This window comes from Methylobacterium sp. 1030, from assembly GCF_040544715.1.
Taxonomy (GTDB): Bacteria; Pseudomonadota; Alphaproteobacteria; order Rhizobiales; family Beijerinckiaceae; genus Methylobacterium.
In genome coordinates this window covers 387365-443136 of the sequence record NZ_JBEPKM010000001.1, presented here as the reverse complement: position 1 = coordinate 443136, position 55772 = coordinate 387365, and the positions used below count along the sequence as shown (strand labels likewise).

The following is a 55772-nucleotide window of genomic DNA, read 5'->3' as shown; positions in this document are numbered from 1 at the left end:
CGTGAAGGCGGTGGAGACCGTCGACACCTGCCTCGGCCGCGTCGTCGAGGCGGTGACGGCCCAGGGCGGGGCGCTGCTGGTGACCGCCGACCACGGCAATTGCGAGATGATGCGCGATCCCGAGACCGGCGAGCCGCACACCGCCCACACCCTCAACCCGGTGCCCGCCGCGCTCGTCGGCGTCGACGGCGTGACCCTGGCCGACGGACGGCTGGCCGACGTGGCGCCGACGCTCCTCGACCTGATGGGACTGGACCAGCCGGCCGAGATGACCGGCACGTCGCTGATCCGCCCGCGGGGCGAGGGCTGAGGGCCGGGGCCGGCGGCACGCCGCCTGCAGAGCCCGGGCTGTCATGCGCGCCGTCCCTGCGTTACCTCCCGCCACGGGCCGGTCTGTCCCAGCGTGGTGCGAGGTCGTGGTGCGTCTGACCGGTTCTAGGACATGATCGCCCGGCACAGCCTGATCTATGTCGGCTCGCGGGGCTTCGCGGCCGCCCTGAACATGGCCTCCGTGGCGGTGTTCACGCGGCTCGCGCCGGTGGAGAGCTACGGCACCTACCTGTACGTCCTGTCCTGGGCGCTGGTGCTCTACGGGGCGACCTGCCAGTGGCCGAAATTCGCGTTCTTCGCCCTCTACGACGAGGCGCGCGAGCCCGCGCAGGTCGGCACCGTGGTGCGGATCCTGGGCGGCACCTTGCTCCTCGCCGGGCTCGGCAGCGCGCTCGCCGCCGCCCTCGGCCTGATGCCGGCGCGGATGGCGGCCGCGATCCTGGCGCTGGCCTTCGGGACCACCCTATTCGAGGGCTCCACCGAGATCGCCCGCACCCGCCTGCGGGCCGGGGCGGTGGCGGCCTCGGTGATGAGCCGCGCCGTCCTGATCCTGGCCCTCGGCAGCCTGGCGCTGCACCTCTCGCAGGATCCCCTGCACCTCGCCTTCGCGGTGGCGGCCGCCAACGCCCTGGCCTCCCTGCCGGCCGCGGCCACGATCGCCCCGATGATGCCCGGCCGCGGCAGCCGCGCGGAGGCGCTGCGGCTGTTCGCCTACGGCTGGCCGCTCGTCCTCTCCTTCGGGACTGCGGCGCTCGCCCAGAGCCTCGACCGGCTGATCATCGCCAAGACGGTGGGGCCGGCGGGGCTCGGCGCCTACGGCGCCCTGGCCGACTTCCTGAAGCAGAGCTTCATCGTGTTCGGCGAGGCGATCGCCCTGTCGCTGATCTCGATCGCCAAGCGCGAGGCGCGGGTGGGCGGGATGGCGGCGGCCTCCGGGGTGCTGCGCGACGCCGCACGGGCCATGACGCTGATCGCGGCCTTCGGGGCCGTGTTCTTCCTGTGCTTCGACGATCTGGTCGTGGCGGTGCTGCTCGGGCCCGACTACCGGGCCGAGGCGCGGGAGCTCGCCCCGGTGCTGATCCTGGCGAGCATCCTGATGATGTTCCGCGCCTACTATTTCGGGCAGGTGATCTACTTCGCCCGATCCAGCGGCCTGGAGGCGGCCGCCGCGTTCGCGACCCTCGCCACCGTCGCCGCGCTGTCGCTCCTGCTGATCCCGCGCTTCGGCGCCGCCGGGGCGGCCCTCGCCTTCGCGGGCGGCCAGAGCGCGGCCTGCCTCGTGCTGGTGCTCGGCGCCCGCCGGACCGGCACGACGATGCCGCTGCCGCTCGCCGACATGGCCGGCATCGCCGGGATCGCGCTGGCCTGCGGCGCGGTGAATGCCGGCATCGCCCTGGTCCCCGGCGGCCTGTTGCCGCCGGGACAGGCCCTGCGCCTCGTCCTGCTCACCGCCGCCGCCGGGGTGACGGCGTGGCGCTACGACGTGCTCGGCTTCGCCGGCGCGATCCGTCACCGTCTCGCGGCCTGACGGTCCCGCGATGGCAGGCCCCGCGTCGGACACCCCATCGGACACGGCCGCGCTTCCCGGCGGGCTCGTGGCGGCGGTCCGGCCCCTCGACGGGGCGGCGCCCTGGGTCCCGGCCTGGCGGGCCCTGGGTCGGGCGAGCCTGGTGCGCAACCCGTTCTACGAGGCGGGCTACGCCCTGGCGGCCCGCGACGCCTTCGGGGCGGGCGTCCGGCTCCTCCTCGTCGCCGACCGGCCCCCCGAGGCGCCCGGGGCCCGGCTCCTCGCCGCCTGGCCGTTCCGGCCGTCGCGCCGCCGCTGGGGCGTGCCGCTGCCGCTGCTCGTGGGCTGGACCCACGGCTACGCCCCGTTCGGGGCGCCGCTCCTCGACGGCGCCGCCCCGGAGGCCGCCCTGGCGGGGCTGCTCGCCGCGCCGGGCGCCCTCGGCCTGCCGCCGCGCCTCCTCCTGCCGAACGCTCCAACCGACGGCCCCCTGCCTGAACTCCTGACGGCGTGTGGCGGGCGCCGCGCCGCGTACTGGCCGCACGACCGCGGCCTGCTCGACCTGACCGGCCGCGGGCCGGAGGCGCGGGCCTCCTATCTCGGGCACCTCTCCGGGCAGCGCCGCCGCAAGCTCCGCCGCGCCCGCGCGCGCCTCGAGGCGGCGGGGCCCGTGACCTTCGAGATCCTCGCCGCGCCCGAATCCCTCGGCCCCGCCCTCGACGCCCACGTCGCCCTGGAGGCCGCCGGCTGGAAGGGTCAGGCCGGCACGAGCCTGGCGCAGCGGCCGGCGGAGATCGCCTTCCTGCGCGCCGCCCTGGCCGATCTCAGTGCCGATCTCAGTGCCGATCTCGGGGCCGATCTCGGGGCCCATCTCGGGGCCGCGGACGGCGTGCGGATCGCGCGCCTGCGTCGGGGCGACCGGCTCCTGGCCTCCCTGATCCTGCCGGTCACCGGCCGCGAGGCCTGGGTGCTGAAGATCGCCAACGACGAGACGCGGCCGGAGACCGCGCCGGGGGTCCAGCTCGTCCACCGGCTGACCGAGGCGGTGGCCGGGGGCGACTGGCCGATCGACCGGATCGATTCCTGCGCGCCGCCGGACTTCGCCCTCGGCACCACCTTCTGGACCGCGCGCCGGCCGATCGCCCATCTGCTGGTGGAGGCGGGCCGCGATCCGCTGTTCCCGGTGGCCCGGACCCTGGAGCGGGCCCGGGAGCGCGTTGCCCGGGCGCGTCTCACCATCCGAAGCGGGCGATCTGCTCCAGCCGCGCCCGCGTCGCCGCCGCGTCGCGGCCCGTGACGGCGATCCGCCCGGACAGGTCGTAGCAGGTCGCGCAGAACGGCAGCTGCAGCAGCGTGTACCCGTCGTCCCGCGCCCGGGCGACGGAGGCGATGAGGCAGGGCAGGACCGGCTCGTCGGGCGGCCCGGCGAGGCAGTCGGCCCGGGGGCTGCCGAAGGCCGGGCGGTTCGGCCAGGTCAGCAGAAGCGTGGTCCCGCCCCGGCGGTCCGGGGCTGGCGGCAGGGTGTAGCTGCGCAGGAACAGCGCGCCGGCCGCGAGGACGAGGACCGGCAGGATCAGGGCTGTGCGCATCGGCAGTGTCCTCGCGCCTCAATCCCCCGCGTCGAAGCGCGTCCGATAGAACACCTCGCGGCCGGCGCCGTCGATCACCCGGACCGCCTCGGCCGGCTCGCCCGAGCGCTGCGGCACCCGGGCGCGGGCGAACAGCCGCAGGGCCCGCTCCTGCGCGCTCTCCAGGCTGCCGACCCGCACGGAGATCCGCGTCTGGATCTCGTCCGGCTCCGGTCCGAGGACTTCGATGTGGAAGGTCTCGCGCACGGGTATCCGCCTGATCGAGGGATCTTCAGCGCCGGATATCGGGATCCGGCCGCCGGCCGCCATAGCATGTTCCGGCCGGGTCTCGGGTCCGGCGCCGCGCGGCGAGCCCGGGACGACGCGCCGCGGGCTCGATCTCGGCACGAAGTCCAATTGCCCCGCGGCCCGCCTCGGCACTAAGAGGGCCGCTCCGCCCGAGGAGACATCACCGGAGGAACCCCGTGGACCCGCTCAAGGCCGCCGCCGCGACGCTTCTCTGCCTCGCCCTGTTCTGGCTGGCCTTCCGGCTGACCCGGCGCCTGGTCGATCTCGCCATCGCGGGGGGCTACGCCGAGGAGCGCCGACGGCTCGCCGAGGAGGAGGCCGCTCAGGCCGAGGCGGGCGCTGTCCCGCAGGCCTCGGCCATCCGGGCCACTCCCGCGAGCTTGGCCTCGAACAGGGACCAGTCATCCGCCGCGGCAATCGGGGCCCACAACGCCTCCACCTCGTCGATCAGGAGCGTGCAGGGCGCCTCCGCGAAGTAGGGATGGTCGAGCCGCGCGCCCGGGGCGGGCGCGAGCGGCTCCAGCGCGGCCCGCACCGGCGCGAAGGCCTCGTGCGCGTAGTGGCCGGCGGACGGCCCGGCCTGCGCGCGGGTCGCGCTCGCGAGGCCGCCGTACCAGTCGAAGAAGAACCGCTCGAAGGGCGCCCGCGTCTCCGCGAGGAACCGCCAGACCGCCGAGACCAGCCGGTCGGTCTCCGGCCGCGTCGCCGGGGCGAGGCCGAGCCGGCGGAACAGGGCCTCGGCGAACGCCTCCTGCAGGGCCGGCCCGAATCCGGAGAGCGCCGCTTCCAAGCGCGCCTGGGGGGCCAGCACCAGCAGGCAGTCGGCGAGCCGGGCGAGGTTCCAGAACAGGGCCTCCGGCTGGCGGCCGAAGCTGTAGAGCCCGGTCTCGTCGAAGTAGGCGGCCGTGAAGTCCGGATCGTAATGCGGCAGGAAGCGCCAGGGCCCGTAATCGAAGCTCTCGCCGGTGACGTTGATGTTGTCGCTGTTGAGGACCCCGTGGACGAAGCCGGCCGCCGCCCACTGCGCGCCCATCCGGGCGACCCGGGCGACCACGTCCTCCAGGAAGGCGACGGCGCGATCCTCCACGCCGTCGCGCCAGAGCTCCGGCCGGTGGGTCGCGATCGTGTGGTCGAGGAGCCGGGCGATGTTGTCCGGCTCGCCGAGCGCCAGGAAGCGCTGGAAGCTGCCGATGCGGATGTGGCCGTGGGACAGGCGCACCAGCACCGAGGCGCGTGCCGGCGAGGGCTCGTCGCCGCGCACGAGGTCCTCGCCGGTCTCGATCAGACTGAAGCTCTTCGAGGTGTAGACGCCCTGCGCCTCCAGGAGGGCGGTGGCCAGCACCTCGCGCACGCCGCCCTTGAGGGTGAGCCGCCCGTCGGCGCCGCGCGACCAGGGCGTCGTGCCGCTCCCCTTGGTGCCGAGGTCGAGGAGGCGCCCGTCCAGGCGGTCGTGCAGCTGCGCGAAGAGGAAGCCGCGCCCGTCGCCCAGGTCCGGATTGTAGGCGCGGAACTGATGGCCGTGGTAGCGCAGGGCCAGCGGCGTCTCGAAGCTGCCCGGCAGGGGCTCGAACCGGCCGAAATGGGCGATCCACGCCGCCTCGGACAGGCCGCCCAGTCCGACCCGCTTCGCCCAAGTCTGGTTGCGGTAGCGCAGGATCGTCCGCGGGAACCGGGCCGGCGTCACCGGATCGAAGAAGGCGGGGCCCAGATCGGCGTGGCGCCGGGAGGGCGTGAAGGCGGTGTCGTCCATGCGGCGGCGCGTCTCGCGGGGTGAGGATGAGTCCCGTTGTACCAAGCGAGCCGGACGCGATCCGTTGCCGATCCCGTCCTCGCGAGCGCGGCGAAGCAACCCAGTGCAGCGGGACATCGGCCGAGCGTGGCGCCGCCTGGATCGCTTCGCTCCGCTCGCGAAGACGGCGGCCGACCCGAGAGGCGTCACGATCCTAGAGATCTGGTCGGGCCGTCCCGGACACCTGCCGCAGGGCCTCGCCGGCGATCATCGCGGCCGCGACCGCGACGTTGAGCGAGCGCAGGCCCGCCCGGATCGGCACCACGATCCGGGCGTCGGCGGCCGCGTGCACCGCCTCGGGCACGCCGGCGGATTCGCGCCCGACCATCAGGCAATCGTCCGGGCGGAAGGCGAAGTCCGTGTAGGGCACGGCGCCCGCCGTGGTGGCGAGGACGAGCCGGATCCCGGCCTCGGCCCGCCACGCCGCGAAGGCCGCGAAGGAGCGGTGCCGGGTGATCGCCACGTGGTCGAGGTAGTCCAGGCCCGAGCGGCGCAGGTGGCGGTCCGAGACGTCGAAGCCCGCGGGCTCCACGATCTCCACCGCCAGCCCGAGGCAGGCGGCCATGCGCAGCATCGTGCCGGTGTTCTGCGGGATATCGGGCTGGTAGAGGGCGAGGCGGAGCATGGCGCCGGCCTTGTGCGGGGCGGAAGGCCCCGCCGTCAAAGGCCCCCGGCGCCGACGCGCAGCCGGCAAACCGCCGGGCCGGCCCCCGCCGGGGCCGAGACCGCGCGGAACTTAAGCCCCGCCAGAACCTTGAGGCCGCGCGACCCCCCTGTGCGGCCCCCGTCTGAAAGACCTGCTCCGATGCGCACCCCGCTCCTCGCCTCGGCCCTCCTGCTGGCCGGCCTCGCCACCGCCTCGGCGCAGACCGACGGCGCCAGATCGGACGGCGCCAAGCCGGACGGCGGCGCCGCCGCGACCCCGGTCCCCGGCCAGCCCGCCACCATGGCCGACAGCCTGCGCCCGACCTTCGTGGCCCAGGCCCCCGACGACATGGTCGCCAGCAAGCTGATCGGCTCCAGCGTCGTCAACGGCGCCAACGAGACGATCGGGCAGATCGCCGACTTCGTCCTCGACCAGAAGGGGGCCGTGAAGGCCTGGATCATCGGGGTCGGCGGCTTCCTGGGGATCGGCTCGAAATACGTCGCGGTCGACCCGTCCGTGCTCAAGCTCGACCGCACCGACGGCAAGACCCTCCAGGCGCGGATCGACACGACCAAGGACCAGCTCCGGGCGGCGCCGGAATACGTCTATCTCGGCAAGGAGCCGCCGAAGGGCGCCGCCCCGGCGAGCCCCGCGGGGGAGCCGGCCTCGAAGCCGTAGCGGTCGCGCCGGCGCGGCGCCGATCGGTCGGCCGGCGGCACCGCGCCGGCTTGCCTCCGCGCGCCGTTGTGTGCTGTGCCGGCCTCCCCGGAGGTCGGAACCCGTCCCATGCGCCGCGCCCTCGTCCCGCTCCTCGCCTTCTGCCTCGGCCTCATCGGCCTGACCGGGGCGGCGGTGTTCGCGTTCCTGCCCGACAAGGCACCGGTGGGCGTGCCGAGCGTCGGCGGCCCGTTCACGCTGGTGAACCAGGACGGGCGCACCGTCACCGAGCGCGACTTCGCCGGCGCGACGCACCTCGTGTTCTTCGGCTTCACCCACTGCCCGGACGTCTGCCCGACCACCCTGCAGCAGATCTCCGACGTGCTCGCTGCCCTGGGGTCGAAGGGCAAGACGATGCGGGTCGCCTTCGTCACGGTGGATCCCGAGCGGGACGATCCGGCGAGCCTCAAGACCTACCTGTCGAGCTTCGACCCGCGCATCACCGGCCTCACCGGCACGCCCGAGCAGGTCACCGCCACCGAGAAGGCGTACCGGGCCTATGCCCGCAAGGTGCCCGCCAAGGACGGCGACTACACGATGGAGCACACCGCCCTGGTGTACATCATGGACGCGCAGAACCGCTTCCTCGGCGCCCTCGACCTGACCCGGCCGGCCGACGAGGTCGCCGCGCAGCTCGCCAAGAAGATCTGACCGCCGGCCGGTCCGGCCGCACGCGCGTCAGAGCGTCATCCCGGCGTGGAAGCGGTCGGGGGAGAGCGGCAGCAGGAACTGCACGCCGAAGCCGCCCTCGAAGTAGCGCACCAGCCGGCCCGGCGTGCTGCCCACCGTGACGGCGGCGCCGAGGGGCAGCGGCACCGGGCAGGAGATCGCCACGCCCGACATCGAGATGTCGATGAGGCGCGCCCGGATCTCGCGGCCGCCCTCGACGCGCAGGACCACCGCCGTGTTGGTCGGCACGAGGCGCTCGTGCGAGCGTCCCTCCGGCAGCCCCAGCATCTCCCGGTTCGCCAGCCAGGTGAGCTGGGAGGCGAGCTTGTCCCGCTTGCGCGACGTGGCGTTGAGCTGGACCGCGAACCCGTCCGGGCAGGTGCGCGCGACGACGCCCTCGATGCGGCCGATATGCTCCAGGTAGAGCACCACGCGCTCGCCGACCGCGCCCTTGACCGCGCAGGTCAGCCGCACGCCGCCCGGCGACATGTCCACGGTCTGGCAGGGATATTCCCGGCGGTCGGCCAGCATGTAGCGGCCGAGCACGGCGACCCGCACGCGCTGGTGGCGGCGCTGGTCGGCGGCACCGCGCGCCGGCTCGGCGGCGAGGCCGCGCAGATCAGTTCCAGCGGTGGCCTCGACCGCGATCATTCCGAGATTGGTCCTGCGCCGGAGAATGGCCGGTGCAGACTAGGCACGGACAGTTACGAAACCCTTTTTTCCTGCTCCGGGATCGATCGGCCTTGTAGAAACATCCATTGTCGAGCCCTGCCGCGTCGTGCGCGATCGACTTGTGCGCCGAAGCTTTCCTCGGGTGCACGCGCCGATTCGATCGAACTGGCCGTCCCGGACCGGGCGTAACCTTGGACGAATACGGTTCTCAGGCGCGCCCGCCGGCGTGGACGAGGAGGTGGCCGTGGCGCACCGGCCCGGGGTAGCCCGCGCTCGTGCGCACGGCGGTGCGGGCGGGCGGGACCGGCTCGGTCCTGCGGCTGGGCAGGATGCGCAGGGAGGTGGTCTCCGCCTCCACCAGCGGGCGCAGGCCGAGCCAGTGCGGCGCGCCGTCGAGGCTGAGGGTGCCGAGGGCGCGGACCTGCGTCCGGCCGCGGTGGCGCAGGGGCAGGAGCAGGAGTTCGAGATCCGCCGCCTCGCCGGCCGCGTTGGTGCCGCGCAGGCCCGCGACGACGCCCAGCGTGTCGCTGGCCACGATCTCGACGATCCGCCAGGGATCCGTCGCCCGGGAGCCCCACAGCTTGGCGAAGGGCTCGCCCTTCAGCTCGCGGCCGTACAGGGCGCAGACCCGGGTCCCCGCGAGCCGGATGCTCGCGGAGCGGCTCGGCATGTCGAGTTCCAGGATCAGGCTGTCGGCGAGGAGGTGCCGGATCTCGCCCGGCTCGATCTCGGCGCGTTCCGGCGCGGCCCGTTCTCCGCGCAGGCGCTCCCAGTAGGCGTGGAGCATGCGGCTGGTGGGATGCTTCATCGGTGTCCCGATTCTCAACGCCTGTGGTTCATCCCCGGATCATTCTGGCACATCCGCGGGGGTGTGACCGGCCGATCCGGGCGTTCACCGCGTCCGGGCGCACGGGCCGTGCCGGCTCCCGCACCCGCGCGCCGCCGGTCCCGCCGGCGCCGCGCGGGGCGGGGGGTAGCGCGTCGTGGCCGGCGACACAATCGTCGCACCCCGCCGGGCGCGCCGCGGCCGTCCGGGACGGATCCGGACTGAAGACGGGGCGGTGCGCGATACGGACCGCGATCCGACCGGTATTTGCGAGCTTCAATACGTCGCCGGGGCTTGCCCGATCGCGCCGCGCCCCGACATGGTGCGCCGATGGACGCCTCCCCCGATTTCCCGCGGCAGAGCCGCGTGCCCGTGTTCAACATGCCGGGCATCGTCACCGCGTCGATCGGGCTGCTCCTGGCGATCCAGGCGGTGCGCGAGTTCCTGCTGCCGGACACCTGGGACATCCGCCTCGTCCTCGACCTCGCGCTGGTCCCGGCGCGCTGGACCCTCTGGTTCGATCCCGGCCGGGCCTCCGAGGTGATCCGCGCCGCCGCCGATCCGGGCGATCCCGGCCTGGAGGCGGCCCGCGAGGCCTTCGCCCGCTACATCGTGGGCGAGCACGCCCTCCAGCCCTGGACGCTCGTCACCTACGGGCTGCTGCACGGCTCGTGGATGCACGTGATCTTCAACAGCGTCTGGCTCGCGGCCTTCGGCGCCCCGGTGGCGCGCCGCTGCGGCGCCGTGCGCTGGTGCGTGCTCGCGCTGGCCGGCACGGCGGCCGGCGGACTTCTCCACATCCTGATCGATCCGCTGAGCGCGGGGCCGCTGGTCGGCGCCTCGGCGGGGATCTCGGCCCTGATGGCCGCCGCCGCGCGCTTCGTGTTCCAGCCGCCGGTCTCGGGCTACGGCGCGCCGGCCTGGCAGGTGCCGCCGCCCCGTCCCGCCGAGACGATCCCGGAGCTGCTGCGCAACCGGACCGCGGTGTCGTTCCTGGTGATCTGGCTGCTGACCAACCTGCTCTTCGGCCTCGTCAGCGTGCCGCTCGTCGGCGAGAACGCCGCCATCGCCTGGGACGCCCATCTCGGCGGCTTCATCGCGGGCTTCTTCCTGTTCCCCCTGGTGGATCCCCGAGAGCCGCGCCGGCACTGAGTCCCTGCCATCGACGCCCGGCACCTTGCCATCCGGCCGGATCGATCACACACTCGCCACAATGTGAACGAGCCGGGCCAACCCGGCCGAGAACGCCATCAGGGCGCCGCGGGCTGACGGCGCACCGGCCGCGTCACACAGGGAGAGAGCCATGACCGTCGCACGCATCCTCGCCGAGAAGGGCAGCTCCGTCGTCACCGTGGGCCCCGACAAGACCCTCGATGAGGTGATCCAGATCCTCGCCGACAAGCGGATCGGCGCCCTCGTGGTCGCCCAGGCCGACGGGACGGTGGCGGGCATCATCTCCGAGCGGGACATCATGCGGGCGCTCGCCCGGCACGGGGGCTCGGCCTTCGACGCGCCGGTCTCGGCCCACATGACCACCGCGGTCACCACCTGCGGCCGGACCACCACGATCGAGGAGGTCATGACCCTCATGACCGACGGGCGCTTCCGCCACGTACCGGTCTGCGAGGACGGGCGGCTGATCGGCCTGGTCTCGATCGGCGACGTGGTGGCGCGCAAGATCGCCACCGTCGAGGCCGAGCACCAGGCCCTGCGCGACTACATCACGATGGCGTAGGGGCGCCGGCACCGCGCGTTTCTCTCGCCCTCCGCCCCCGGGCCTCGCCGGTTCAGGACAGGCCGCCGGGGCGCGACGCGCTCCCTCTCCCGTGCGGGAGAGGGGACCCGCGCCCCTTCGTCGACGGGCGAGCAGGCCGACATCGCGAGCCCGTACCGCCCGCGGTCCGCCTCACGCCTTCACGGGATCAAGCGTGACGTGCCAGAGGTCGGTGTCGGCCGCGTCCTTGAGGGTCACCGTCATCTGCTCGGTGGCGCCGTCCACCGCCACGTGGCCGAAGAACTGGTAGCCGGCGGCCGGCGACAGGTTCACCTGGCCCTTGTCGGGCGCCTTCACGTAGCGCAGCTGCGGCCCGAAGGTGTTGTCCAGCGCGTTCGGCCCGAAGGTGCCGGCGTGCAGCGGCCCGGAGACGAACTCCCAGAACGGCTCGAAATCCTGGAACTGCGCCTTGTCGGGGTCGTAGTAGTGGGCGGCCGTGTAGTGCACGTCGGCCGTGAGCCAGACCGTGTTGCGGATCCCTGCGCTCTTGATGAAGCGCAGCAGGTCGGCGATCTCCAGCTCGCGCCCCAGCGGCGGTCCGTCGCCCTGCGCCACCGCCTCCGAGCCGAAATTGCGGTCGGTGTCGTAGGTCACCACGAGGCCGAGCGGCATGTCGGCGGCGATCACCTTCCAGGTCGCGCGGGACTCGAGCAGCGCCCGCTTCAGCCACGCGATCTGCTGCGGCCCGAGGAAGTAGGACTCGGGCCCGTATTCCGTCTGCCGGTTCTCGCCGTTCGGGCCCCGGTAGGAGCGCATGTCGAGCATGAACACGTCGACCAGCGGGCCGTAGCCGATCTTGCGGTAGACCCGGCCGGGCTCCGACGGCTCGAAGCGCATCGGCATGTACTCGTGGAAGGCCTTGGCCGCCCGCAGCTGCAGCGCCAGCACGTTCGGGTCGGCGTACTTCTTCTTCAGGTGCTCGGCCCGGGTCAGCGGCTCCCCCGGCCACCAGTTGTTGGTGACCTCGTGGTCGTCCCACTGGGCCAGGATCGGCACGGCGGCGTTCATCGCCAGGACGTTCCGGTCGGTGAGGTTGTACTTGTGCCGGCCCCGGAACTCCGCGAGCGTCTCGGCCGGCTTGGCCACCTCCTCGGTCACCCGATTGCGCCACAGGCTGCCGTCGGGGAGCTTCACCTCGGACTGGATCGGCCCGTCGGCGTAGATCGTGTCGCCGGAATGGATGAAGAAGTCCGGTCGGTTCTTCAGGATGGCGGAGTAGATCGTCATGCCGCCGCGGGCCTCGTCGATGCCCCAGCCCTGGCCCGCCGTGTCGCCCGACCAGCAGAACGAGACCGAGCGCCGGTCCGCCGGCGCGGTCCGGAACCGCCCGACCTGGGCCGGCCCGACGATGGTCGGCGCGGCGACGTCCTCCAGGCGGACACGGTAGAACACGTCCTGGCCGGCCGGCAGCCCGGTCAGTGTCACCTTCACGGTGCCGTCGGTCTCCGGCAGGGCGTCGGCGAAGACGCCGCCGCGGATGTCGGCGAAGCTCTCGGTGGTCGCCCACTCGACGATCGCCCGGGCCGGCCGGTCGGACCGGGCCCAGACCACCGCCGAGTCGGTGCCGACGTCGCCCGACTGGAGGCCGTGGGTCAGGAGCGGCCGGTCGGCGGCGCGGCTCAGGCCGGGCCGTCCGAGGCCCGTGGCCAGCCCGACGAGGCCGGCGCCTCCGGACAGCAGGATCTGACGGCGACTCGTATACATTGGAGGTCCTCCAGCATGCACGGGCGCCCATCGCAGGCGGCCACGACAGCCGGATGACGGCCCCCTCCGGACGGAGCGCGCCCGGATCCCTCAGGCGCGCGCGGCCGCGCCCTCCAGCACGGCCCGGATCCGGGGCAGGGCGGCGCGGGCGGCGCGGTGCCCGAGGGCGATGCCCTCCGCGGCCCGGTGGAAGTCGAACAGCCCGAAGGCCGCCAGATCCGGGCCGATGGCCACGTCCGGCGGGTCGCGCTCCAGCCGCGCCCGCGAGATCCGGTCCTGGGTGGTGTTGAACGCGTCGAGCACCACTCGCGCGATGCCCGGCACGGCGATCTCGGGCTCGGGTCGGTCGAAGCCCGGCAGGCGCCCGCGCACGACCTGCAGGAAGCCCCGGCGCGGCGGGGCCGGGTGCGGCGCCTCGCGCACCACCGGTCCGCCGGTGTCGCCGTTGAGGTTCACGCAGATGACGAGGTCGGCCCCGAGCGCCCGGGCGAGGCCCACCGGCACCGGGTTGACCAGGGTCCCGTCCATCAGCACGCGGCCGTCATGGGCCACCGGCGGGAACAGACCGGGGATCGCGTAGGAGGCGCGCACCGCGTCCACCGCCGGACCCTCGGTCAGGCTGACCTCGTGGCCGGTCCCGTACTCGGTGGCGACGCAGCCGAAGCGGATCGGCAGCGTCTCGATGCGGCGCTCGCCGAGATCCGCGGCGAGGCGCTGGCGCAGGCGGTTGCCGGCGATCAGGCCTGAGCCCGGCAGGCGGGGGTCGATGAGCCCCACCACCCGACGCCGGGTCAGCGCCCGGGCGAAGGCCTCGAGCCGGTCGAGGCGCCCGGCCGCGTAGCAGGCGCCGACCACGGCGCCGATGGAGCAGCCGGCCACCACGGTCGGCGTGATGCCGCCTTCCTCCAGGGCGCGGATCACCCCGATATGCGCCCAGCCCCGTGCCGAGCCGCCCCCGAGGGCGAGCCCGACCTGCGGGCCGGGGCTCGGCGGCGCGCGGACCGGCTCGACGGTTCCGGGCGGGAAATGCGGGTCGGCGGACTCGTCTTGCCACCGCGTGGCAAGAGGGCGGCTCATCGCCCGGCGGCTTTCAGGACGACCCGGCCGTCCGCCTCCCGGACGACGCTGCGGTAGAAGCAGTCGCGCCGGCCGGTGTGGCAGCAGCCGCCGTCGCCGCCGACCTCGACGCGGATCAGCAGGGCGTCCTGGTCGCAGTCGACCCGCATCTCGACGACGCGCTGGATCTGGCCGCTGGTCGCGCCCTTGTGCCAGAGCTCCCGGCGCGAGCGCGACCAGTACCACGCCTCGCCGGTCTCGAGGGTGCGCGCCAGCGACTCGGCGTTCATGTGGGCGAGCATCAGCACCTGCCCGTCCCGCGCGTCCACCGCGATGCAGGCGACGAGGCCGTCGCGGTCGAACCGGGGCGTGAGGGCCGTGCCCTCCTCGATCTCGGCCCGGGTGCCGGGGGGAGCGAAGGCGGTGTCGCGCGCGGTCATGGTCGAGGCGTCGCCCGGGGCTACTTGGCGCCGCCGCGCACCAGGGTCAGGAAGCGGACCTGCTCGTTAGCGTTGTCCTTGAAGACACCGCGGAACTGGCTGGTGATGGTCGAGACGCCGGCCTTCTGGACGCCGCGCATCGCCATGCAGAGATGCTCGGCCTCGACCATCACGGCGACGCCGCGGGGCTTGAGGATGCTCTCGATCACGTCGGCGATCTGGGCGGTCATGGTCTCCTGCGTCTGCAGGCGGCGGGCGAAGGTGTCGACCACGCGGGCGAGCTTCGACAGGCCGACCACGCCCCGGGTCGGGTAATAGGCGATGTGGGCAAGGCCCATGAACGGCACCATGTGGTGCTCGCAGTGGGAGTGGAACGGGATGTCGCGCACCAGCACGATGTCCGAGTAGCCCTCCACCTCCTCGAACACGCGCTCCAGCAGCTTCTCGGCGTCGACCGCGTAGCCGCCGAACAACTGCTCGTAGGCCTTGGTGACCCGGGCCGGGGTGTCGAGCAGGCCCTCGCGGGTCGGGTCGTCGCCGGCCCAGCGCAGGAGGGTGCGCACGGCGGCCTCGGCCTCGGCGCGGCTCGGGCGGCCGGTCTCGATCCCGTCCGGGACGCGGGTCGCGGAGGCCGGCTCGGGCGCCACCTCGACGGGACGGCCCTCATCCACCGGCCGATTGTCATTGCGCATGCCGTTCAGCCCTTGCCCGTCGCCCCCGTTCCGGTCGAAACCCTGGCCGTCACCCTGGTAGGACAAGGATTTGAGCGCGGCATCCATGGCATCTCCGGCCCGCGCGATGCGGGATTTCATCGGGGTGCTGTCGGGCTTGGCGTACATCGTCGGATCGCGTCGGGCGTTCGAGGGAAGATCCCGGGCTCGAAAAGGTTTCAAGCCGGCGCCCCGGGATGGACGAAAGGCCGTGGGAACCACCGTGGCCGTTGGCGCGACCCTGGTCGACGGCCCGCCTCCTCGCGAAGCGGCCGTATGGCGCCTATATCATCGTTCGCGGGGTAACGCGCAATGCGCGATGCACGCGGCAGAGTCCCGATGGGAAGTGTGCCTCCGGCCGAGGACCCGATGCTCGACGACATCTACAACCGCCGTATCCTGGAACTCGCCGCCGACATCCCCCGGCTCGGCCGGCTCGAGAACCCGGACGCGAGTGCCACGGCCCATTCGCGCCTGTGCGGCTCGACCGTGACGGTCGACCTCGTCCTGGGCGAGGACGGCCGGGTCGCGGATTTCGCCCAGGAGGTTCGGGCCTGCGCCCTGGGACAGGCCTCCTCGTCGCTGATGGGCCGGCACGTGGTCGGCGCCAGCGCGGACGAACTGCGCGGCGTCCGCGCGGCCATGCGGTCGATGCTCAAGGAGAACGGCCCGGCGCCCGGCGGCGCGTGGTCGGACCTCGCGGTGCTCGAGCCGGTGCGGGACTTCAAGGCGCGCCACGCCTCGACGCTCCTGACCTTCGACGCGGTGGTGGACGCCCTCGACCAGATCGCCGCCAAGCGGCAGGCCGCCTGACGGGATGGTCCGGCGCGCCGCCCACTGGGCGATCCGCGGCTACCAGCTGACGCTGTCGGGCCTGATCGGGCGCCAGTGCCGCCACTGGCCGAGCTGCTCCGAGTACACCGACACGGCCATCGCCCGGCACGGGCTCTGGCCCGGCGGCTGGATGGGCTTCGCCCGGATCTGCCGCTGCGGGCCGTTCGGCACCTACGGCATCGACCTCGTCCCGGAGCGCGTGCCCGCGCGGGCGGTGTGGTACCGCCCCTGGGCCTACGGCCGCTGGCGCGGCGTCGAGGCGCCGCCGTCTCCGTTCGCCTGCGAGGCCGTGGGGCAGGAGGCCGACGCGCGGTAGATTTCGTTCCTGCTTTGTTTCACGTGAAACACGGGTGCCGGGCGGTCGGGCTGGCGGATCGGAGATCGCTTTTCGGAGATCCCGTGCGCCTGCCCCGCGCTCAACCGGCCTGACGGTTCGCCGCCAGCTTCTCGGCGAACTCGATCGCCTCGATGAGGCTGCGCTCGTTGGCGACGCCGGTGCCGGCGATGTCGAAGGCGGTGCCGTGATCGACCGAGGTGCGGATGATCGGTAGCCCCAGGGTGATGTTCACCCCCGACAGGTCCATCCACTTGCCCGTGGCCGGGTCGATCTCGAAGCCCAGGAGCTTGACCGGGATGTGTCCCTGGTCGTGGTACATCGCCACCACCGCGTCGTACTGGCCCGCCCGCAGCTTCACGAACACCGTGTCGCCCGGCACCGGGCCGTGCACGTCGAGCCCGTCGGCGTTGGCCGTCTCGATCACCGGCGCGCTGACGTCGATGTCCTGGCGCCCGAACAGGCCGCCCTCGCCGGCATGGGGGTTGAGCGCGGCGACCGCGATCTTCGGCCGGGCGAGACCCAGTCCCTTCAGCGCCCTGTCGGTGAGGTCGATGACGAGGCGCAGGCGCTCCGGGGTCAGGCGCTTGGGCACGTCCTCCAGGGCGACGTGGGTCGTGACGTGGGAGACCCGCATGTTGCCGTGGGCCAGCATCATCACTGAGCCGCGCACGCCGGTCAGCTCCGCCAGCATCTCGGTGTGGCCGGCATAGTGGTAGCCGGCCTTGTTGAGCGCCTCCTTGTTGAGGGGCGCGGTGACGATGCCGCCGATCCGGCCGGCCAGGGCGAGGCGAACGCCGGCCTCGATCGCCTTGTAGGCGAAGCGGCCGCCGTCGGCCGAGAGCCGGCCCGGCTCGATCGGCGCGCCCTCCGCGTCGGCCTGGAGGCAGCACAGCGCCGGCCAGTCGCCGTCCTCGGCGACCTCGGGAACGGGATCGGGCAGGAGGCCGAGCGCCCGCTCCGCGCGGCGCAGGGAGGGGGCGCTGCCGATGACGACGAGCTTGAGGTCGCCCGCGTCGATCCGGTGCTTCAGCCGGGCGGCGGCCTTGACGATGATCTCCGGGCCGATGCCGGCCGGATCGCCCATGGTGATGGCGAGATGTGAGGTCACGCGTCGCTCCTGCTGCGCGGAAAGCCGTTGCCGTGAAGTAGATCGCGCCAGACGTCCTCTGTTCCGAAGGCGCCGGATTTGGACACGACCGCGAGCCCGTCCCAGCGTCCGCCTCGCAGGGTCGAGCGGGGCAGGCCCGGGGTGATCTGCCCGGTGACGTCGAGGCGCGCGACGGAGAGCGCGAGGCACAGCGCCTTCAGGGTCTCGCCGCCGGCCACCAGCAGCGTGCCGGGCCGCGGGATGCGGTCGATCACCCCCGCGAAGGTCTGGGCGATCCGCGCCGCGGCGTGCTCCCGGGCGGTGCCCTCGGGCAGCGCGAGGCTCGCCAGGACGACGCCGTCCCGGTCGAGGCGCGCGGCCACCGCGCCGGCATGGTCCGGATGGCGCGCCGACAGGACGAGGTGGTGGGCGCCGCAGGCCGCGAGCTGCGCCGCGGTCTCGGGCCGGTCCGAGCCGAACAGCCCGAGGACGGGGCCGGCGAGCCGGTCGTCGCCCGGCGCCGCCACGCCGCGCGCCAGGGCCGCCGCGAGGCCGCCGCTGCCGCACCAGAGCACCGGCCTGCCGCCGCCGAGATCCGCGACCCGGGCGAGGTCGGCGTCGCTCGCCGCGTCGTAGACGGCGACGCCCGCCACCGGCCCGTCGGACACGTCGGCCCGGCGCGCCGGCAGCCCGACCGCCCGCAGGGCCTCGGCGATGTCGCCCGAGACCGGCTCGAAGCCCGCGCCGCGCCGGGCGAGCTGCCGCCCGCCCTCCGTGCGGCGTCCCTGATACGGGAAGGCCGGCGCCACCACGCAGCGCCCCCAGGTCCCTGTGCGAAGCACGGCCGCGAGTTCGGCCGCCCAGGGGCCGCGCAGCAGGCTGTCGACCTTCTTGAAGGCGATGTCGGCGCCGTCCAGCCGGGGCGCGAGGGCGCCGACGATCCGGTCGGCCTCCGCGGCCGAGCCTTCCCGGGTGCCGGAATCGATCGCCAGGCAGCCGGGTCCATCCCCCGCCAGGAGCTCCGGCCACGCCACCGGGATCGCCCCGCACAGGCCGGTGAAGCCCGCGGCCGTGTCGAGGGTGCCGGTGAGATCGTCGGCGATGAGGCGCAGGCGGGTCATGTCGGGCGGATCATGGCGGGAGCCGCGCCGGCCGCGCCCCCGGCCGAGCGCGGCTCGCGTGCTCGTTGTCAGGTTGTCGCGCGGCATACCGACCGGCCGGCGCGGCGGTCAAGCGGGCAGCCTCGCGCCGCGGATCGGCCGCCGCCCGGGCAAGGCCGCCGGGTCCAGGGAGCCGGACAGGGACGGGGACGTCGCTGACGACATCCGGGCCGCCGCAGATCGTGCCGGGCCGCGCCCAGGCAGGGATGGGCCCGCGCAATTGTCACCATGTGCACCGGTCCGGCCGCGCGTTGCGCAGCCTCGTCGAAAGGTTGTAGCAGGCCGCCCGGGGGGAAGGCGGGTGCCAGGATCCGGAACGGGCCGGCACCGGAAGGGCGACCCATGCAGATTCCCATCAAGCGCTCCCTGGAGCGCGTGCCCGGCGGCCTGATGGTGGTGCCGCTGTTCCTCGGCGCGATCCTCCACACGCTCTTCCCGGACACCGCGACCTTCTTCGGCTCGTTCACCGGCGCGCTGTTCAACGGCGCGCTGCCGATCCTGGCGGTGTTCTTCGTCTGCATGGGCGCGGGCATCGACTTCCGCGCCGCCCCGGCGATCGCCCGCAAGGGCGGCGTCCTGTTGGCCGCCAAGGTCGGCGTCGCGGCGATCATGGGCGTGGTGTTCGGGCAGATCCTCGGCGAGGCGCCGGTGGCCGGGGGCGCCTTCGCGGGGCTGTCGACGCTGGCGATCGTCGCCGCCATGAACGACACCAACGGCGGGCTCTACCTCGCCCTGATGGGCCAATTCGGCCGCCCGAAGGATGCGGGCGCCTACGCGATCATGAGCCTCGAATCCGGGCCGTTCCTCACCATGGTGACGCTCGGGCTGGCGGGCCTTTCGGCCTTCCCGTGGCCGACCCTGGTGGGCAGCATCCTGCCGCTGCTGATCGGGATGATCCTCGGCAACCTCGACCGCGACATGCGCGCCTTCCTGTCGGGGGCGGCGCCGGTGATGATCCCGTTCTTCGCCTTCGCCCTCGGCTTCGGGCTCGACCTCGCCAAGATCTGGCAGGCGGGCCTCCTCGGCATCGGCCTCGGCGCGGCGGTGGTGGCGATCACCGGGGCCGCCCTGTTCGTCGCCGACCGCCTCACCGGCGGCAACGGCGTGGCGGGCGTCGCCGCCGCCTCGACGGCCGGCAACGCGGCCGCCGTGCCGGCGATCATCGCCGCCGCCAACCCGGCCTACAAGGAGGCCGCCGGCCCCGCCACCGTGCTGGTGGCGGCGAGCGTGGTGGTCACGGCGCTGCTCGTGCCGCTGCTGACCGCCTTCGTGGCGGGGCGGGTCCGCCCGGACGCGGCCGAGGAGGATCCGGCGCCGGTCCCCAGCCCCGCTCCGACCGCACCCTGACGTCTCGCGCGGTCTAGCTGCGCGTCCCGCGCGACCGGCGGCAACCGAAGTCTCCGAGTCCGGTTGTCCCTCCAGGAAGCGCGGCACGGCCGCGTCTCACGGCGAACCGGAGCGGGCACTGCATGTCGACCGAATCCAGAGGCAAGACGCATATCGACATCTACGACCGCGCCACCCGCGAGGAGTGGGCGCAGCGTTTCGGCGTCAGCGAGGAGAGGCTGCGCAAGGCGGTGACCATGGTCGGGAGCCGGATCACCAGCGTCGCCGCCTATCTCGACAAGCCGGCCGCCTGAGACCGGCGCCATGGAAGTGCCCCCCGATTTCCGTCCGCCTCCGGATCATCCGATGGCGGGGACACCGGCGCACGGATCCGCACTCGGGTCCGAGTCTGGGTCCGAGCCCGCGCCGGGACCCGCGTCCGGGACCGACGCGGCGGCACCGCAGCCTTCGGCGCGGTCGTCCGACACGATCACGTTCGAGCAGATCCGCGAGCGGGCCTACGAGCTCTGGGAGCGCAACCACAGGCCCGAGGGCTTCGAGATCGAGTTCTGGCTGCTGGCCGAGCGGGAACTGCGCAAGGAGCGCGATCGCCGAAAGGCCGACGCGGCGCCGGCAGCGCCGCGCTCCGATCCGCCGCCGGCCTGACGGTCTCCGACCTTCATCCGAGACGGTCCCGGGTCACGGCGGACCCGGGATCGGATGACCTTCAGGCCTCGATCGCCGCCCGGGTTTCCTTCACCGCCGCCTCGAAGGCGACGAACGCCGTGGTCGCCGAGTCCCAGGTCTGGCTGCGCACGTGGCGGACCAGGGCGGCTGCCTGCTCGCGGGCCTGCGCCAGGGGCTTCTCGATGGCGGCCGGCCGCGTCGCGTCGGCGGGGATGCCCTCCGGCGGCGTGTCTGTCGAGCGCATGCCGACCAGGGTCGCCGCGATGGCGCGCCGCCACGCGGCGCAGTCCGCCGACAGGCGGATCACCCGCTGATCCGCGGCGGTGCCGGTCTGCCGGTCGAGCAGGGTGCGGCCGAGATCCTCGATCCGTCCGAGCTGCGCGAGGGCGTCGCCGATCTCGCGGCGGGCCTTGTCAGTCCCTTCCGCGATGCGGCCGACGTTCTGGGCGATGTCACCGGTGGCCTGCATCTGCTGGCCGAGGATCTCGGAGGCCTCACGCATCTGCGCCGCGACGTTCGCGACGGCGCCGCTCTCGGCCTCGACGCGGGCATTGGCCCGAACCATCGCGGACGCGCCGGCCTCGACGGCGTTGCGGCTGCGCGTCACGGCGGCCTGCATCGCCGCCATCTCCTCGCGCAGGCCGCTGACCCGCGCCCGGATCTCGTCCGTCGCCTTCGCGGTCTGCGCCGAGAGCGTCTTCACTTCGGCGGCGACCACCGCGAAGCCGCGGCCGGCCTCGCCGGCCCGCGCCGCCTCGATCGTGGCGTTGAGCGCCAGCAGGTTGGTCTGGGCCGAGATCGCCGCGATCGTGCCGGCCATCTCCTCGATCCGCAGCGCCGCGGTGGAGAAGCTGTCGAGTCGGCTGCCGATCTCCTCGGTGCCTTCCTCGATCCCGCGCATGCCGTCGGTGGCGCGATGCAGGTCGCCCACGCAGGTGGCGATGCCGGCCCGGGCCGTCTCGGCCATCTCGGCCGCCGACGAGGAGCGGGCGGCGATCTCACCCGTGGTCGCGGCGAGCTCCTCGCTGGCGGCCGCGATGAGCCGGGCCTGCTCAGCGGTGCCGGAGGCGTCGTGGGTCATCCAGCCGATCGAGGTGCCGGCGTCGGACGCGGAGGCGGACAGGCGCGCCAGGAGAGTCAGCCATTCCCGATCGACGGCCGGCTCCGCGACGGGCGTCGGGGCCGTCTCGACTGGCAAGACCGCCGCCGTCTCGACCGGGGCGGTCGCCGTCACCGGGGTTGCTAGCGCGTCAGGGATCTGACGCTGCCGGCGCAAACTGAACATGCGGGCCTCTCCGACACTCTAATCGGGGCGCATGGTCACACAGAACCTTCAACCAATGGTGAAGGATAGACCAGTCTCTCGACAAGCGTTGCGGGGCATCGGTGCAGCGCAACACGTCTACTTCGAGAAGTTGCGCCCCCTGATAGCGCTCTATCAGGGGGCGCAATGCTTCATTCGCCGGTCAGGGCCGCCTTGGTGCGCGACCACCAGCCGGCGCGCTTCGGCCGGTCCGGATCGGACGGCGGCGTCAGCACGATCGCCACGGGCTCGGGCGCCGGCTCGGCGGGAGCGGCCTCGGGCGAGCCGGCCTCTGCCTGCGCGCCGACGGTCGCCCGATCGGCCGCCGGCGCCGCGGACTCGACCGGGGCCACCGGCAGGTCCACCGCGGTCTCGGTCCGGTCCTCGGCGGCCGCGGCCGGCGCCGCCTCGATCGCCTCGGCCACAGCCTGGGCGCTCACCGGCTCCTCCGCCGACAGGGCGACGACATCGCCCGCGGCTTCCGGCGCGTCGTCCGTCTCGGACGCCTCGCGGGTGCGGCCCTCGCTGCGACCGCGGCCGCCCCGGCGCCCGCGGCGGCGGCGACGGCCGCCCTCGTCCTCGGACCGCGCCACCTCGTCCGAACCCGCGACGGCCTCGTCGGCCTCGCCGGCCTCCGCGGCGACGGCCGCGGCGGGAGCCTCGGTCCCGGCCGGCTGCGCGCCGTCCCAGTCCCCATCGCTCCGTTCCGCGTCCGAACGGGCGTCGTCGCGGCCGTCGTCCTGCTGGTCGTCCTGATCGTCGTCGCCGCGATCGTCCTCGGCGCGCCCGTCCTCGCCGCGGCCCTCCTGGCGACCGCCGCGCCGGCGGCGGCGACGACGGCGGCGGCGGCCCTCGCCCTCCTCGCGCGACCCGTCCTCGCGGGCCTCGGCGCGGCCCTCGTCGGCCTCGCCCTCGGCGTCGGTCTCGGTCTCAATCTCGGTCTCGGCCTCGTCGGCCTCCTCGTCCTCGTCGTCGAACTCCATCGCGGGCGAGATCGCCTGGGCGCGCACGCCCGTGACCGGGCCCTCCGCCCGCTGGGCCGGCTCACCGCGGTCGAGCTGGAACGGTGTGGTCGCCGCCAGCCGCTCGTCGGCCGCGATCGTGATCGTCACGCCGAAGCGCACCTCGAGCTCGCGCAGGTGTCCGCGCTTCTGGTTGAGGATGTAGAGCGCGATCTCGGTGCGGGTGCGCAGGACGAGGTTGTGGGAGGCCGACTTGAGCAGCACCTCCTCGATCGAGCGCAGGATGTGCAGCGCCACCGACGCGGTGGCGCGCACGAAGCCCGAGCCGCCGCAATGGGCGCAGGGGATCGAGGAGGATTCGAGCACGCCGGTGCGGATCCGCTGGCGGCTCATCTCCAGGAGGCCGAAGGGCGAGATCCGGCCGACCTGGATGCGGGCGCGGTCGTTCTTCAGGCACTCGTTGAGCTTCTTCTCGACGGCGCGGTTGTTCCGCTTCTCCTCCATGTCGATGAAGTCGATGACGATCAGGCCCGCGAGGTCGCGCAGCCGGAGCTGGCGGGCGACCTCCTCGGCGGCCTCCAGGTTCGTCTTGAGGGCGGTGTCCTCGATGTCGTGCTCGCGGGTGGCGCGGCCGGAGTTCACGTCGATCGAGACCAGGGCCTCGGTCGGGTTGATCACGAGGTAGCCGCCGGACTTCAGCGAGACGTGCGTGGAGAACATCGCGTCGAGCTGCTGCTCGACGCCGAAGCGGGCAAAGATCGGCGTCGAGTCGCGGTAGGGCTTCACGACCTTGGACTGGCCGGGCATCAGCATCCGCATGAAGTCCTTGGCCTCGCGGTAGGCGTCCTCGCCGGCGACCAGAACCTCGTCCAGATCCTTGTTGTAGAGGTCGCGGATGGCGCGCTTGATCAGCGAGCCCTCCTCGTAGACGAGGGCCGGCGCCATCGACGTCAGGGTCAGCTCGCGGACCGACTCCCACAGGCGCATCAGGTACTCGAAGTCGCGGGCGATCTCGGGCTTGGACCGCGAGGCGCCGGCGGTGCGCAGGATGACGCCCATCCCCTCGGGCACCTCCAAGTCCTGCACGACCTCCTTCAGGCGCTTGCGGTCGGCCGCCGAGGTGATCTTGCGGGAGATGCCGCCGCCCCGGCCGGTGTTGGGCATCAGCACCGAGTAGCGGCCGGCGAGCGACAGATAGGTCGTGAGCGCCGCGCCCTTCGTGCCGCGCTCCTCCTTGACCACCTGCACCAGGATGATCTGGCGGCGCTTGATCACCTCCTGGATCTTGTACTGGCGGCGGTAGTGGCGCGGACGCTCGGGGATCTCGGCCAGCGCGTCGCCGTTGCCGCCGACCTGGGCGATCTTGGGCTCGGCGTCGGGATCGTCGGACTCCTCATCGGACTCCTCGTCCGAGTCGTCATCCTCGTCGGACTCGTCCTCGTCGTCCTCCGACTCGTCCTCATCCTCGTCGTCGTCGGATTCCTCGTCGTCCTCCTCGGAGGCCTCGTCCAACGCTTCGGCCGACGGGTCGGCGGCGGTCGGCGCGGTCTCCTCGGCCTCGCTCGCCCCAGCCTCGCTCTCCTCCGTCACGATCGCGTGCGCGGCGGTCTCGTCCGGCGCGTCGGACACGGTCAGCGCCTCCGCCACGGCGATGCGGGCCTCCGGCTCGGAGGGGGCGTCCTCGGACGGGGCGGAGGCGGCGGCGACCGGCTCCGACGCGGCGGGGGCCGCCTGCGCCTCGACCGGCGCGGTCTGGGGCTCGGCGGCCTGCGCCGGCTCACCCTCCGGGAGGTCGCCGGCGGCGGCCTCGGAGGCGAGGGCCTCCTGCACGGCCTCGGGGTTCTCGGACAGCGTGTCGGGCTGGACGGCCGGGTCGATCCCCGACTCGTTCCGGATCTCGGCCTGATCCTCGCTCTCGGACGCCGCGTGCGTGTCCTCGGCGCTCACGGTCTCGTCGGCGCCGCGGGCGCGGGCCTCGGCACGGCGGCCGCGGGACCGGCGCGACGACGACCGGCGGCGCCGCTCCTCGCGCTCGCGGTGCTCCTCGGCGTCGCGGGCCTCCTCTTCGAGGAGTGCCTGCCGGTCGGCCAGCGGGATCTGGTAGTAGTCGGGATGGATCTCGTTGAAGGCCAGGAAGCCGTGGCGGTTGCCGCCGTACTCGACGAACGCCGCCTGGAGCGACGGCTCCACCCGGGTGACCTTGGCGAGGTAGATGTTGCCGCGCAGCTGGCGCCGGTTGGCGGCTTCGAAGTCGAACTCCTCGACCCTAGACCCGTGGACCGTGACGACCCGGGTCTCCTCCGGGTGCATCGCGTCGATCAGCATTTTGTTGGCCATGTCGGACTCTCGGCATGGCGGCCGACGTCGTTCTCCGTGCCCGTGGTCCCGGCGGCGCCTCGCCCGACGTCAATGCTGTCGGGCGGGATGCCGGCCTCGTCGCCGAGGCGGATGGGTTCGAGGGGAAATTGCCGTCAACCGCCGTTCGGCGCCCTGGGCGCCTGGGGTTGAAACAGGCCGGGCGGACGGACGGACCGGCGTGACGCACCGTTTGCGCCTCCGGGGCACGCGCAGCCTTATGCTGGGCCGTGCGTCCGTCCATCGTGGTCCCGACCTCGCGAAACAATCTCGGCCGGCGGGGGACCGGCCGTGAATTCCTGGGTGCGGCGGAGGATCTCCGCCGCGTCGTGCGACACCTGCCCGATCGCGGGCGGCACATGCCGCCGCCAAGCGGACCGACAGGGCCCGCCGCGACACCGCGACCGCTTTCGCGAGGAATTCGGTCACGTCCGCGGGCCGTTGCGGCGACCGGCGGGACCGGAGAGGGGTCGACATCATTACAGACCGCTGCGCGGATTTGGCAAGGGTCAACGTGAATAGATGTCACGGGCCTGTCACGGTGCGCGCGGCGCCACGCGACAGGTGTGTGTCTACTCCGCCGCTTCGAGCCGCGGCGTCACCCCGGCGAGCGCCGCGGGCTTCGGGCCGCCGGTCGCCCAGTCGAGCAGCTCGACCGTGTGGACGATTGGGATGCCGGTGCCCTTCCCGATCTGCGTGGCGCAGCCGATGTTGCCGGTGGCGATCACGTCGGGGCGCACGCGCTCGATGTTGGCGACCTTCCGGGCGCGCAGCTTCGCGGCGAGCTCCGGCTGCAGGATGTTGTAGGTCCCCGCCGAGCCGCAGCAGATATGGCCCTCGGGCACGTCCTTCACGGTGAAGCCCGCGCGCTTCAGCAGCGTCTTGGGCTCGAGGCGGATGCCCTGGCCGTGCTGCATCGAGCAGGCCGAGTGATAGGCCACGACGAGGTCGGTCTCGGCCACGGGGGCCAGGTCGAGCAGGGCGAGGTACTCGGTCACGTCCTTGGCCAGGCTCGAGACCCGCAGCGCCTTCTCGGCGTAGGCCGGGTCGTCGCGGAACATGAAGCCGTAATCCTTGATGGTCGTGCCGCAGCCCGAGGCCGTGACCAGGATCGCGTCGAGGCCCTGGGCGATCTCGGCGTCCCAGGCGTCGATCGCCTGCCTGGCATGGGCGTGGGCCGATTCCTCCTTGCCCATGTGGTGGGTCAGCGCCCCGCAGCAGCCCTCGTTCGCGTGCACCACCTCGATCCCGTGCCGGTTGAGCAGCCGGATCGCGGCGGCGTTGAAGTCCGGCCGCAGGACGCTCTGGGCGCAGCCGCGGAGGAGGGCGACGCGCCGGGCGGGCGTCCCGGCCGCCTGACCGCCCGCCGGCGGGAACCGGCCGGGCCGGTTCGTCGGCTCGCGGGGCGGCGCCCCGGCCGGCGCGAGGTCGAGCATGGCCGCGAGGCGGTTGCCGACCCGCGGCAGCCGGGCCACCAGCCCCCGGAACGGCGCGCCGAGCTTGGCGGCGGTGAGCGCGAGGCGGAAGCGGCCCGGATAGGGCAGGACCTGGGCGAGGAGCGCCCGCAGGAACCGGTCGCCGGCGGGGCGCGCGTAGGTCTCCTCGATATGGGCCCGGGCGTGGTCGACGAGGTGCATATAGTGCACCCCCGACGGGCAGGTGGTCATGCAGGACAGGCACGAGAGGCAGCGGTCGACGTGCTTGACCACCTCCTGCGAGGCCGGCTTGCCGCCCTCCAGCATGTCCTTGATCAGGTAGATCCGCCCGCGCGGGGAATCGAGCTCGTCCCCGAGCAGCAGGTAGGTCGGGCAGGTCGCCGTGCAGAATCCGCAATGCACGCAGGTCCGCAGGATCTTCTCCGACGCCGCCATGGCGGGATCGGCGAGCTGGGCGGGGGCGAAGTTGGTCTGCACGGGTCGCGTCCTCGGCGCCACGGCTCCCCACGCTCGGGGAGGGGCGGGATCTGAAGCTTCAGAGTCCGGCGTACATCCGGCCGGGGTTGAGCACCCCGGCGGGGTCGTGCGCCGCCTTGATGCCGGCGGTGAGCCGCATCAGCGGCTCGGCCAGCGGCTCGAACACCGGCACGGCGGCGCGCACGGCGTCGGGGGCCCGCACCAGCGTGGCGTGGCCGCCCTGAGCCCGCACCGCCCGGCGCACCGTCGCGGCGCCGGCATCGCCCGCCGCGCCGGTGGCGAGCCAGATCAGGCCGCCGCCCCAGTCGAAGAACCAGCGCGCGTCGCGCTCGGCCGCGACCGCCGCCGCCAGGGCCGGCCCGCGGGTCGGCGCGGTGGAGATCCGCCACAGGGCGGCCTCCCGCGGCTCGGCGAGCGGCGCCGCGTCGCGCACCGTCCGCCACAGGGCGGCGCCGGCCTCGCCGTCGATGATCTCGGGCTGGCCGTAGCGCTTCAGCAGGCGCCGCAGCTCGCCCGTGCGGTAGTTGATGGAGTCGGAGAAACCCTCGAGGCGCATCAGGGTCCGCGCCTCCGGGGCGCCGATCCCCGCCGGCAGGTGCGCGGCGCCCGTGAGCTCGAAGGGCGAGCCAAGCGCCTCCGACAGGGCGGTCACCGCCCGCGTGTCGTCCAGGCCGGAGAAGACCAGGGTCGCCACCCGCTCGCAGGCGGGCAGCACCTTGAAGGTGACCTCGGTGAGGAGGCCCAGCGTGCCGTGGGCGCCGGCCATCAGCTTCACGAGATCGAGGCCGGTGACGTTCTTCATCACCCGGCCGCCCGACTTGATCGCCTCGCCGCGCCCGTTGACGAAGCGCACGCCGATCAGGCTGTCCCGGGCGGCGCCGGCATTGATCCGCCGGGGGCCGGCATTGTTGATCGCCGCCACGGCCCCGAGGGTCGGCTCGCCGGCGGTGCCGTACAGGCCGCGCAGGTCCATCGGCTCGAAGGGCAGCATCTGGCCGCGGGAGGCGAGCAGCGCCTCGACCTCGGCGAGCGGCGTCCCGGCCCGGGCCGCCACCACCATCTCGGCGGGCTCGTAGAGCGTGACGCCGGTGAGCGCCTGCGCGGAGAGCGTCGCGCTGTCCTGCGCGGGCCGGCCGAGCCCCGCGGCGGTGCCGCCGCCGGCGAGGCGCAGGCCCTCGCCGCGCCCGGCGGCGGCCCGCACGATCTCCCCGGCCTCCGCCTCGGTGCCGGGCTCGTAGACGCCCATCGTTCCCGTCCCGGTCCTGTTTGTATCCATTCCAGGACGGGTGTCGCCGGATCCGGCGGCGGATTCAAGCGCAGGCGGAGTCGCGGGGTTTCAGCGGCGGGATTTCCACTGCGCCGCCTTCGCGTGAGTCTACTCCGCCGGCACGGTCCGCGCCGGGCGCAGGCGCGCCAGGACCTGACGGCGCAGGCCGGCGATGTCGAAGATCCAGACCAGGGCGCCGTAGAGAACCATCCCGGACGGGACCAGCACGGCCAGGGCGGTGGCGGGCGGCAGCTGCCGGAAGGGGGCGAGGGCGAGCCCCATCGCCGCGCAGGCGAGCGCGGCGACGCCGATCTCGCCCCAGGGCAGCGCGATGCGCCCCGGGCCGGTGAGGGCGCGCCAGCCGAGCCACGTTCCGGCGGCGGCGAGGCCCGCGGTCTGCGCCACCGCGACGCCGAGCCCGCCCATCCGGTCCGGGAGGACCAGCAGGCCGGCGCCGTTCACCGCGAGGCCGACCAGGGCGGCGGCGACCACCGGCAGGGTCTTGCGGCGGATCTGGAAGACCGGGTTGAGGGCGTAGAACATCATCGCGAGGCAGAACAGGCCCGGCATCAGCACGGTGCTGTAGGTCTCGAACGGTCCGCGATAGGCGTCCGGCACCACCAGGCCCTGGAGGGCCGGCAGCACCGCCCAGAAGCCGACCGCGCAGGGTGCCAGCAGGGCGAACACGGTGCCGGCATTGGCGGCGACCTGCGCCTCTGCGGCGGCGCGGCCGCTCTGCTCCTCGGCCTGCACGGCGAACTGGAACAGCAGCAGGTCGAGGGCGGTGCCCAGCGTCATCAGCGAGCGCGAGGTGACGTCGGCCGCCAGGGCGAAGTAGCCGGCCTCGGCGAAGCCGGCATGGCCCGCGATGGCGCCGCGATTGACGAAGGCGAGGCACTGGTAGGCGGTGTTGGCGGCGATCAGCGGCAGGCCGTAGCGCGCGAAGACCCGCCAGGTCGTCGACAGGCGCGGCCGCTCGAGGGGCGTGCGCGGGTCGCGCAGGGGGTGGCGCAGCACCGCCACCGCGAGGAGCTGGCTGAGCCCCGCCGCCGCCAGCACCCAGGCCGGCTGGGGCAGCCACCACGCCGCCGCGGCCATCATGGCGAAGGACAGGACGTTCTTCACCGCCACGAGGCCGAGATAGAGCTTGCCGTCGAACCGCGCCCGGGCGAGGGCCGCGTGGTAGTCGAACACGCCGATGCCCAGGGCCGCGAGGCCGGTGCCGCACAGGACCGCCTCGCGCCCGTCGGCGCCGCCGGCGAAGCCGAAGGCCCCGCACAGGGCCGCGGCGGCCAGGAGCAGCGCGCCGATGCGCAGGTAGGCCCGGTCGAGCCCGTGGCGGATCCACGGCTCGTCGACGCGCACGCGCCCCGAGTAGAACCGCGTCGCCGACAGGCGCAGCCACTCGAACAGCACCGTGTTCAGCACGATGGCGCCGGTGGTCGCGAGGGCGAACCGGCCGAAATCCGCCGGCCCCAGCAGCTTGGCGATCAGCAGGCCGAGGACGAAGTTGAGCCCCGCATTGATGACGAAGGCGACGATCACGGCCATGGACGGCGACTCATGCGCGGCGGGATTGCCCCCGCCCGTTGCGTACGCTGTAGCGCGCGAGCCGTAAGACTCCCCTAAACGGGCGAGATCGGGGCGGAGACCCGCGCGGCTCCCGGCACCGTCCGGTCACGCGGCCCGGACGGTGTCGAGGAAGCGCGCGACCTCGGCCGCGAGCGTCTCGGACTGGCGCGACAGCGCGGACGCCGCCGCGAGCACCGCGTTGGCCGCCCGGCCGGTCTCCTCGGCGGCCCCGGCGACGCCGAGGATCGTGCGGGTCACCGCGCCGGTGCCGACGGCCGCCTCCCCGATGTTGCGGACGATCTCCCGGGTGGCCGATCCCTGCTCCTCCACCGCCGCCGCGATCGCGCTCGCCACGCCGCTGATCTCCTGGATCCGCCCCGTGATCGCGCCGATCGCCGCGACGGCCCCGCCGGTCACGCCCTGGATGCCGGCGATCTGGCCCGCGATCTCCTCGGTCGCCCGGGCGGTCTGCGCGGCCAGGGCCTTCACCTCGCCGGCGACGACCGCGAAGCCATGACCCGCCTCGCCGGCCCGGGCGGCCTCGATCGTGGCGTTCAGCGCCAGCAGGTTGGTCTGCCCGGCGATCGCCGCGATCAGCCCGATCACGTCGCCGATCCGCGCGACCGCGTCGCTCAGGTCCCGGACCATCGCGCCGGTCTGCCCCGCTTCCGCGACGGCCCCCTGGGCGAGCCGGGTCGATCCCTCGACCTGCCGGCCGATCTCCTCCACGGAGGCGCCGAGCTCCTCGGCCGCAGCCGCCACGGTGCCGACGTTGGTGGCGGCCTCCTCGGCGGCGGCCGCCACGGTGCTGGACTGGCTGGCGGTCTCGGTCGCGGTGGCCGTCATGGTCTGGGCCGTGCCCTGCAGCGCGGTGGCCGCGTCCGAGACCTGGGCGATGATGCCGCCGACCGTCCGCTCGAAGCGCTCGGCCATCGCCCGCAGGTCGGACCGGCGCCGTGCCTCCGCCGCCTGACGCGCCTCGGCGGCCTCGGATTCGAGCTGGCGGCCGCGGATGAGGTTGTCCTTGAACACCTGGACGGCCCGCGCCATGGCGCCGATCTCGTTGCGGTAGGTGCGCGCCGGGACCGTGACGGAGGCGTCCCCGTCGGCCAGCGCCCCCATCGTGGCGGTCAGCACCCGGAGCGGGCGCAGCACGCCGCCGAACAGGGTCCACAGGCCGAGGGCCACCAGCAGGATCACCGCCAGCAGCGCCGCCCCGCTGCGCGCGACGTCGCCCCGCGCGTCCTCGGCGAGGGCCTCGGCGCGCGCCACCATCGCGTCGAGGGCCGCGTCGCAGAGGGCCACGAGGGAGCGCTGGTTCACCGTGTTGCGGTCGCGCAGCTCCGCGAAGGTGTGGCGCGGGGGCGCGTGCGTGCTGAGCGCGTCGAAGACCGCCCGCGCGATGGCCTCGGTGTCGCCCTCGAAATTGGCGGCCTTCGCCCGCTCGTACGCGGCCCGCACCGTCTCCGAGACGTCGACCGCTGCCTCGGTGGTGCGGCGCCACGCGGACAGAAGCTCGGTCCGCTCCGCCGCCGCCGCGACCGTCTCGGGCAGGGACCACGCCGTGCCGGCGACCAGCGAGGCCTGTACCCGGACCGCAACGTTGCCGCTGGCGACGCGCGTCTCCCAGGCCGCCTGCTTGAGGCCGAGATAGCGCTGCAGCACCGGATCGGACCGGGGAATGGCCGCGTCGACCGCCTTCAGCGTGGCCGTCAGCGCCTCGAGCAGGTCCTGGAAGGCGGCCATCGCGGCGTCCCGCAGCGCCGGGTCACGCCGGGCCAGCGGCAGCCCGAGGGCCGCGTCGATGCGGGGACGCAGGTCCGCCATCGCCGCCTGCGCGGTGCTCAGGCGCTCGAGCGTCGCGCTGACCGCCGGCTCTGCCAGATCGCCCAGGCTGCGCCGGGCCCGGCCGTAATGCTCGGTCAGCGCCTGCCGGCTCCCCGCGATGGTCGACAGGGTCTTCGCGTCCGCCGGCGCCTCACCCCCGAGGGCGAGGGTCGATCCGCGCTCGAGCCGCAGCGGCAGGATCGTCCGGAGGAGGCCCTGGCTCGCCTGCGTCAGGGTCAGGGCTCTCGCGGCGCCCGCCGCCCGCGCCCGCGCGTCGACGAGTGTCCGCACCGCGTTGCCCAGCGCCATGCAGGCCATGATGACGATCACCAGGCACAGCAAAGTCCGGATCGAGAAGCGTCCCAGCCAGCGAGTCATCGGTGAGATCTCATGTCCCGCGATGCTCTGTCTTAGAACGTAAGGTTTTGTCAGGCAATCGACCGAAATTATTCGACAGAAATACGGATTTATAAGTCGACGATGGACCGAATTGTGAAGTAATATGAGACAAATACCGGAATTGGCGAGGATTGTCGGGAATTGGGCCGCATTCTCGCGTGACGATATCGGCGCGGTCGCCGGCCGCGCGGCGGGCTTGTGCCGGTCCGTGGCGCGGCGCGAGGGACCAGGTATCCTGCGGGCGCACTCCCGAAGAGCCGCAGGTTCAGCGCTGTCGGCCTGCCGGTGCCCCCGCGATGACGGAGTGTGGCGCGAGGACGCGCCTGGCCGGATCTCGCTATCGCCGGGACGGTGTGCGGGCCAGCCGGCGGCTGGGCGGCGGTCCGCGCGGCAGTCCGCGCGGCGACTACAGCGCGCGCTCGTAGCGCCACGCCTCCATCCCGTCCTCGTAATAGTCCGGCCGCACGGCGAAGCGGGTGTAACCCCGGCGCTCGTAGAGGCGGATGCCGGCGCCGTTGTCGGCGCGCACCTCCAGCCGGAGCCGGTCGCAGCCCTCGGCGCGGGCGCGGGCCTCCGCGGCGTCGAGGAGACGGCCGCCGAGGCCGAGGCCGCCGCGATTCGGCGCCACCGCGATCGAGGCCAGCCGGGCGATCCGGCTGCCGCGCCGCCGCTCCAGCACCGCGGCGCCGACGAGCACCGGAACGGGATCCCGGTCCGGCGGGTCGATCAGGGCCGCCAGCACGTCCATGGAGAGCGAGCGGATCGCGTGGCGGATCGCCCGGCGCTCGGCCCGGTCGGTGGCGAAGGCGGCGTGCTCCAGGGCGACGAGGGCGTCGAGATCGGCGAGCGTGGCGGTGCGAATCGTCGGCTCGGGGAGACCGTCGCCGACCGGGCTGCGCAAGGGGGCGCTCATGACCGGGCGCTCACAGGGAGGCGCTCACGCCCGCGCCGTCGCGGTGAATCTGGTCGGCCCGGCCATCGCTCGCTCGCCTGAGTACTCTGCCCCGTCCGGTCAGATGCCCGCTTCCGCCCCGCTTGGGAAGCCCGCACGGCCCCGTCGACGCGGTCGGGGCGCGTCGTCGATGCGTCGTTTTTGCAACGGAGCGCGCGGGGTGTGGATTGCGGGCGGAAAAGCGGGCGTTCCGGGGCGGTTTCCCCTTGTCGCGCGGGTCCCGTCTCCGTATATGCGCCGTGCCCAATTTCGCACGTGCCTGTGGCCGCGTGTCGGTTGGTGGGCATCCGGTCAACTGCCGGACAGCCGCCAGGGGTCTTAAAGGATCGATGGTCGCAAGGGTGGATCCCTACGGCCGGCATCCAGGTGGCAACACCGGACCCCGACAACAACCGGCAGCCGGAGGCGAAACCGGCGAACCCCGCTCTCCACGGGGGACGCAGCTTAAAGCAACGACGAACGGGCTTTTTTGGTCTCGTCGGCCCTCCACAGGCCGGCACCGAAGAGGCTTGTTTCTCTTTGCCCGGCGTGCGGTGGGGGTCCTCCCTTCCAATCCACGGCAGCTTCCGGGTGCTCTGCGCCCGCTCCGACGCACGCGTCTCCAAAGCGCGTGGGTCCGCGCGACGCATCGCCCCCTGACGCCGGCGGCCCGTTCGGGCCGTCATCTTCGACAGCGCGCCCCGCGTAGGGCGCTCGCGAACCCGTGCCGGGAGACGACCATGACCGACCGCATCCGTGACTTCCTGCGCGTGCGCCGCGACCTCGGTCAGGACGAGGGCCCCGTGATGGTCCTCGACCTCGACGTCGTGCGCGACAACTACACCGCCTTCGCGCGCTCCCTGCCGGACACCCGCGTGTTCTACGCCGTGAAGGCGAACCCGGCCCCCGAGGTGCTGCGCCTGCTCGCCGAGATGGGCTCCTGCTTCGACACCGCCTCGGTGGCCGAGATGGAGATGGTGCTGGCCGCCGGCGCCACCGCCGACCGGATCTCCTTCGGCAACACCATCAAGAAGGAGCGCTGCATCGGCCGCGCCCTGAAGCTCGGCATCCGCCTGTTCGCGGTCGATTGCCAGGCCGAGGTCGAGAAGATCGCACGGGCCACCGACGCGCTGGGCGTGCCGGCGGGCGAGGTGCGGGTGTTCTGCCGCATCCTGTGCGACGGCGCGGGCGCCGACTGGCCGCTCTCCCGCAAGTTCGGCTGCGTGCCCGAGATGGCCGCGGACGTGCTGGAGCACGCCCACCGCCAGGGGCTCGAGGCCTACGGCATCTCGTTCCACGTCGGCTCTCAGCAGGGCAACACCGAGGCCTGGGACGGGGCGCTCGGCTCCGCGGCGGCGATCTTCCGCGAGTGCGCGGAGCGCGGCATCGGCCTCTCGATGGTCAATCTCGGCGGCGGCTTCCCGACCAAGTACCTCAAGGCGGTGCCGGGCGTGGAGAGCTACGGCGAGGCGATCTTCCGGGGCCTGACCAAGCATTTCGGCAACCAGATCCCCGAGACGATCATCGAGCCGGGCCGCGGCATGGTCGGCAATGCCGGCCTGATCGAGGCCGAGGTCGTGCTCGTGTCGAAGAAGTCCGCCGAGGCCGACGAGGTCCGATGGGTCTACCTCGACATCGGCAAGTTCGGGGGGCTCGCCGAGACCATGGACGAGGCGATCCGCTACCCGATCCGCACTGCGCGGGACGGGGAGGCGACCGAGCCCTGCGTCATCGCCGGCCCGACCTGCGACTCGGTGGACGTGCTCTACGAGCGGCAGCTCTACCCGCTGCCGGTCTCGCTCTCGATCGGCGACAAGGTGCTGATCGAGGGGGCGGGCGCCTACACCACGACCTACGCGGCGGTGGCCTTCAACGGCTTCCCGCCCCTTCAGCAGATCGTCATCTGATCCTTCCTAGGATCAGGACGGGTTCCGGCTGAGGGACGCAGGCTCCTCCGTCCTCGCGAGCGGAGCGGAGCGATCCAGGGACGCGGGACGCCTTCCGACGTTTCGCTGCCCTGGGTCACGTCGCTTCGCTCGTGATGACGGGGAGGGCGACCCTGCCGGACGCTGACGTCCACCACCGCGTCGACCGAGGGCGTCCGGCTCTCGGTCACAGACAATCGCTTCTCCCGCTCGCCGGCCCGGGGAGGGCACAGCCATGATCGAGATCCGCGCGGAGCATCTCCACGACGTCCCGGCGCGCGAGCGCCTGCTCGACGCGTGCTTTCCCGGCAATCGACGCGCCAAGACCTCGGAGCGCCTGCGCGAGGGCCGCCTGCCGGCCCGCGGCCTCGCCTTCGCGGCGACCCGGGCGGGGCGGCTCGTCGGCACCCTGCGGCTGTGGCACGTCGAGGCCGGGCTCGGCCGCCCGGCGCTGCTGCTCGGCCCGCTCGCCGTCGATCCGGCGATCCAGGGCCAGGGGCTCGGCTCGGTGATGATGCAGGCGGCCCTCGGCCGGGCGGAATCCCTCGGCCACGGCGCCGTGCTGCTGGTCGGCGACGCGCCCTACTACGCGCGCTTCGGCTTCGACCGGGCGCTCGCGGAGGGCCTGACCCTGCCGGGGCCGTTCGAGCGCGCGCGCTTCCTCGGTCTCGAGCTGCGCGCGGGCGCGCTGGCGGGCGCCGAGGGGATGGTCCGGGCGACCGGCGTGCCGGCGCCGGTGGGCGCGGTGGCCAACGAGGCGGGGGTGGCGCGACGACGCGCCGCCTGAACGGGGCTTCGGCGCTCCGCCGATCTGAGGCGACGAACCGTCTTCGCGAGCGGAGCGAAGCAAGCCTGGGTCGCGCCCCGTTCAATGACGTCGCGCTGCCCTGGGTCGCTTCGCTGCGCTCGCGATGACGGCGTGCAGAGCCGGTATGCTCCGTGGGGCGGCCGCATCGACCGCCTTGGCCAGCCCCATGCATTGCGCACGCCGCCCGCGATCCCGCATAGACGGTCCGCCGGCCTCCCGGAGAAGGTTGCTCGACCGATGCAGATCGCCACGCCCTACCTGATGTTCCTGGGCGACGTGCCCGACACGCTGGCGGCCAAGACCGCCTACGGGATCAAGGACTGGCGCCCCGAATGGTGCGTCGGCCAGATGCGCCTGCCGGGCTGCGCCGCCGATCTCGGCATCCCCGACATGACCCTGCCCGAGGCCCTGGCGAAGGGCTGCCGGACCCTGGTGATCGGCGTCGTCAACGCCGGCGGCGTCCTGCCGGACCACTGGGTCAAGGAGATCGTCGCGGCGATCGAGGCCGGGCTCGACGTGGCGAGCGGCCTGCACGTGAAGCTCGGCGCGGTCCCGGCCATCGCGGAGGCCGCCGCCCGCCGCGGCCGCCAGCTCCACGACGTCCGCCACACCGACGAGCGCTTCCCCACCGGCAAGGGCACCAAGCGGGCCGGGCGGCGCTTGCTCACCGTCGGCACCGACTGCTCGGTCGGCAAGAAGTACACCGTGCTGGCCCTGGAGCGCGGCATGCGCGAGCGCGGCCTCGACGCCGATTTCCGCGCCACGGGCCAGACCGGCGTGTTCATCTCCGGCCGGGGCGTCGCCATCGACGCCGTCGTGGCCGACTTCATCTCCGGCGCCGTCGAGACGATCTCGCCCGAGGCCGAGCCGAACCACTGGGACCTGATCGAGGGTCAGGGCTCGCTCTACCACCCGTCCTTCGCGGGCGTGAGCCTCGGCCTGCTCCACGGCGCGCAGGCCGACGCCTTCGTGGTCTGCCACGAGCCGACCCGCACCAACATGCGCGGCGTGAAGCACCCGCTTCCGACCATCCGGCAGGTGATCGACCTCACCGTGCAGCTCGGCAGCCTGACCAATCCGGGAATCAAGCCGGTCGGCATCGCGGTGAACACCCAGGCGCTCGCCGAGGGCGAGGCCCGGGCGCTCCTCGACGCGCTCGGCTCCGAGCACGGCCTGCCCGCCACCGACCCGGTGCGCTTCGGCGTCGACGGGCTGGTCGACCGGATCGTCGCCGACTTCCCGGCGATCTGATACCGCTTCCCTGTGCCGGCTCTCACTCCGTCCCCGTGAGCCGAGCGAAGCGATCCAGCAGCGCCATGCCAACCGGCCGCTCGCTGCCCTGGGTCACTTCGCTCCGCCCGTGATGACGGAGCGGGCTGCATCGACCGCAGGCCTGAACCGGAGACCCTACGACATGGCCCGCCGCCTGACCCTCGCCGTCGAGCGCTTCCCGATCGCCGGCGCCTTCACGATCTCCCGCGGCAGCCGCACCGAGATCGCCGTCGTAGTGGCGACGATCGCGGACGGCGACGCGGTCGGGCGCGGCGAGTGCGTGCCCTATCCGCGCTACGGGGAGAGCGTCGAGAGCGTCAGCGCCCTGATCGAGGGCCAGGCGGAGGCGATCGCGGCCGGGATCGGGCGGGACGCGCTCATGACCCGCATGAAGGCGGGCGCCGCGCGCAACGCCCTCGATTGCGCGCTGTTCGACCTCGAGGCGAAGCGGCAGGGCCGTCCCGCCTGGGAGATCGCGGGTCTCGCCGAGCCCCGGCCGGCCATCACCGCCTACACGCTGAGCCTCGGCACGCCGGAGAGCATGGCGGAGGCCGCCCGCAAGGCCGCCCACCGGCCGCTGCTCAAGGTCAAGCTCGGCGGGGACGGCGATCCGGAGCGCATCGCCGCGGTGCGGGCCGGCGCGCCGGAATCGCGGCTGATCGTCGACGCCAACGAGGCGTGGCGGCCCGAGAACGTGGAGGCCAACCTCGCGGCCTGCCTGCGAGCGGGCGTCGCGCTGATCGAGCAGCCGCTGCCGGCCGACGCCGACGCCCTGCTCGCCGAGATCCCCCACCCGGTGCCGGTCTGCGCCGACGAGAGCCTTCACGACCGCGCCGGCCTCGACGCGCTGGCCGGGCGCTACGACGCGATCAACATCAAGCTCGACAAGACCGGCGGCCTGACCGAGGCGGTGCTCCTCGCCCGCGAGGCGCGGGCCCGGGGGCTCTCGATCATGGTCGGCTGCATGCTCGGCACCTCGCTGGGCATGGCGCCGGCGGCCCTGCTCGCCAACGACGCGGAGTTCGTCGACCTCGACGGGCCGTTGCTGCTGGCCCGGGACCGTGACCCGCCGCTGCGCTACGAGGGCAGCCTGATGCACCCGCCGATGCCGGACCTCTGGGGCTAGGGCCCGCGGCGGGGCGGTTGTCGTCCGCGGTCCCGAGAGGGTCCCGCGCGATGTCCCGGAGGCGCCACCCTGTGGAGATCCCGGGTGCGGAGGATAGGGATCGCCCCGCCTGTCACCGGCAGGGCCTCACAAAGGGTTTGGGATTAGGTATACCAGAAGGCTTGCCTTCCGCTCGCCCGGCTGCCATCCATCGCACGTGCGCTTGGGGCCGTGGCGTGGACGCGCTGTTCCCAGCAGCCAGACAACACACAGCAAGTCTCAATGCTGGGGAGGACCGACGTGGCCAAGAACATCCTGATCCTGGGGGCCTCCTACGGCTCGCTCCTGGGCACCAAGCTCCTAATGGCCGGTCACAACGTGACCCTGGTGTGCCGGCGGAAGACCGCGGACCTGATCAACCGCGAGGGGACCGAGGTCCGCATCAAGCTGCGCGACGAGAAGGAGCACCGCGCGATTCACTCGCGCGATCTGCCCGGCAAGGTCGACGCGATGCCGCCGGAGGACGTCGACGTGTCGCGCTACGACCTCGTCGGCCTCGCCATGCAGGAGCCGCAGTACAACAACCACACGATCCGCGTCCTCATGATCAAGATCGCGGCGGCGAAGCTGCCGTGCCTGTCGATCATGAACATGCCGCCGCTGCCCTACCTCAAGCGGATCCCGGCGCTCGCCGCCATGGACCTCGAGGACGCCTACACCAATGCCGGCGTGTGGGACCGGTTCGAGCCGGGTCTGGTGTCGCTCTGCTCCCCCGATCCGCAGGCCTTCCGGCCGCCGGAGGAGGAGGCGAACGTCCTCCACGTCGGCCTGCCGACGAACTTCAAGGCCGCGACCTTCGCGGACGAGGCCCATAACCGGCTGCTCCGGGAGCTGGAGGCCGACATCGACGCCGTGCGCCTCGACGGGCACGACGTGCCGGTGAAGCTCAAGGTGTTCGACTCGCTGTTCGTGCCGCTGGCCAAGTGGTCGATGCTGCTCACCGGCAATTACCGCTGCATCACCCCGGGCGAGCCGCAATCCATCCACGACGCCGTCCACGGCGACCTGGCGCGCTCGCGGGCGATCTACGACCACGTCGACGGTATCGCCCGGAAGCTCGGCGCCGACCCGGCCGATCAGGTGCCGTTCGAGAAGTACGCCAAGGCCGCCGAGAGCCTGCTGAAGCCGTCCTCGGCCGCGCGGGCCGTGGCGAACGGCGCGCCCTACATCGAGCGGGTCGACCTGCTGGTGAAGCTCATCTCGCACCAGCTCGGCGAGCCGAACGCCGAGATCGACCGCACCGTCGAGACCGTCGACCGCAAGCTCGACGAGCGCATCATCGAGGGCTGACGGGCGCTGCCCTCGCTTCGCTCCGTCATCACGAGCGGAGCGAAGTGACCCGGGGCGGCGCGCCATCGGTCGGCGTGGCGCCGCTGGATTGCGTCGCTGCGCCCGCAAAGACGGTGGCGAGGGCTCCAACCGGAAACGGTATCACTCCGCCAGATCCAGAAAATGCCGCCCCTGGCGGTCGTCGATCTCGACGATCCAGAGATCGGAATCGAACCGGATCTCCTTGGTCAGGCGCTCCTCCACGTCGAGCGGGCTGCCGCCGGTGACGATCGCGGCGAAGCGGCGGTCGCCGCTCTCCTCGGCCTCGAACAGCGCTTGCGGCGCCGGTCCGTAGAGGTCGGCGCTGCCGTCGAGCCGATCGACCTTCACGAAGATCGCGCCCGCCTCCGCGGATCCGCGCCGGCGCAGCACCGCCGGGATGCCCGCGACGTCCAGGCGCCGCAGATGGGCCGAGACCCAGAAATCGGAGCGCAGGCGCATGCGTCTGTAGCCCTGTGAATCGCGCGGCCCGCGCCGCGGGCGGGCGATCCGGCGCGGCGGTCTGCCCCTGAAACCCGGCCGGTTGTGAGCGGCGCAAGCCCCGCCATGCGTGAAAGCGCCGGCACGGGCAAGCGCGGATGCGCGACGCCGCACCTCTAGAGCAAACGACTCAGCGCGGCGAATAATCCGTCAAAAAATCCAGTATTCTTCGGGATTAAAAAAGAACTGAACGATGTGCGGCAGCGCACATCTATAGTATTTTCTGCTGCCTAACTGAGCAAAGGGCGCCCGAATTCGCATGCCACGATGATTTGAGGAGCAATCCGATGCGGAGAATGACCTCGCTCGCGACGCTGATCGTCGCCTGCCTGTGCTTTGCTGTGCCGTCGGCCCACGCCCGTCCGGAGACGCTCATGGATTTACTGGGCCACCGCGACTCCGCGTCCTGCCCGCGCTACCAGCGGACGCCGAGCGATGCCTGCAACATCGTCGTGCACCGGCCCGGCGGTAATCCCACGCAGGACATGACCGGATCGATCGGCCACGCGAAGTCCTGGCAGGCCAATGGCGGCCCGCGCTGCAAGACGATCTGCCGGTTCACCGGCACGCAGTACTGAGGGACGCGCTCTCACGACGACCGGCACCCGCACCGCTTCCGCGGAGCGGGCGCCGCTTCCGTCCCGCTAGCCGTGGCCCGCCCGCGCCATCAGCTCGCGCAGGGTCCGGCCCGTCGCCTCTCCAGTCACCGGCAGCTTGGCGCCGCGCTCGAACTTCTCGATCGCCGCGCGGGTGCCGGGGCCCATCGCGCCGTCGGGCTTCACCGCGTAGCCGAGCTTCGACAGCGCCTTCTGGGCGCGCAGCACCGGATCGCCGTCCTTCTCGGACTTTGCCGCCTTGGCGTCCGTCTCCTTCGCGGCCGGCTTGGCGGCCGGCCGAACCGGCGACGCCTTCGGGGTGACCGAGGCGGTGGTCTCCTCGGACCGGATCAGCTCGCCGATCGCGTCCCGGGCCGCCGGCTTGGCGGGGACCGGCGCGGCGGCGCGGTCGGCCTCGATGACCCGCACCGGATCCCGCGCGGGTTCCCGGAGGGCCTCCCTGGCGGCCGGCGCCGCCTCGCGGGGGGCGGGCGCCTTCTGGGCGAGCTTCGGCAGGATCGGCGCCGGGTGGCGCCCGGTCTGGTAGCCGAGGGCGTTGACGCAGACGAAGCCCGCCGCGCCGAGGGCGACGAGGCTGCCGAGAACGGCGCCCGGGCTGGTCCGGCAGGTGGCGCCCGTCGCCTTCAGCGCGCCGACGAGGACGGCGCGCCAGTCGCCCTGGACCGCGGGGTGGCGCGGCGCGGCGCGGCGCGCGCGGCCGGGTTCGCCCGGTACGGTGATCTCGCGGTAGCCTGACATCATGTCTCCTTCCGGGGATCTTCGGGTCAGCCGGTGCGGCGCAGGACCGGGTCGGCCGGGGCCGCGGCGAGGCCCGGCTCCGCGTCGAACAGGCCGAGCGGCAGGCGCACCACGCGGCGGGGCGCCGGGGCGCCGCGCACGGCCGTGCGGATCGGGGCCGGGCCGTGGGCGGCCGCGGGGGCCTGGCAGACGAGGGGCAAGGTGACGGTCACCACCGTCCCGGCCTGGGGCGCGCTCTCGATCAGCAGGGAGCCGCCGTGGAGGCCGACGAGGCCCTGGACCACCGACAGGCCGAGGCCGGTGCCCTCGTGCTGGCGCTTGTAGCCGCCGCTCCCGGCCTGGAAGAACGGTGTGCCGAGCTTGGGCAGGTCGTCCGCGCCGATGCCGACGCCCGTATCGGCCACGACGATGTCCAGGGTGCCGACGCCGCGCCGCAGGGACAGGTCGATGCGGCCGCCCGCCGGGGTGAACTTCACGGCGTTCGAGATGAGGTTGATCAGCACCTGCCGGCAGGCGGCGGGATCGGCCGTGATCTCCACCGGTCCCGACGGGGCGGCGGTGACGACGACGCCGGCGGCGTCGGCCTTCAGGCGCATCATGTCGCAGCAGGCCCGGAGCAGGTCCGCGATGTCGAACGCCTCGGGGGCGCAGTCGAAGTTGCCGCTCTGGATCCGGCTCATGTCGAGCAGAGTGTTGACGACGCCGAGCAGGTGGTGGCCGGAGGCGCCGATGATGCCGGCATATTCCCGCGCCTGGACCGGTCCGAGGCTGACGGCGCCTTCGCCGGCGAGGACCTCGGAGAAGCCGATGATCGCGTTGAGCGGCGTGCGCAGCTCGTGGGTGACGTTGGCCAGGAACCGGCCCTTGATCGCGTCGGCCCGCTCGGCCTCGGCGCGGGCGCGCTCCAGCTCGACGGCGTGCCGGTGGTGCTCGGTCATGTCGCGGGTGACCGCCACGACCGCCGTGGCGGCGTCGTGCGCGCCGTGCTCGATCCGGTGGGCGCGCATCTCGGCGTAGATCAGGCTCGCGCCGTCGGCGCGGCCGGTCTCGGGCTCGACGTGCAGGCGCAGGGGCAGGGTCGCGGGCCGTCCGGTCGCGGCGACGTCGCTCACCGCCTTGAGGAAGGCCGGGCGGTCGGCGACGTGGACGCGCTCCAGCAGGCCGTGGCCGCGCAGGCGGGCCGGGTCGCTGCCCAGGAGCCGGACGGCCGAGACCGAGGCCTCCAGCACGCGGCCGTTGCGGTCGTGCCAGGTCACGAGGTCGTCGATCGCCGAGAGCAGCAGCCGGTCGCGGGCCTCGTTGTCGCGCAGTCGCTCGCGCCAGACGCCCTCGTTGCGCATGTGCTCCAGGGCCTGGGCCGCGACGTGGCCGATCGCCGTGATGGCGAAGGCCGGCAGGGCGATCGCGGCCGAGATGTCCATGACCGGCAGGGAGCCGGCCCAGGCGCCGAGGGCCACCACGGTCAGGACGCCGAGGACCGCCATCGCGGCGGCCGCGATCGTCGCGCGGAGCGAGCCGGAGACCAGCGCCTCCAGGGGGATCGCCACGAGCCAGACCGCGGCGGGCGAGGTGACGCCGCCGGTGACGCCCGCCAGGGCGACGACGAGGCCGGTCAGGCCCGCCGACGAGACCGCGTGGGCGACCCAGAGGGAGCCGGTGCGGGTGAGGAGGACGGCGGCGAAGACCGGCAGCAGCAGGCTCGCGATCGCCAGGACCTCGAAGCCCGACGGCACCCCGCGCCACAGCAGGTAGGGCGGCAGCCCGGCCATCATCACGGCGCCGGTCGCCAGCCGCGACACCAGGAAGCGCTGGTGGCGCGCGCGGGCGGCCGGGTTGTCGGCCGCGGATTCGTGGACGAGGCCCGCGAGCCGGTCGTCGATCAGCGACGTCAGGACAGTCTTGATGGTCAAGGTTGGCACGCGTCGCGCTGGCTGCGTTCCCGCATCCGTCGCGCCTCCGGTTCGACTTCGAACGACTACCGGACGGTCGCAGAGCCGGCTTAAACGAGTGTTGCGGGACTTGTCCGAATGGTCGGGATGCTTTCCGCGAGGTAACCAGCCGATCGCGAACAAGCTTCATTCACCATCGTGCGGGAAAGCTCGGGTCGGTAGAGGCCCGGTTCACGAAATCCGTCGAATGCTTCGCGCGATCTCGAGCGGAGAAACCGTTCCATGACCGTCCTGCTGCGCGCCGCGCTGGTGATCGGTGTGCTCTCCTACTTCGCCATGCTTCGCACCGGAGCGGACCCGGCCGCGGAGGCCCGCAGGCTCGCCGGGGCGGTCCCGAGCGCCCAGGCGGTCGTGCCGGCCGCCCTGGAGGCGGTCCCGCCCGAGACCCGGGAGCGGGCGGTCCGCGCCGTGCTGGCCCGCGGCCTGATGGCGGAGCTGAGCCGCCGCGCCGCGGAGGCGCCCTCGAACGACACCCTGCAGGAGACGGACCGGCAGCCCGCTTGGCGGGGCGCCGATCCGGAGAGTGATCCGCAGAGCGATCCCCGGACCGGCCCGCGCTGACGGCCGGCCGGTCAGCCCGGCTCCCCGCCGCTCGCCGTCCGGGCCCGCGCCGGCAGGGGCGGCCGCTGCGCGGCGACGCGCTCGGCGCCCTGGCGCAGCTTGGCCTCCGGGCCGTGTGCCGGCTGATGGGCCTCGCTCCGACCGCGCTCGGCGAGCGGCCGGTCGAGGATCGCGGCGATCAGGTCCCGCGAGGCCGGACGGCTCACGGTGCGGAACAGCCGGACCAGATCGGCGACGCGCTCGGCCGAGCGCGCCACCCCCTGGTTGAGGGTCAGGAAGATGTAGACCGCCTCCTCCTCGTGCAGGCCGGCGGCCCGCAGGCCGAGGGTCAGGAGGTCGTAGCGGGTGCCCGCGTCGGCGACCACGGTCAGGAAATCGCGGGGCAGGCCGAGCCCGTCGGCCAGCGCCGCCATGAAGGCGGGAACGTCGCGAGCGGCGGACAGGCCGGTCAGGGTCTCGCCGAGGCCGCGGGGCGGCGGCGGGCAGGGGCGCAGGGCGGCGGTCGCCTCGACGGCCCGGCCGATCACCGTGCGGCGCATCGGGTCGGCGTGCAGGTACAGGGGCACGAGGTCGGCGGCCGAAACGTCGGGCCGGACCAGCAGCAGCCGGGCGAGGTCGGGGGCGGTGCGGCCGCGGTCCACGAGCCGCGACAGGGCCGCGCCCCGCAGGGTGTGGCCGAGATTGGCCGCCAGCGCGCGGTCGATCTTGGGGCGGCCCTCGCGGGAGAGTTCGTCCACCGCCTCCCGGCTCAGCCCGGCCCGGGCGGCGATGCGGGCGGCGATGTCCGACCCCTCGGCCAGGGCCGCCTCGATCAGGCGGTGGCTCAGGGTCGGGGCCAGCTCCACCACCGCATCGCGGGCACCGCCGCCGCGCAGGGCGAGCGCCTCCAGCACCGCGGGCGGCGTCTCGGGGCAGGGGGCCAGCTTGCGGGCCACGACCCGGGCCGTCTCCTCGTCCACCGTCGGGATGAGTCCGCAGGCCAGGGACTCGAAGATCTCGATCTCGGTCCGGTCCCGGGCCGCGGCCCGGACGAACAGGTCCGTCTGAACCCGGAGGATCACCGGCTTGAGATCGAGATTCTCGATGCGTGACAGTTCGAGGAGCCCGGACAGGTCCGGCGGAGCATCGACGGAAGGGGGCATGGAGGATCGGTTACGCAAGACTGCAGTAAGGTCACGCTAACCGCATCGACGTGAATCGACCTTTAAACCGCCTCCGCGGCGACCGTGCCGTCCTGCGCCAGGATGGCACCGGCGCGGTCCCGCCCCGGCCGGACCGTCAGCGCATCCGTCAGCGCGTCAGCCAGAGCACGAGGCCGAGCCCCACGGCGGCCGCGACGATGATGCCGGCGTAGAGCGGCAGGACCCAGGGCTGCCGCTGGTGCGGGTAACCCTTGGCCGCCCGCTCCGAGGGCGCCCGCTCGTTCTGCCGGGCGATCCGGACCTCCCGGGGCGTCGGCGGCGTCCCGCCGGCCTCCTCGCAGGTCCCGAGCGGGGCCGCGCCGATATCCATGTGCGGGGTCTTGTCGGCGGTGCGGCCGCTGTCGATGTCGCCCTTGAGCTGCGCGGCGGTCGGCGCCTCGGAATCCGGCGGCGGATCGCAGGGCAGGTTCGCGGGCGGTGGCGGGGTCTCGGATCGCAGCGTCATCGGGGGGCTCCACTCTCCGGGGGTAACGCCCGGTGAGCCCCGCCGGCTTCGGCCAGGATGTCGCGGATCTCAGCCGTCTCCGGTGCCCCGCTTCAGCAGCGGCCGCGCGAGCACGGTCCCTTCGTCGGCGAAGCCGGCGGCGGCGCAGAAGGCGCGCAGGGCGGCCTGGTCCGGCCCCGCGGCCAGGAGCAGCCGGTCGCAGCCCGCCTGCCGCGCCGCCCGGCCGGCCGCCTTCAGCAGGACCCGACCGATGCCCCGGCGGCGCGACTCGGCGGCGACCGCGAGGCCGGTGATCAGGCCGAAGGGCCGCGGCGCGTCCAGCGTCCGCACGGGGGCGACGGCGATGAGGCCACTCGGCGGCCCCCATTCCACGGCGACGAGGGCGATGCCGCCTTCCCGCTGCAGGGCCTCGAGCCGGGCCGCGAGGTCCGCGGCGCCGACCGCGACCCCGACCTCGCTGAGCAGCGCCGCGAGACCCGCGGCGTCCGGCCCCGCGGCGGCGCGGATCTCCAGCCCGTAGCGATTGCCCAAATCCCGCTCCCGATCGGCATGTCCGGCGCATGCATGTCCGGCGGTTCAACGCGTGGCGACGCCTCTCGACACGGCGCGTCGCGCTCCTGAGGCTCAAACGCGGCGCCATCCCGCAGATCGCGATCACCGCGGGATCGGCTCCGTCGCGCGCGGCGCCGTCGTGATGCGGCGCGCGCGGAACGCGCCGGGCCGTCCGCGCTTTGCTCTCCCGTCGGCGGATCGGGGAGCGCGCAGCATGGCGGGGCGGGTGACGGATCGAGCCTCCGAAGGGGAGGCCGGCCAGGCGCGGCCGGAGACAGCGCCGGCGCCCGAGGGGCCGGGCCCGCGGCCCGGCATGACCGAGGCAGAGGTCGGGCCGGAGATCGGGGCGGAGGCCGAGGCGGTCGAGCGGCACAAGGCCGAGACGGAGATCGCCGCGGGCGACGTGGCCGACGACCTCGCCGATTTCGCGTAACGGACCGGCGCGCGGGTCGCGCGCCGGCCGGTAACCACGAGCCCGGGCGTTGCCGGGCTCAGGCCGGGCTCAGGCCGTCTCCTTGGCCTTGCGGGTGCGGCTGGCGCGCTTCGGCTTCTCGGCCACTTCCGCGACGGGCTCGGGCTCGGGCGCCGGGGCGGCGGACTTGCGGCGCTGCTGGCCGAGGCCGAGGCTGCGGGCGAGTTCCGAGCGCTGGGCCGAGTAGCTCGCGGCCGTCGACGGATAGTCGCGCGGCAGCCCGAAGCGCTCGCGATACTGCTCGATCGTCAGGCCGTTGCGCGACAGGTGCCGCTTGAGCGTCTTGTACGGCTTGCCGTCGATGAACGAGATCAGGGCGTCCGGCGTCACCGACTTGCGGATCTGGGCCGGCGTCGGCTTGTCGGCCGCCTCGGTGACCGTCGCCGTGGGGGCGGACAGCTTCGTCAGCGCGGCGTGAACGCCGGCGAGCAGACCGGGCAATTCGCTGATCGGCACGGAATTGTTCGAGACATACGCCGAGACGATGTCGGACGCCTGCTCGATAAAGGTCTGCTGCTGCTCAGTGGCGTTGTCGTCCATCGATGATTCCCTCTATCCGACCGTCGTGAGACGGTTCTAACGTCTGTGCAGCAAAATCAAGTCGTCGTCGAGCATTTCCCTACACAATGCCCCCGCCATGAACACGCATATTATTCAAACCGTGGGTCGAGCTGAAATCGACCGTCGAGCAAACCGACACCCCGGAGCCGAAGTTGGACGAGACCGGGCGACGCGGACGGGCGCCGGTTATGCCTTCCGCCGCGATCTCGCCGCGGGCTTCCTCTGCGAAGATCCGTCTCCGGTCTGATGAGAGGCGCAGAACTTCACGCGGCGGCCCGCCGCGATGTCCCGTGAGCCTTCGGGACGGGACGAACGTTTCGGCCGGACTGTCACGTGATCTGCCGCGGACCGGTCATGGCCTCGGAGGCGGCCGGGCGATAAGGATCCGGGCGGGGCAGGATCCGGGGCGATCGGCGTGGACCAGCAAGGGGATCACCAAGTGGATCAGCAAGTGGATCAGCGCTCGGAGACGGGCACCGTCTTCGGCGCCATCATCCCGTTCGTGGATCACTGCGGGATCGAGGCGCTCGACGTGCGCGCGGGCCGGACGCGGCTGCGCCTCGCCCTGCGGCCGGAGCACGCCAACAACCTCGGCATCGCCCATGGCGGCGCGCTCTGCACCCTGCTCGACGTCGCCCTGGGGACGGCGGCGCGGCTGCGGGCGGGGCGCCCCGTGGTGACCCTCGACATGCAGACCCGTTTCCTCGCCCCCGGCCGCGGCGTCCTGACCGCCGAGGGACGGGTCACCCGGGCGGGGCGGTCGGTGATCTTCTGCGAGGCCGAGATCCGCGACGAGGCCGGGGAGCTGGTGGCGACCGCCACGGGGCTGCTCAAGCCCGTCGGCGAGCGGCCGGCGCTCGCGTAGGGGCCGCGTAGGGGCCGCGTAGGGGCGTTGTCGCCGGTCGGGACACCGGCGCGGGAGCCCTGCGCGCGAGCCCTGCGCGCCCGTGCGGGGCCGCGACCGCATTGACGTGCGCCCGGCAGGGTGGAAAAGCCTGTGTCATGACGATGCCGGACGACGCGCGCGCAGCCCTGGCTGCGCCTCCCTCCGAGGCCGACGTGACGGCCATGAAGTCCGAGGCCGCGGCGTGGTTCGAGACGCTGCGCGACCGGATCGTCGCCGCTCTGGAGACCCTCGAGGCGGAGGCGGCGGGCCCGTTCCACCCCGACGCGCCCGAGGGCCCCGGGACGTTCGAGAAGACCCCGTGGAACCGGACCGACCATACCGGGCGGCCGGGCGGCGGCGGCGTCATGGCGATGCTGCGGGGCCGCGTCTTCGAGAAGGCCGGCGTGCACATCTCGACGGTGCACGGCGAGTTCGCGCCGGAATTCCGCGCCCAGATGCCCGGCGCCGCCGAGGATCCGCGCTTCTTCGCCACCGGCATCTCGCTGATCGCCCATCCGTGGAACCCGCACGTGCCGACGGTGCACATGAACACCCGGTTCGTCGCGACGACGCGGGCGTGGTTCGGGGGCGGGGCCGACCTGACGCCGGTGCTCGACCGGCGCCGCACGCAGGACGATCCGGACAGCCGCCACTTCCACGCCTGCCTGGCGCGGGCCTGCGCGGCGCACGGCATCGACCACGCCCGCTACAAGGCGTGGTGCGACGAGTATTTCCACCTCAAGCACCGGAACGAGCCGCGCGGCATCGGCGGGATCTTCTACGATTACCTCTGGAGCGGGACGCCGCAGGCCGACCTCGCCTACACCCGCGACGTGGGCCGGGCCTTCCTGGAGGCCTACCCGAAGATCGTGCGCGACAATCTCGGCACGCCCTGGACCGAGGCGGACCGCCACGAGCAGCAGGTGCGGCGGGGCCGCTACGTGGAGTTCAACCTGCTCTACGACCGGGGCACGATCTTCGGCCTGAAGACGGGCGGCAACGTCGCCTCCATCCTCTCCTCGATGCCGCCGACCGTGCGCTGGCCGTGAGTGCGGGTCTGCCGGCCGCCTACGCGCCGCAGCAGGACGCGGCGCTGAAGGCGATCGCCGCGTGGCGGCGGGACGGGGGATCGCAGGTGTTCCGGCTGTTCGGCTATGCCGGCACCGGCAAGACGACGCTCGCCCGCCGGATCGCCGAGGATGTCGACGGCACGGTGGTCTACGGGGCCTTCACCGGCAAGGCGGCCTCGGTGATGCGCCAGAAGGGCTGCTACGACGCCGCCACGATCCACTCGCTGATCTACCGCACCAAGGAGGCGGAGGAGGGCGGGCCGACCTTCACGCTGAACCGCTCGGGCCCGGCCGCCAAGGCGGACCTGATCATCATCGACGAGTGCTCGATGGTCGATTCCGACCTCGGCAACGATCTCTTGTCCTTCGAGCGGCCGGTCCTCGTCCTGGGCGACCCGGCGCAGCTGCCGCCGGTGCGCGGCGGCGGCTTCTTCACCGAGGCCGAGCCCGACGTGATGCTCACCGAGGTGCACCGGCAGGCCAAGGACGACCCGATCGTCCGCATGGCCATGACCGTGCGCGAGGGCGGCCGGCTGGAGCTCGGCAGCTACGGGCAGAGCCGGATCGTGTCGCGCCGCGCCCTGGATCCGGCCGAGGTGCTCGAGTGCGATCAGGTGCTGGTCGGCTTGAACAAGACCCGCCGCCTCTACAATGCACGGCTGCGGGAGCTCGCCGGCCACACGGACCCGATGCCGGCGATCGGCGAGAAGCTGGTCTGCCTGCGCAACGACCGGGTGAAGGGCCTGCTCAACGGCTCGACCTGGACCGTGCAGGCCCTGCGCGCGCCGCCGCGTCCGGACCTGATCCGCCTCGACGTGGTGCCGGAGGACGACCCGGCGCTCCGCCGGAAGCCCACCGACATCAAGGTGCTGCGCGCGATGATCTCCGGCACGGACGAGGAGATCCCGCTGTTCCTGCGGCGCGAGACGGACGAGTTCACCTACGGCTACGCGCTGACGGTGCACAAGGCTCAAGGGTCGCAGTGGGATCGGGTCACGCTGTTCGACGAATCCTACGCGTTCCGCGAGCACCGGGCGCGCTGGCTCTACACCGGCCTGACCCGCGCGGCGCAGGCGATCACCGTGGTGGTCTGATCCGGCGCCGCGCGACGTCTCGCTTGTGAAGCGGGACCACGCGTGCTACGCACCGCCCGTCTCATCGAGGCACCTTGCGGAGAGGTGGCAGAGCGGTTGAATGCACCGCACTCGAAATGCGGCATGCCTGCAAGGGCATCGGGGGTTCGAATCCCCCCCTCTCCGCCACGTACTTGAATTTAATCGTTGATTTAACTGAGTCTTCTGACGGGGTTGCAGTAGCCGGCCCACGTTGCGCCCTACATTTCGAAACGGCTTGTACCGGATGTAGATTGACGATGTGCCCGCGCGCGAGGGCGAACCCGTTGCTCGCTATCATCACCAAGGCCGATTTCTTCGAGAGTCATTCTGATAGCGCAGCCGGGGCGAGGACCCATGCGGCAGCGGTCATGCTCGCTGCCGGACACATGACTATAGTGATTGGGAGTTCAGATCCGCCCACCGACAGTCAGCGTGAGAGGGCGAGTCGCATCCCGATGACCGGCTCGATCTTGCCCCAGAAGAACGCCGAGTACTGCTCCGCGCGATCGGCCGGGCCGGCGTAGCCAAGTTGGTCAGAGGCCGACCTCGGCGAGTTTTGGCTCGCGACTGCCGATGGTACGCTGATAGGCGAGCGCGAGATGCTCGCCGAGCGCGTCGGCCAGTATCTTCTCACATCGAGTATGGGTGGTGTCTCGTGACCTGACCGGCTGGCTTTGGACCGGGCTGATTGAGAGGATCAGCCAGGACCGAAGGCGTCGGACCTGCGGCGAGGTCAGAAGACGAGCGGGCAGCAGGTCGTGCTGAAGCTGCGCCAGATCGAGGTGCAGACGGCACAAGGCAAAAGCTTGGCGCTGGCGTGCGAGGAGGCGGAGATCTCTGAGCAGAGCGACTCACGCTGGCGCAAGGAGTACGGCGGCCTCCAAGTCGACCAAGCCAGGAAAATGAAGCAGTTGGAGCGCGAGAACGCTCGGTTACGGCGGCTCGTGGCGGACCTGTCTTTGGAAAAGCAGGTACTGGCGGACGTCGCCTCGGGAAACTTGTAGCCCCCGAGCGGCTCCGGCAGGCGGTCGATGGCATCCGGGAGAAGTACGGCCTCTTCCGAACGTCACGCCTGCCGGATCGTCGGCCTGCACCGGGGCACGCAGCCCTACGTGCCCACGCTACGTGCCCACACTGCCGGCCGACGCGGATGCGCTGACCCGCGCCATCATGGCCCTGGCGTCCGAGTACGGCGCGACAGATACCGCCGTTTCACCGCGCTGCTGCAGGCAAACGGCTGGCCGGTGGGCAAGGATCGGGTTCATCCTTCGAGAACCTCAGGACGAGGGCATCTGGCCTCGCGAGGGGCTGAAGGTCCCCCGGGAGCACCGGCCGCGCAGCCGTATCTGGCTGACCGACGGCTCATGCGTGCGACTGCGGCCGCTCCGCCGCAGCCATGTGGGGAGCTTCGACTTCGTGCAGGCGCAGACACATGACGGGCGCAGCTTGCGCGTCCTGACGCTGATCGATGAGCACAGTCGGACATGCCTGGCGCTGAAGGTGGCCCGACGCATCAACAGCGTAGGTGTGATCGAGACGCTGGCCGATGCGATGTGCCTGCACGGCCTCCCGGAGCACATCCGCTGCGATAACGGCCCCGAGCTGATCTCGAAGGCGCTGCGCAAATGGGTCGCCAAGACGGGGCCACAGATTCAGTACATCGCACCCGGCTCGCCGTGGGAGAGCGTGTACTGTGAGAGCTTCAACGGTAGGCTGCGCGACGAGTGCCTACGCCAAGAGATCTTCTGCTCGCTGAAGGAGGCGCAGATCGTGATTGGTCGATGACAATCTACCTACAACCGCGTCCGACCGCATTCGTCGATTGGCTATCGGCCACCTGCGCCTGTCAGCTTCCCAGATCTGGCCTTCCGGCTCTCCATGGCCGCCACCATGCAGTAGTCTCTCAATCGGCTCGGTCCAAAATACCGGTCAGGTCAAGGAGACACCCGAACCGAGGCTATGAAGATGGGGGCATATGCGGACGTTCCGCTGGCGACCCATGCCGGCCGCCCGGATCGCGGCCAAGCTTTCGCCCAAAGCGGTCATCTGCGACCGGCCGCGCACGGTCGGTAGGCATCGAAGTCGGCGGCGACTGTACCTGAGATTCCCTGTTCGAAGCAGTTCAACGCGGCGAACTCGTAAACTCGAGCAGTTTATGTCGCGAGCAACGTCGGTACTCTCGCCCCACGGCGAACGCAGCCGTCGCCGTGAGTGCGCTCATCGACCGGTCCCCTGCTGCATCCGCTGGCGGGGCTTCGAATGCCGTCGCTTGCTCACCCTGCCGAAGGGCAGGCGCAACGTTGCGATCACCGGATAGACGGCGGGAAGAACGACGAGCGTCAGCAGCGTCGCGGTGATCAGGCCGCCGATCACCACCGTGGCGAGCGGGCGCTGCACTTCCGCACCCGCGCTGGTCGAGAGCGCCATCGGCAGGAAGCCGAGCGCTGCGACAAGGGCCGTCATCATCACCGGGCGCAGGCGCCTCTCGGCCGCCCGGGTGGCCGCCTCCCGCGGGTCCAGGCCGGAAGCTTCGAGGTCGCGGATGGTGCTCGTCAGCACCACGCCGTTCAGGATCGCGATGCCGAAGGTCGCGATGAAGCCGATCGCCGCCGAGATCGAGAACGGCATGTCGCGCACAGAGAGGGCAAGGATGCCCCCCGTCGCGGCCATCGGCACGTTGAGGAAGATCAGCCCGGCGCGGCGGATGTCGCCGAACATCACGACGAGGAGGACGAGGATCCCCGCCAGCGCCGCCGGCACCACCACCGAGAGGCGGGCGGTAGCCTCCTGCAGGTTCTGGTACTGGCCGCTCCATTGCAGCGCGTAGCGGGGCGGCAGCTTGACCTGATCGGACACGGCCTTCTGCGCGGCGTCCACGAAGCTCTGCACGTCGCGGCCGCGGACGTTGGCCTGGATCGAGATCCGCCGCTGCAGCCGCTCGCGGCTGATCTGGGCCGGGCCGGAGGTGACCTCCACCGAGGCCACCATCGCGAGCGGCACCGTCATGGCGGGACCGGTCTCCTTGCGCGGCCGCCCCACCGGCAGGGCGCGGATGCGCTCGATGTCGCTGCGGTCGGCCGGGTCGAGCCGGACCACGATGTCGGTGATGGAATTGTCGTCGCCGTAGACCATGCCGGCGGGGCGCCCGCCGATGCTCTCGACCACGTCGAGCACGTCCGAGACGTTGATCCCGTAGCGGGCGGCCTTGACCCGGTCGACCCGGATCGAGAGCGCCGGCATCCCGGCCTGCGCCTCGGCCTTCACGTCCGCCGCGCCCTGAATGCCTGAGACCACCCGCACGATGGAATCGGCCGTGTCCTTCAGGACCTTCAGGTCGTCGCCGTAGAGGTTGATCGCGACGTCGCCGCGCACGCCCTCCAAGAGGTCGTCCATCCGCATCTGGATCGGCTGCGAGAAGCTGTAGGCGACGCCCGGCACCTCCTCCCGGAGGCGCTTATCGAAGGCCGCGACGAGCCCTTCCTGGCTGTCGGCGGTCCTCCAGGTCGAGGGGTCGGTCAGGGTGATGAAGCTGTCGGTCGATTCGACGCCCATCGGGTCGGTCGGGATCTCGGCGCTGCCGGTGAGGGAGACGATCCGCTTCACCTCGGGGAAGGATTTCAGCACCCGCTCGATGCGGGTCACGGTGGCGAGCGAGGCGTTCAGCGCGATGCCGGGCAGCTTCTCGGAGGTGATGACGATCGAGCCCTCCGACAGCTTCGGCAGGAACTCGCCCCCGAGCCGCGTGGCCATCGCGCAGGAGCCGGCGAACAGGGCGACCGTCGTGAGCACGGTGGCGAGCGCGTGCCGCTCGGCCCAGCGCAGCACCGGCGTGTAGACACCCCGCACCGCGTGGACGAGACGCGTCTCGCGCTCATTGACACCGCGCCCGGCGAGAAAGAGCGCCGCGAGCGCCGGCATCAGGATCAGGGTGACGACGAGCGACGAGGCGAGCGCCAGGATCACCGTGAGCGCCATCGGGGCGAACATCTTGCCGGCCACGCCTTCCAGCGCGAGGATCGGGACGTACACGATGATGATGATCGCCACCGCGAAGATCACCGGGCGGGCCACCTCGGCGGCGGCGTCGCGGATCACGTCGTGGGCCGGGCGGTCCGGGTGCTCGCCCCGGGCGCGGAGCACGTTCTCGATCATCACCACCGCGCCGTCGACGATCAGCCCGAAATCGATCGCCCCGAGGCTCATCAGATTGCCCGACAGGCCGAGCAGCCGCATCCCGGCAAACGCCATCAGCATCGAGAGCGGGATCGCGGCGGCGACGATCAGCCCTGCGCGCAGGTTGCCGAGCAGTAGGAGCAGCACCACGATCACCAGCACCGCCCCCTCGAGGAGGTTGTGCTCCACCGTGCGGATGGTGCGGTCCACCAGCGCGCTGCGGTCGTAGAACGGGACGATCTCGACCCCCGGCGGCAGTTGCTGGCGCAGGGCGGCGATCGTCTTCTTCACCTCCGCGACCACGGCGCTGGCATTCTCGCCGTAGCGCATCATCGCGATGCCGACGACGGTCTCGCCTTCCGCGTCGTGGGTGACGGCGCCGAGCCGGACCTTGGGGGCCTCCTGCACCGTGCCCAGCGTGCCGAGCGTCACCGGCACGCCGCCGGGGCCCGTCGCGACGACGATGTTCGCGATGTCCTCCGGGCCCTTGGCGAGGCCGAGGCCGCGGATCGTCTCCTGCTGGTCGTTGTGCTCGATGTAGGCGCCGCCCCGGGCGGCGTTGTTCTCAGCGAGCGCCGTGTAGACCTGGGCCAGCGTCACGCCGTAGCGGCGCAGCGCGTCCGCCGAGACGCGGACCTCCTCGGTCGGCATCTGGCCGCCGTAGATGTTCACGTCGGCGATTCCGGGGGTGAGCTTCAGCTTCGGCGCGATGGTCCATTGCAGGATGCGCTTGAGCTGCATCGGCGTGTAGGCGGGCCCGCGCAGCTCGAACTGGTAGATCTCGCCGAGCCCGGTCGCCATCGGACCCATCTGCGGATCGCCGACTCCGGCGGGCATCAGGCTCTTGGCCTGGGGCAGGCGCTGGAACACCTCCGCCCGCGCCGCTGTGACCGACACGGATTCGTCGAAGGTGACGTAGACCGCCGAGACGCCGGCCCGGGACGTCGAGCGGACGTTGGAGAGCCCCGGCGCACCGGCCATCGCGTTCTCGACAGGAAAGGTGACGAGCCGCTCGACCTCCAGGGGGCCGAGCCCCGGCGACAGGGTGAGGATCATCACCTGCTTCGGCGAGATGTCCGGCACCGCGTCGATCGAGAGACCTTCGAGGTTAGCGGCGCCGCCCGCCGCCGCGGCCAGCGCGATCATCAGCACGAGGAAGCGGCGGCGGACCAGGATGGCGAACCAGCTCTTCATCGCCGGCGCTCAATCCGTCGAGCCGAGAAGGCTGCGCAGCAGGATGGCCTTCAGGCCGAAGCTGCCCGCGGTCGCAACACTCTCACCCGCCGCCACGCCTCGGCGCACCTCCACCCAGTCGGTGCGCTGGATGCCCAGCGTCAGGGCCCGCCGCTCGAACCTGTCCGGGGCCGTGCGCACGAAGGCGATGGGGCCGGTGTCCGTCTGCTGCACGGCCGCCGCCGGGATGGTCACGCCGTCGCGACCGAGATCAGCCCCGACCGTCACCGAGACGAAAAGGTTGGCGCGCAGGAGATCCTGCGGGTTGTCGAGTTCGATCCGCGCCGGCGCCGTGTTCGTCACCGGATCGAGGGCGGCGTTGACCGAGCGGACATGGCACTCGAAGGGCGGATGGCCGGGCACCGGGCTCTCCACCGAGACCGCATCCCCGGCCTTCACCCGGGAGATGTCGGCCCCGTAGAGGTTCGCCAGCACGACGACACGGGTGGGATCGGCCACCGTGAAGGCGTCGCGCCCGGTATCGACGACCTCGCCCAGGGTGATGCCGACGCTCGTCACCACGCCGGCAATCGGCGTGACCA

50 protein-coding genes, 1 tRNA gene and 1 pseudogene (2 of these 52 running past the window's edge) are annotated in these 55772 nt (G+C 72.8%); 24 read left to right on the top strand and 28 right to left on the bottom strand.

The annotated features are described in order from the left end of the window. The 3 genes from gpmI to ABIC30_RS02110 all read left to right on the top strand — a co-directional run. Positions 1 to 310, top strand: the final stretch of a protein-coding gene (gpmI, locus tag ABIC30_RS02120; protein WP_354453783.1) for a 2,3-bisphosphoglycerate-independent phosphoglycerate mutase. It extends 1202 nt beyond the left edge of the window; 310 of the gene's 1512 nt are visible here — the last part of the coding sequence; its start codon lies beyond the left edge, outside the window; the stop codon is at positions 308 to 310. A 132-nt stretch (positions 311 to 442) separates the two neighbouring features. Then, a complete protein-coding gene (locus tag ABIC30_RS02115; RefSeq protein WP_091675739.1) occupies positions 443 to 1858 on the top strand; it encodes a lipopolysaccharide biosynthesis protein in 1416 nt (471 codons plus the stop codon). Between the two features lie 10 nt (positions 1859 to 1868). Then, positions 1869 to 3134, top strand: a complete 1266-nt coding sequence (locus ABIC30_RS02110; RefSeq protein WP_354453769.1) for a GNAT family N-acetyltransferase — start codon at positions 1869 to 1871, stop codon at positions 3132 to 3134. On the opposite strand, the gene ABIC30_RS02105 is transcribed toward ABIC30_RS02110, so the two are convergent. From ABIC30_RS02105 to ABIC30_RS02090, 4 genes are all read right to left on the bottom strand, one after another. Beyond that, positions 3070 to 3426: a hypothetical protein gene (locus ABIC30_RS02105; protein ID WP_056526493.1), complete on the bottom strand. Its 357-nt coding sequence runs from the start codon at positions 3424 to 3426 to the stop codon at positions 3070 to 3072. The genes ABIC30_RS02110 and ABIC30_RS02105 overlap by 65 nt on opposite strands. 18 nt (positions 3427 to 3444) lie before the next feature. After that, positions 3445 to 3672, bottom strand: a complete 228-nt coding sequence (locus ABIC30_RS02100; RefSeq protein WP_020091174.1) for a hypothetical protein — start codon at positions 3670 to 3672, stop codon at positions 3445 to 3447. 364 nt (positions 3673 to 4036) lie between these two features. Beyond that, complete coding sequence (locus tag ABIC30_RS02095; protein WP_354453767.1) at positions 4037 to 5464, bottom strand: protein adenylyltransferase SelO; 1428 nt, start codon at positions 5462 to 5464, stop codon at positions 4037 to 4039. A 193-nt stretch (positions 5465 to 5657) separates the two neighbouring features. After that, a complete protein-coding gene (locus ABIC30_RS02090) occupies positions 5658 to 6128 on the bottom strand; it encodes a tRNA (cytidine(34)-2'-O)-methyltransferase (RefSeq protein WP_020091172.1) in 471 nt (156 codons plus the stop codon). Positions 6129 to 6308: 180 nt separating this feature from the next. On the opposite strand from ABIC30_RS02090, the gene ABIC30_RS02085 reads away from it, so the two are divergent. Further along, a complete protein-coding gene (locus tag ABIC30_RS02085; RefSeq protein WP_020091171.1) occupies positions 6309 to 6827 on the top strand; it encodes a PRC-barrel domain-containing protein in 519 nt (172 codons plus the stop codon). 108 nt (positions 6828 to 6935) lie between these two features. Further along, positions 6936 to 7517 carry an SCO family protein gene (locus tag ABIC30_RS02080; protein WP_020091170.1) on the top strand — a complete coding sequence of 194 codons (582 nt, stop codon included), beginning with the start codon at positions 6936 to 6938 and terminating at the stop codon, positions 7515 to 7517. A gap of 27 nt (positions 7518 to 7544) precedes the next feature. Here ABIC30_RS02080 and ABIC30_RS02075 read toward each other — a convergent pair whose 3' ends face one another. Further along, on the bottom strand, positions 7545 to 8186 hold the full coding sequence (locus ABIC30_RS02075; protein WP_020091169.1) for a PilZ domain-containing protein: 642 nt from the start codon (positions 8184 to 8186) through the stop codon (positions 7545 to 7547). Between the two features lie 229 nt (positions 8187 to 8415). Beyond that, the gene (locus ABIC30_RS02070) at positions 8416 to 9015 is read right to left on the bottom strand and encodes a PAS domain-containing protein (RefSeq protein WP_020091168.1); all 600 of its coding nucleotides are present in this window, start codon (positions 9013 to 9015) and stop codon (positions 8416 to 8418) included. Between the two features lie 348 nt (positions 9016 to 9363). Between ABIC30_RS02070 and ABIC30_RS02065 the strand changes: the two genes are divergently transcribed. Together ABIC30_RS02065 and ABIC30_RS02060 are read left to right on the top strand one after the other, a co-directional pair. Then, a complete protein-coding gene (locus ABIC30_RS02065; RefSeq protein WP_020091167.1) occupies positions 9364 to 10185 on the top strand; it encodes a rhomboid family intramembrane serine protease in 822 nt (273 codons plus the stop codon). A 151-nt stretch (positions 10186 to 10336) separates the two neighbouring features. After that, the gene (locus tag ABIC30_RS02060; RefSeq protein WP_020091165.1) at positions 10337 to 10768 is read left to right on the top strand and encodes a CBS domain-containing protein; all 432 of its coding nucleotides are present in this window, start codon (positions 10337 to 10339) and stop codon (positions 10766 to 10768) included. A 171-nt stretch (positions 10769 to 10939) separates the two neighbouring features. Here the strand turns inward: ABIC30_RS02060 and ABIC30_RS02055 are convergent, their stop codons facing one another. From ABIC30_RS02055 to folE, 4 genes are all read right to left on the bottom strand, one after another. After that, on the bottom strand, positions 10940 to 12511 hold the full coding sequence (locus ABIC30_RS02055) for an alkaline phosphatase D family protein (RefSeq protein WP_042672535.1): 1572 nt from the start codon (positions 12509 to 12511) through the stop codon (positions 10940 to 10942). A 90-nt stretch (positions 12512 to 12601) separates the two neighbouring features. Continuing rightward, positions 12602 to 13588: a patatin-like phospholipase family protein gene (locus tag ABIC30_RS02050; protein WP_020091163.1), complete on the bottom strand. Its 987-nt coding sequence runs from the start codon at positions 13586 to 13588 to the stop codon at positions 12602 to 12604. Next, positions 13585 to 14007: a phosphoribosyl-AMP cyclohydrolase gene (gene hisI / locus ABIC30_RS02045; RefSeq protein WP_020091162.1), complete on the bottom strand. Its 423-nt coding sequence runs from the start codon at positions 14005 to 14007 to the stop codon at positions 13585 to 13587. The genes ABIC30_RS02050 and hisI overlap by 4 nt, the downstream gene beginning before the upstream one ends. A 20-nt stretch (positions 14008 to 14027) precedes the next feature. After that, complete coding sequence (gene folE / locus ABIC30_RS02040) at positions 14028 to 14699, bottom strand: GTP cyclohydrolase I FolE (protein WP_482959834.1); 672 nt, start codon at positions 14697 to 14699, stop codon at positions 14028 to 14030. Positions 14700 to 15086: 387 nt separating this feature from the next. Between folE and ABIC30_RS02035 the strand changes: the two genes are divergently transcribed. Further along, the gene (locus ABIC30_RS02035; protein ID WP_020091160.1) at positions 15087 to 15530 is read left to right on the top strand and encodes an iron-sulfur cluster assembly scaffold protein; all 444 of its coding nucleotides are present in this window, start codon (positions 15087 to 15089) and stop codon (positions 15528 to 15530) included. A 4-nt stretch (positions 15531 to 15534) separates the two neighbouring features. Further along, positions 15535 to 15867: a membrane protein insertion efficiency factor YidD gene (gene yidD, locus ABIC30_RS02030; protein WP_020091159.1), complete on the top strand. Its 333-nt coding sequence runs from the start codon at positions 15535 to 15537 to the stop codon at positions 15865 to 15867. 100 nt (positions 15868 to 15967) lie between these two features. Here yidD and pdxA read toward each other — a convergent pair whose 3' ends face one another. Together pdxA and ABIC30_RS02020 are read right to left on the bottom strand one after the other, a co-directional pair. Further along, positions 15968 to 16996 carry a 4-hydroxythreonine-4-phosphate dehydrogenase PdxA gene (pdxA, locus tag ABIC30_RS02025; RefSeq protein WP_020091158.1) on the bottom strand — a complete coding sequence of 343 codons (1029 nt, stop codon included), beginning with the start codon at positions 16994 to 16996 and terminating at the stop codon, positions 15968 to 15970. After that, a complete protein-coding gene (locus tag ABIC30_RS02020) occupies positions 16993 to 18096 on the bottom strand; it encodes a four-carbon acid sugar kinase family protein (protein ID WP_020091157.1) in 1104 nt (367 codons plus the stop codon). Before ABIC30_RS02020 ends, pdxA begins: the two co-directional genes overlap by 4 nt. A gap of 381 nt (positions 18097 to 18477) precedes the next feature. Between ABIC30_RS02020 and ABIC30_RS02015 the strand changes: the two genes are divergently transcribed. From ABIC30_RS02015 to ABIC30_RS02005, 3 genes are all read left to right on the top strand, one after another. Continuing rightward, complete coding sequence (locus ABIC30_RS02015; RefSeq protein ID WP_020091156.1) at positions 18478 to 19482, top strand: 2-keto-3-deoxygluconate permease; 1005 nt, start codon at positions 18478 to 18480, stop codon at positions 19480 to 19482. Positions 19483 to 19604: 122 nt separating this feature from the next. Then, positions 19605 to 19775, top strand: coding sequence for a DUF3606 domain-containing protein (locus ABIC30_RS02010; RefSeq protein WP_020091155.1), 171 nt, complete (start codon positions 19605 to 19607; stop codon positions 19773 to 19775). A gap of 52 nt (positions 19776 to 19827) precedes the next feature. Continuing rightward, positions 19828 to 20127, top strand: a complete 300-nt coding sequence (locus ABIC30_RS02005) for a DUF2934 domain-containing protein (protein ID WP_020091154.1) — start codon at positions 19828 to 19830, stop codon at positions 20125 to 20127. A 61-nt stretch (positions 20128 to 20188) separates the two neighbouring features. On the opposite strand, the gene ABIC30_RS02000 is transcribed toward ABIC30_RS02005, so the two are convergent. The 7 genes from ABIC30_RS02000 to ABIC30_RS01970 all read right to left on the bottom strand — a co-directional run bounded on the left by ABIC30_RS02000 (position 20189) and on the right by ABIC30_RS01970 (position 32659). Continuing rightward, the gene (locus ABIC30_RS02000; protein ID WP_026604623.1) at positions 20189 to 21433 is read right to left on the bottom strand and encodes a methyl-accepting chemotaxis protein; all 1245 of its coding nucleotides are present in this window, start codon (positions 21431 to 21433) and stop codon (positions 20189 to 20191) included. A gap of 170 nt (positions 21434 to 21603) precedes the next feature. Further along, on the bottom strand, positions 21604 to 24750 hold the full coding sequence (locus ABIC30_RS01995; protein WP_020091152.1) for an Rne/Rng family ribonuclease: 3147 nt from the start codon (positions 24748 to 24750) through the stop codon (positions 21604 to 21606). Between the two features lie 590 nt (positions 24751 to 25340). Further along, positions 25341 to 26681 (bottom strand): glycolate oxidase subunit GlcF, encoded by a 1341-nt coding sequence (gene glcF, locus ABIC30_RS01990; protein ID WP_020091151.1) that lies wholly within the window; start codon positions 26679 to 26681, stop codon positions 25341 to 25343. Between the two features lie 58 nt (positions 26682 to 26739). Next, positions 26740 to 27927, bottom strand: a complete 1188-nt coding sequence (locus ABIC30_RS01985; RefSeq protein WP_042672358.1) for an FAD-binding protein — start codon at positions 27925 to 27927, stop codon at positions 26740 to 26742. Positions 27928 to 28056: 129 nt separating this feature from the next. Further along, on the bottom strand, positions 28057 to 29499 hold the full coding sequence (locus ABIC30_RS01980; protein WP_020091149.1) for a polysaccharide biosynthesis C-terminal domain-containing protein: 1443 nt from the start codon (positions 29497 to 29499) through the stop codon (positions 28057 to 28059). Between the two features lie 126 nt (positions 29500 to 29625). Then, positions 29626 to 31725, bottom strand: a complete 2100-nt coding sequence (locus ABIC30_RS01975) for a methyl-accepting chemotaxis protein (protein WP_026604622.1) — start codon at positions 31723 to 31725, stop codon at positions 29626 to 29628. A 427-nt stretch (positions 31726 to 32152) separates the two neighbouring features. Then, entirely contained in the window at positions 32153 to 32659 is a 507-nt protein-coding gene (locus tag ABIC30_RS01970; protein ID WP_042672356.1) for a GNAT family N-acetyltransferase, read from the bottom strand. A 758-nt stretch (positions 32660 to 33417) separates the two neighbouring features. Here ABIC30_RS01970 and ABIC30_RS01965 point away from each other — a divergent pair. The 5 genes from ABIC30_RS01965 (at position 33418) to ABIC30_RS01945 (ending at position 39137) form a co-directional block, all read left to right on the top strand. Further along, positions 33418 to 34584, top strand: coding sequence for a type III PLP-dependent enzyme (locus ABIC30_RS01965; protein WP_020091146.1), 1167 nt, complete (start codon positions 33418 to 33420; stop codon positions 34582 to 34584). 253 nt (positions 34585 to 34837) lie between these two features. Then, positions 34838 to 35389 (top strand): GNAT family N-acetyltransferase, encoded by a 552-nt coding sequence (locus ABIC30_RS01960; protein ID WP_020091145.1) that lies wholly within the window; start codon positions 34838 to 34840, stop codon positions 35387 to 35389. A gap of 258 nt (positions 35390 to 35647) precedes the next feature. Beyond that, complete coding sequence (gene dgcN, locus ABIC30_RS01955; RefSeq protein WP_020091144.1) at positions 35648 to 36661, top strand: N-acetyltransferase DgcN; 1014 nt, start codon at positions 35648 to 35650, stop codon at positions 36659 to 36661. 163 nt (positions 36662 to 36824) lie between these two features. Next, positions 36825 to 37808 carry an N-acetyl-D-Glu racemase DgcA gene (gene dgcA / locus ABIC30_RS01950; protein WP_020091143.1) on the top strand — a complete coding sequence of 328 codons (984 nt, stop codon included), beginning with the start codon at positions 36825 to 36827 and terminating at the stop codon, positions 37806 to 37808. A gap of 279 nt (positions 37809 to 38087) precedes the next feature. Then, complete coding sequence (locus ABIC30_RS01945; RefSeq protein WP_026604621.1) at positions 38088 to 39137, top strand: ketopantoate reductase family protein; 1050 nt, start codon at positions 38088 to 38090, stop codon at positions 39135 to 39137. Positions 39138 to 39278: 141 nt separating this feature from the next. Here ABIC30_RS01945 and ABIC30_RS01940 read toward each other — a convergent pair whose 3' ends face one another. After that, the gene (locus tag ABIC30_RS01940; protein WP_020091141.1) at positions 39279 to 39617 is read right to left on the bottom strand and encodes a DUF1491 family protein; all 339 of its coding nucleotides are present in this window, start codon (positions 39615 to 39617) and stop codon (positions 39279 to 39281) included. A 326-nt stretch (positions 39618 to 39943) separates the two neighbouring features. Between ABIC30_RS01940 and ABIC30_RS01935 the strand changes: the two genes are divergently transcribed. Beyond that, entirely contained in the window at positions 39944 to 40234 is a 291-nt protein-coding gene (locus ABIC30_RS01935) for a hypothetical protein (RefSeq protein WP_026604620.1), read from the top strand. Positions 40235 to 40300: 66 nt separating this feature from the next. On the opposite strand, the gene ABIC30_RS01930 is transcribed toward ABIC30_RS01935, so the two are convergent. Both ABIC30_RS01930 and ABIC30_RS01925 read right to left on the bottom strand, forming a co-directional pair. Beyond that, positions 40301 to 41011 carry a peptidoglycan-binding domain-containing protein gene (locus ABIC30_RS01930; protein ID WP_026604619.1) on the bottom strand — a complete coding sequence of 237 codons (711 nt, stop codon included), beginning with the start codon at positions 41009 to 41011 and terminating at the stop codon, positions 40301 to 40303. A 26-nt stretch (positions 41012 to 41037) separates the two neighbouring features. After that, complete coding sequence (locus ABIC30_RS01925) at positions 41038 to 42930, bottom strand: sensor histidine kinase (protein ID WP_026604618.1); 1893 nt, start codon at positions 42928 to 42930, stop codon at positions 41038 to 41040. A 252-nt stretch (positions 42931 to 43182) separates the two neighbouring features. On the opposite strand from ABIC30_RS01925, the gene ABIC30_RS01920 reads away from it, so the two are divergent. Further along, on the top strand, positions 43183 to 43521 hold the full coding sequence (locus ABIC30_RS01920) for a hypothetical protein (RefSeq protein ID WP_020091137.1): 339 nt from the start codon (positions 43183 to 43185) through the stop codon (positions 43519 to 43521). An 11-nt stretch (positions 43522 to 43532) separates the two neighbouring features. On the opposite strand, the gene ABIC30_RS01915 is transcribed toward ABIC30_RS01920, so the two are convergent. The 4 genes from ABIC30_RS01915 to ABIC30_RS01900 all read right to left on the bottom strand — a co-directional run bounded on the left by ABIC30_RS01915 (position 43533) and on the right by ABIC30_RS01900 (position 46732). Next, positions 43533 to 44663 carry a DUF2336 domain-containing protein gene (locus tag ABIC30_RS01915; RefSeq protein WP_354453758.1) on the bottom strand — a complete coding sequence of 377 codons (1131 nt, stop codon included), beginning with the start codon at positions 44661 to 44663 and terminating at the stop codon, positions 43533 to 43535. 148 nt (positions 44664 to 44811) lie between these two features. Then, positions 44812 to 45168, bottom strand: a complete 357-nt coding sequence (locus tag ABIC30_RS01910; protein ID WP_020091135.1) for a hypothetical protein — start codon at positions 45166 to 45168, stop codon at positions 44812 to 44814. 69 nt (positions 45169 to 45237) lie between these two features. Further along, positions 45238 to 45699: a GNAT family N-acetyltransferase gene (locus ABIC30_RS01905; protein ID WP_020091134.1), complete on the bottom strand. Its 462-nt coding sequence runs from the start codon at positions 45697 to 45699 to the stop codon at positions 45238 to 45240. A gap of 523 nt (positions 45700 to 46222) precedes the next feature. Next, positions 46223 to 46732, bottom strand: coding sequence for a Ros/MucR family transcriptional regulator (locus ABIC30_RS01900; RefSeq protein WP_020091131.1), 510 nt, complete (start codon positions 46730 to 46732; stop codon positions 46223 to 46225). A 472-nt stretch (positions 46733 to 47204) separates the two neighbouring features. Here ABIC30_RS01900 and ABIC30_RS01895 point away from each other — a divergent pair, with 472 nt between their 5' ends. From ABIC30_RS01895 to ABIC30_RS01875, 5 genes and pseudogenes are all read left to right on the top strand, one after another. Beyond that, the gene (locus tag ABIC30_RS01895; protein ID WP_020091130.1) at positions 47205 to 47618 is read left to right on the top strand and encodes a PaaI family thioesterase; all 414 of its coding nucleotides are present in this window, start codon (positions 47205 to 47207) and stop codon (positions 47616 to 47618) included. A gap of 137 nt (positions 47619 to 47755) precedes the next feature. Beyond that, the gene (gene hemF, locus ABIC30_RS01890; protein ID WP_020091129.1) at positions 47756 to 48688 is read left to right on the top strand and encodes an oxygen-dependent coproporphyrinogen oxidase; all 933 of its coding nucleotides are present in this window, start codon (positions 47756 to 47758) and stop codon (positions 48686 to 48688) included. Continuing rightward, complete coding sequence (locus tag ABIC30_RS01885; RefSeq protein WP_012321591.1) at positions 48685 to 49803, top strand: ATP-dependent DNA helicase; 1119 nt, start codon at positions 48685 to 48687, stop codon at positions 49801 to 49803. The genes hemF and ABIC30_RS01885 overlap by 4 nt, the downstream gene beginning before the upstream one ends. A gap of 78 nt (positions 49804 to 49881) precedes the next feature. Next, a tRNA-Ser gene (locus ABIC30_RS01880) sits at positions 49882 to 49971 on the top strand. A gap of 575 nt (positions 49972 to 50546) precedes the next feature. Next, a pseudogene (locus ABIC30_RS01875) lies at positions 50547 to 51723 on the top strand (IS3 family transposase). 318 nt (positions 51724 to 52041) lie between these two features. Here the strand turns inward: ABIC30_RS01875 and ABIC30_RS01870 are convergent. Next, entirely contained in the window at positions 52042 to 55191 is a 3150-nt protein-coding gene (locus ABIC30_RS01870) for an efflux RND transporter permease subunit (protein ID WP_103984582.1), read from the bottom strand. A gap of 9 nt (positions 55192 to 55200) precedes the next feature. Further along, positions 55201 to 55772: the 3' end of an efflux RND transporter periplasmic adaptor subunit gene (locus ABIC30_RS01865; protein ID WP_354453753.1), read on the bottom strand. It continues 643 nt past the right edge of the window; only the last 572 of its 1215 coding nucleotides appear in the window; its start codon lies off the right edge, out of view; its stop codon occupies positions 55201 to 55203.

Bases quoted from the DNA above. Each gene is read 5' to 3' on its own strand.
- ABIC30_RS02015 (WP_020091156.1), top strand. From the start codon at position 18,478: ATGCAGATTCCCATCAAGCGCTCCCTGGAGCGCGTGCCCGGCGGCCTG.
- ABIC30_RS02090 (WP_020091172.1), bottom strand. From the start codon at position 6,128: ATGCTCCGCCTCGCCCTCTACCAGCCCGATATCCCGCAGAACACCGGC.
- ABIC30_RS01920 (WP_020091137.1), top strand. From the start codon at position 43,183: ATGACCGTCCTGCTGCGCGCCGCGCTGGTGATCGGTGTGCTCTCCTAC.
- dgcA (WP_020091143.1), top strand. From the start codon at position 36,825: ATGGCCCGCCGCCTGACCCTCGCCGTCGAGCGCTTCCCGATCGCCGGC.
- ABIC30_RS02080 (WP_020091170.1), top strand. From the start codon at position 6,936: ATGCGCCGCGCCCTCGTCCCGCTCCTCGCCTTCTGCCTCGGCCTCATC.
- dgcN (WP_020091144.1), top strand. From the start codon at position 35,648: ATGCAGATCGCCACGCCCTACCTGATGTTCCTGGGCGACGTGCCCGAC.
- ABIC30_RS02070 (WP_020091168.1), bottom strand. From the start codon at position 9,015: ATGAAGCATCCCACCAGCCGCATGCTCCACGCCTACTGGGAGCGCCTG.
- ABIC30_RS01980 (WP_020091149.1), bottom strand. From the start codon at position 29,499: ATGGCCGTGATCGTCGCCTTCGTCATCAATGCGGGGCTCAACTTCGTC.
- ABIC30_RS01970 (WP_042672356.1), bottom strand. From the start codon at position 32,659: ATGAGCGCCCCCTTGCGCAGCCCGGTCGGCGACGGTCTCCCCGAGCCG.
- ABIC30_RS02115 (WP_091675739.1), top strand. From the start codon at position 443: ATGATCGCCCGGCACAGCCTGATCTATGTCGGCTCGCGGGGCTTCGCG.
- folE (WP_482959834.1), bottom strand. From the start codon at position 14,699: ATGCGCAATGACAATCGGCCGGTGGATGAGGGCCGTCCCGTCGAGGTG.
- yidD (WP_020091159.1), top strand. From the start codon at position 15,535: ATGGTCCGGCGCGCCGCCCACTGGGCGATCCGCGGCTACCAGCTGACG.
- ABIC30_RS02065 (WP_020091167.1), top strand. From the start codon at position 9,364: ATGGACGCCTCCCCCGATTTCCCGCGGCAGAGCCGCGTGCCCGTGTTC.
- ABIC30_RS01965 (WP_020091146.1), top strand. From the start codon at position 33,418: ATGACCGACCGCATCCGTGACTTCCTGCGCGTGCGCCGCGACCTCGGT.
- ABIC30_RS01985 (WP_042672358.1), bottom strand. From the start codon at position 27,927: ATGGGCGTCTACGAGCCCGGCACCGAGGCGGAGGCCGGGGAGATCGTG.
- ABIC30_RS02095 (WP_354453767.1), bottom strand. From the start codon at position 5,464: ATGGACGACACCGCCTTCACGCCCTCCCGGCGCCACGCCGATCTGGGC.
- ABIC30_RS02110 (WP_354453769.1), top strand. From the start codon at position 1,869: ATGGCAGGCCCCGCGTCGGACACCCCATCGGACACGGCCGCGCTTCCC.
- ABIC30_RS01940 (WP_020091141.1), bottom strand. From the start codon at position 39,617: ATGCGCCTGCGCTCCGATTTCTGGGTCTCGGCCCATCTGCGGCGCCTG.
- ABIC30_RS01960 (WP_020091145.1), top strand. From the start codon at position 34,838: ATGATCGAGATCCGCGCGGAGCATCTCCACGACGTCCCGGCGCGCGAG.
- ABIC30_RS02060 (WP_020091165.1), top strand. From the start codon at position 10,337: ATGACCGTCGCACGCATCCTCGCCGAGAAGGGCAGCTCCGTCGTCACC.
- ABIC30_RS02105 (WP_056526493.1), bottom strand. From the start codon at position 3,426: ATGCGCACAGCCCTGATCCTGCCGGTCCTCGTCCTCGCGGCCGGCGCG.
- ABIC30_RS02050 (WP_020091163.1), bottom strand. From the start codon at position 13,588: ATGAGCCGCCCTCTTGCCACGCGGTGGCAAGACGAGTCCGCCGACCCG.
- ABIC30_RS01930 (WP_026604619.1), bottom strand. From the start codon at position 41,011: ATGTCAGGCTACCGCGAGATCACCGTACCGGGCGAACCCGGCCGCGCG.
- ABIC30_RS01910 (WP_020091135.1), bottom strand. From the start codon at position 45,168: ATGACGCTGCGATCCGAGACCCCGCCACCGCCCGCGAACCTGCCCTGC.
- ABIC30_RS01915 (WP_354453758.1), bottom strand. From the start codon at position 44,663: ATGCCCCCTTCCGTCGATGCTCCGCCGGACCTGTCCGGGCTCCTCGAA.
- ABIC30_RS01900 (WP_020091131.1), bottom strand. From the start codon at position 46,732: ATGGACGACAACGCCACTGAGCAGCAGCAGACCTTTATCGAGCAGGCG.
- hisI (WP_020091162.1), bottom strand. From the start codon at position 14,007: ATGACCGCGCGCGACACCGCCTTCGCTCCCCCCGGCACCCGGGCCGAG.
- ABIC30_RS02035 (WP_020091160.1), top strand. From the start codon at position 15,087: ATGCTCGACGACATCTACAACCGCCGTATCCTGGAACTCGCCGCCGAC.
- ABIC30_RS01870 (WP_103984582.1), bottom strand. From the start codon at position 55,191: ATGAAGAGCTGGTTCGCCATCCTGGTCCGCCGCCGCTTCCTCGTGCTG.
- ABIC30_RS02075 (WP_020091169.1), bottom strand. From the start codon at position 8,186: ATGATCGCGGTCGAGGCCACCGCTGGAACTGATCTGCGCGGCCTCGCC.
- ABIC30_RS02000 (WP_026604623.1), bottom strand. From the start codon at position 21,433: ATGTTCAGTTTGCGCCGGCAGCGTCAGATCCCTGACGCGCTAGCAACC.
- ABIC30_RS02005 (WP_020091154.1), top strand. From the start codon at position 19,828: ATGGCGGGGACACCGGCGCACGGATCCGCACTCGGGTCCGAGTCTGGG.
- hemF (WP_020091129.1), top strand. From the start codon at position 47,756: ATGACGATGCCGGACGACGCGCGCGCAGCCCTGGCTGCGCCTCCCTCC.
- ABIC30_RS02010 (WP_020091155.1), top strand. From the start codon at position 19,605: ATGTCGACCGAATCCAGAGGCAAGACGCATATCGACATCTACGACCGC.
- ABIC30_RS01975 (WP_026604622.1), bottom strand. From the start codon at position 31,725: ATGACTCGCTGGCTGGGACGCTTCTCGATCCGGACTTTGCTGTGCCTG.
- ABIC30_RS01995 (WP_020091152.1), bottom strand. From the start codon at position 24,750: ATGGCCAACAAAATGCTGATCGACGCGATGCACCCGGAGGAGACCCGG.
- ABIC30_RS02055 (WP_042672535.1), bottom strand. From the start codon at position 12,511: ATGTATACGAGTCGCCGTCAGATCCTGCTGTCCGGAGGCGCCGGCCTC.
- ABIC30_RS01935 (WP_026604620.1), top strand. From the start codon at position 39,944: ATGCGGAGAATGACCTCGCTCGCGACGCTGATCGTCGCCTGCCTGTGC.
- ABIC30_RS02020 (WP_020091157.1), bottom strand. From the start codon at position 18,096: ATGACCCGCCTGCGCCTCATCGCCGACGATCTCACCGGCACCCTCGAC.
- ABIC30_RS02085 (WP_020091171.1), top strand. From the start codon at position 6,309: ATGCGCACCCCGCTCCTCGCCTCGGCCCTCCTGCTGGCCGGCCTCGCC.